Origin of the sequence: Phenylobacterium sp. (assembly GCF_030693625.1) — a bacterium.
GTDB lineage: Bacteria > Pseudomonadota > Alphaproteobacteria > Caulobacterales > Caulobacteraceae > Phenylobacterium > Phenylobacterium ferrooxidans.
Genome location: NZ_JAUYAF010000084.1, coordinates 1 through 53840, shown reverse-complemented (window position 1 = coordinate 53840; position 53840 = coordinate 1). Strand labels below are relative to the sequence as shown.

Here is a 53840-nt window from a genome sequence, read left to right as displayed (position 1 = left end):
TGATGGGGGTGGTGGCCGTCGCCTTGGCCGTCTCCTCGGCCCTGCGCTATTTCTTCGTCACCAAGCTGGGGGAGCGGATCGTCGCCGACCTGCGCAAGGCGGCCTACGCCCACATCCTGACCCTCGACCCCGCCTTCTTCCTGCACATGCGCACCGGCGAGGTGCTGTCGCGACTGACCACCGACATCCAGATCGTCGAGAGCCTGATCAGCACCTCCATCTCGGTGGCCCTGCGAAACCTGCTGATGCTGATCGGCGCCCTGATCCTGATGCTCATCGTCAGCCCGCACCTGACCGGCATGGTGGTGCTGCTGATCCCGCTGATCATCGCGCCTCTGTTCCTGTTCGGTCGTCGGGTGCGCAAGCTGACCGCCTCGACCCAGGACCAGTTCGCCCAGGCCGTGGGCCATGCCGGCGAAACCCTGGACGCGCTGGAGACCGTCCAGGCCTTCGGGCGTGAGGCGGCCGGCGCCAAGGTGTTCGGCGCCGCCGTAGAGGCCTCCTTCGCCACCTCCCTGCGGCGCATGACGGCGCGGGCCGGAATGATCGCCGCGGTGATCACCCTGGTGTTCGGAGGCGTTGTCGGCATCTTCTGGATCGGCGTCCATGCGGGCCTGCGGGGCGACATGAGCTGGGGCGCGCTGTTCCAGTTCGCCTTCCTTTCCGTCATGGCGGCGGGTTCGGTCGGGGCCTTGGGCGAGACCTGGGGTGACGTCCAGAAGGCCGCCGGCGCCATGGAGCGGGTCTCCGACCTGCTGGCCGCCAAGCCGGGGATCGCTGCGCCCGCCGTCCCCAAGCATCTGCCGGCTCCGGCCCGCGGTGAGATCGAGTTCTCCAACATCACCTTCGCCTATCCCGGACGCGCCGACCTGCCGGCCTTGCAGGGCTTCGACCTGCGGGTGGCGCCAGGCGAGCGGGTGGCCCTGGTGGGTCCCTCCGGCGCAGGCAAGAGCACCGTCTTCCGCCTGCTGCTGCGCTTCTATGATCCCCAATTCGGCACGGTGAAGGTGGACGGCGTCGACGTTCGCGAGGCCGATCCGGCTGAGGTCCGCGCCCGCATGGCCCTGGTGGCCCAGGACTCGCCCCTGTTCTCCGGCTCAGCCCTGGATAACATCCGCTTTGGCAGGGCCAACGCCGACCTCGAAGCCGTGCGCGCCGCCGCCCGCGCGGCCCAGGCCGACGATTTCCTCGACGCCCTGCCTCAGGGATTCGACACCCCGCTCGGGGAGCGCGCCCGCAGCCTGTCTGGCGGTCAGCGCCAGCGCCTGGCCATCGCGCGGGCCCTGATCCGTGAGACCCCGATCCTGTTGCTGGACGAAGCCACCAGCGCCCTGGACGCCGAGAACGAGCGCCTGGTCCAGAAGGCCCTGGAGGAGGCCATGGTGGGGCACACCACCCTGGTGATCGCTCACCGTTTGGCCACTGTGCTGAAGGCCGACCGGATCATCGTCATGGACAAGGGCCGCGTGGTCGAACAGGGCAGCCACCACGAGCTGATCACCAAGAGCGGCCTGTATGCGCGCCTGGCGTCCCTGCAGTTCGGAGACGCGGCGGCCTAGGTTCGGCGCCCCGCATATCCTCAGGCGTCGATATTGGCTCCGCGCATCTCCTTCACGAAGAAGACGCCCACCACCACCGTCACCGCGGCGATGACGATGGGATACCAGAGGCCGTAGTAGATGTTGCCCGTGGCCGCGACCATGGCGAAGGCCGTGGTGGGTAGGAAGCCGCCGAACCAGCCGTTGCCGATGTGATAGGGCAGGGACATGGAAGTGTAGCGGATGCGCGCCGGGAACATCTCCACAAGGGCCGCGGCGATCGGCCCATAGACCATCGTCACATAGAACATCAGCAGGAACAGCAGGCCCACCACGGCGGGCTTGTTCACCAAGGCCGAGTCCGCCTTGGCGGGATAGCCGGCGCGGGACAGCTCGGCCGCGAGGGTCTTGCTCCAAGCGGTCTTGGCGGCGGTGAACTCCGTCTTGGACAGGCTGGCGCCGTCCAGGCTCGAAACTTCGACGTCGCCGACCTTCACCACGGCCAGGGTCCCGGCTGGCGCGGCCTGGTTGGCGTAGGAGACGCCCGCCGTCGCCAGGGCCGACTTGGCCACGTCGCAGGAGGAGGTGAAGGCGGTCTTGCCGACGGGGTCGAACTGGAAGGCGCAACCGGCGGGGTCAGCGATCACCGTCACAGGGCTGCTGGCGGTTGCGGCGGCCAGGGCCGGATTGGCCGCGGCGGTCAGCGCCTTGAAGATCGGGAAATAGGTCAGCGCCGCCAGCAGGCAGCCCAGCATGATGATCGGCTTGCGGCCGATCTTGTCCGACAGCCAGCCGAACACCACGAAGAAGGGCACCCCCAGGATCAGGGCGAAGGCCACCAGGGTGTTGGCCAGGGCGCCATCCAGCTTGAGCGTCTTCTCCAGGAAGAACAGGGCGTAGAACTGGCCGGTGTACCAGACCACCGCCTGGCCAGCGGTGAGGCCGGCCAGGGCCAGGAGGACCAGCTTCAGGTTGCTCCACTGGCCGAAGGACTCGGTGAGCGGCTTCTTCGACGTGGTCCCTTCGTCGATCATCTTCTGGAAGACCGGACTCTCATTGAGCTTCAGACGGATCCACAGGGAGACCCCCAGCAGCAGGGCCGAGACCAGGAAGGGAATGCGCCAGGCCCAGGCCCTGAAGACCTCCTCTCCCAGCAGCGTGCGCACCAGCAGGATGACCACCAGGCTGAGGAAGAGGCCAAGGGTCGCGGTGGTCTGGATCCAGCTCGTGTAGAGGCCGCGCTTTCCGGGCGGCGCATGCTCGGCGACATAGGTGGCCGCGCCGCCATACTCGCCGCCGAGCGCCAGGCCCTGGATCAGGCGCATGATGATGAGCAGCACCGGCGCCGCCACCCCGATCTGGTCATAGCCGGGCAGCAGGCCCACCGCGAAGGTCGAGAGCCCCATCAGCAGCATGGTGACCAGGAAGGTGTTCTTGCGGCCCCAGAGGTCGCCCAGGCGACCAAACACCAGGGCGCCGAAGGGTCGGACCGCGAACCCGGCGGCGAAGGCCAGCAGGGCGAAGATGTAGCCGGTGGTCTCGTTCACGCCCGAGAAGAAATGCAGGGTGATGAAGCCCGCCAGCGAGCCGTAGAGGTAGAAGTCATACCACTCGAAGACGGTGCCCACCGAAGCCCCGGCGATCACCATGCCGTTGCCGCCGCGCGTCTTTTCCTGAGCCATGCCGTCCCCCCGGTGCCTTATGGGGCGAGCCTAGCTCCAATTGTCCGTGAGTCGATCCTGCAGGCCGGCCGGCGGCGCCGCTTAGTGGCCCTCGCCGCCCGAGAGTTCGCCCATGGCGCTCTGCAGGTAGTTCTGCTCGCCAAGCTGGCGCACCAGGCTGAGCTGGGTCTCGAGGAAGTCGATGTGCTCCTCGGTGTCTGTGAGGATTTCGCGCAGGATCTGGCGGGTGACGTAGTCGGCGGACTCCTCGCACAGCTTGATGCCGCGGATCTGGTCGGCCCGGCCGCTGACCTCGACGGCGAGATCGGAGGTCATGCATTCCGGCACGGTCTCACCGATCCTCAGCTTGTGCAGGTCCTGCAGATTGGGCAGGCCGTCGAGGAAGAGGATGCGCTTGATCAGCTTGTCGGCGTGCTTCATCTCGCCGATCGATTCTTCGTAGGTGATGGCCCCCAGCTTCGCGAGGCCCCAGTTCTGGTACATCCGCGCATGCAGGAAGTACTGGTTCACCGCCGTCAGCTCATTGGTCAGGACCGCGTTGAGCAGTTGGATGATCGCCTTGTCGCCCTGCATGTGAGCCTCCGTCCTTCGCCGTTCAGGCGCGCAACCTCACGCCCAGAGCGGATGCTGTCAAAGCCTATGTTTGTACTTGATTCAGCCTCGCAGTCGCAGGGCTGAAGAGGGCTATTCCGCCGCGTAGCGCAGGGCCTCGCCCTGCTCCTCGACCATCTTCTTCATGTCGCAGACGCAGCGGGCGCACTGGGGCCTGGACCCGCATGCGCGGAAGATTTCGGCTGGACGCTGGGCGCCGCCTTCGATCGCGGCGCGCACGTCGCGCTCGCGGATGCCATTGCAGTTACAGACGTACAAGGGGGACTTCCCTCCGACCAATGAGTCCTATGTAGCAAATGCGAACGCCGTTGCAACTCATTTGCAAATGATGCGGCGCGCGTGGGTTGCAGGACGGCCCGCGACCCTTTGTCGCTCATGCGAGAGCTTGGCGTCACACGTTCGGTGGGATGAGAGTGCCGTCCCGGTCATCTGACGGTGATCGGAGGCTGAAAAGGTCCTGAACGTCATGGACGTCGACGCCCTATTGCTGTCGCGGCTGCAGTTCGCCTTCACAATCGCCTTCCACATCATCTTCCCAAGCTTCACCATTGGACTGGCCAGTTACCTGGCGGTGCTCGAGGGACTGTGGCTGGGCACCCGCAACGAGGTGTTCAAAACCCTCTATCTCTTCTGGCTGAAGATCTTCGCCATCTCCTTCGGCATGGGCGTCGTCACCGGCGTCGTGCTGAGCTACGAGCTGGGCGCCAACTGGAGCGTGTTTTCCAGGGTCTCGGCCCCGGTGATCGGGCCGCTGTTCGCCTTCGAGGTGCTGACCGCCTTCTTCTTGGAGGCGAGCTTCCTGGGGATTATGCTGTTTGGCTGGAAGAAGGTCGGGCCTGGCCTGCACTTCACGGCAACGGTGCTGGTGGCCGTCGGCACGCTGATTTCGGCCTTCTGGATCATCTCGGCCAACAGCTGGATGCAGCATCCCGCCGGCTTTTCCATCCTGCCCAATGGCGACCTGATCGCCACCGATTGGTTCAAGGTGGTCTTCTCCCCCAGCTTCCCGGCGCGCTTCGCCCACATGACCCTGGCGGCCTATCTCACCACGGCCCTGGTCATCGGCGCGGCCTCGGCCTGGCGGCTGTTGAAGGCCGGCGACGAGGCGGAATCGAGGATGAGCCTGCGGATGGCCATCGGCATGTTCGCCATCGTCGCGCCGCTGCAGCTGCTGGTGGGGGATATCTCCGGCAAGAGCGTGGAGCAGTTGCAGCCGGCCAAGCTGGCGGCCATCGAGGCGTTCTGGGACACCCGGACCGAGCAGCCCTTCCACATCGCCGCCTGGCCCGATCGGGAGCTCGCGGGCAACCGCTGGGAAATCTCGATCCCCAAGCTGGGCAGCCTGATCACCGGGGGCAGCGCCGATGCGGAGATCCGCGGCCTGAAGTCCTTCGAGCCGCGGGACCGGCCGCCGGTGGCCGTGGTCTTCTGGGCGTTCCGGGTGATGGTGGGGCTGGGGATCGCGATGATCATCCTGGGCCTCTGGGGCGCCTGGCTTTGCTGGAAGTCCGCGCCGGAGCGATCCCGGCCCTATCTGATGGCCGCCGTCGCCATGGGGCCGGCGGGCTTCGTGGCGGTGATCGCGGGCTGGGTGGTGGCCGAGGTCGGCCGGCAGCCCTGGGTGATCTATGGGGTGCTGCGAACCGAGGACGCCGCCTCGCCGCTGCTGGCGGGGCAGGTCTCGCTCTCCCTGCTGGGCTTCCTGATCGTCTACGCCATCATCTTCAGCGTCGGGGTTCTCTACATTCTGCGCCTGATCGCCGAGGGGCCGGTGGCCGGATCGCATGAACTGGTGGACGAAGACCGGGCGCCGGGCACGCCGCTCGCCGCCATGCCGGAGGACCCGGGATGAGCCTCGACCTGCCGCTGATCTGGGCCGGCATTATCGCCACGGCGGTGCTGTTCTACGTGATGCTGGACGGCTTTGATTTGGGGGTCGGCATCCTGTTTCCCTTCGCCACCGAGGCGGAGCGCGATGTTATGATCGACTCGATCGCCCCGGTCTGGGACGGCAACGAGACCTGGCTGGTCCTGGGGGGCGGCGGCCTGTTCGCGGCCTTCCCCAAGGCCTATGCGGTGATCATGCCGGCCCTCTACGGCCCGATCATGCTGATGCTGCTGGGGCTGGTGATGCGCGGCGTGGCCTTCGAATTCCGGGCGCGAGGACGGGTGCGGGGGCGTGCCTTCTGGACGGCGGCCTTCGCCGGAGGGTCCATCACCGCGGCGGTGGCTCAAGGGTTTGTCCTGGGCGGCTTCATTCAGGGCGTGACCTTGCGGGACGAGGCCTTCGCCGGGGGCCCCTGGGACTGGCTGACCCCCTATACGGTGCTGGTGGTGGCCGGGATCGTGGCCGGCTACGCTCTGTTGGGCGCCACCTGGCTGGTCTGGCGCACCGAGACCGAGCTGCACGGCAAGGCTCGCCGCTGGGCCTGGATCGCCGGCCCCCTGGTGGCGGTCCTGCTGGCCGCCGTCAGCCTCGCCACCCTGCTGGTCCATCCGCGGATCGCCGTGCGCTGGGGCTTCACCGGGGAGACTTTCGATCCCGCCGCCTTCCTGCCGCTGGCCCCGATCCCGCTGCTGGGCCTTGTGGGGCTGGTCGTCGTGGCGGTGGGTCTGAGGCGGCGCTCGCACGGCTGGCCCTTCGCCGGCGCCCTGCTGGTCTTCCTGTCAGGCTACGCCGGGCTGGCGGCCGGCTTCTTCCCCAACATCGTCCCCTACGGGATGACCTTCCGCCAGGCGGCCAATGCGGAGAACGCCCTGGCCTTCATGCTCTGGGTCACGGCCTTGGTGCTGCCGGCGATCCTGGCCTATTCGGTTTGGGTCTACTGGGTCTTCCGGGGCAAGGTCACCGCCGATGCCGGGTATCATTGAACCCCCGCCAGAGCCCGGGGCGCCGCTTCCGCCGCTCTGGAAACGGCTGGCCTGGTTCGCGGGCATCGCGGCGGCCAGCACCACGGTGGTGGCGGTGGTGGCCTATGCGATGAAGGCGGTCCTGCCGAGCCACTAGCTTGCCCCTCCCCATGAAGGGGAGGGAGGGGTATGCAAAACCCATGACCCCGTCCTGCCGCCTCTATCTGATCACCCCGCCCCGCATCGATGACCTGGCTACCTTCGGCCGGTCTCTGGCCGCCGCGATGGACGCTGGCGATGTCGCCGCGGTGCAGATCCGGCTGAAGGACCAGCCGGAAGCCGAAGTGGCCGCCGCGGTCGACGTGCTCGCCCCCATCATCCAGTCGCGAGGCGCCGCCGTGATCCTCAATGACGATCCGGTCCTGGCCGCCCGACTGAAGTGCGACGGCGTCCATGTGGGCCAGGACGACATGCCGCTCGCCCAGGCGCGCAAGGTCATGGGCCCGGACGCCATGATCGGAGTGACCTGCCACGACAGCCGCCACCTGGCCATGGAGGCCGCCGAGGCCGGGGCCGACTATGTGGCCTTCGGCGCCTTCTTCCCCACCACCACCAAGGACGCGTCCACCCGCGCCGAGCCGGAGATCCTGTCCATCTGGCAGGAGGTGATGGAGACCCCCTGCGTCGCCATCGGCGGGATCACGGCGGAGAACGCCCGCGGCCTGGCCGCCGCGGGCGCCGACTTCCTGGCGGTCTCCGCGGGGGTCTGGGCTCACCCTGAAGGTCCCGCCGCCGCCGTAAGGGCGATAAATGCAGAGATCGCCCTGGGTCTGGCGGAGCGCGCCTGAGGCCTCACCTTGCCTTGAAGCCCCGGTCCCACTAGGTTCCGCGCCTCAAATTTCGCAAAGAACCCCATGTCCAAAATCAACGCCGTCTCGATCAAGCCGGGGAATATCCTGCAGCATGACGGGGGATTGTGGGTGGCCGTGAAGGTCGTGCACGTGAAGCCCGGCAAGGGCGGCGCCTTCGCCCAGTGCGAGCTGAAGAACATCGAGGACGGCCGCAAGCTGAACGAACGCTTCCGGACCTCCGACACGGTCGAGCAGGTCCACCTCGACCAAAAGGAGTATTCCTTCCTCTACGAACAGGGCGACATGCTGGTCTTCATGGACCAGGAGAATTACGAGCAGATCGAGCTGGCCAAGGACTTTGTCGGCGACGACCAGATCCGCTTCCTGCAGGACGGCATGGTGGTCAAGCTGCAGCTGTTCGAGGAACGCCCCATCAGCATCGCCCTGCCCGAGCAGGTGGTGCTCGTCATCGTCGAGGCCGACGCCGTGGTGAAGAACCAGACCGCGTCGTCCTCCTACAAGCCGGCCAAGGCGAACAACGGCATGCGCATCCTGATCCCGCCCTATATGGAGGCCGGCGAACGCGTCCTGGTCTCCACCGAGACCGGCGAATACCTGCGCAGGGCCGACTGATGTCCACCCAAACCGCTCTCCTCAAGGTCATGTCCGACGCCGCCCGCAAGGCGGCCCGTGGCCTCAACCGCGACTTCGGCGAACTGCTGGAGCTTCAGGTCTCCAAGAAAGGCGCCGCCGACTTCGTCTCCGCCGCCGACCTCAAGGCTGAGCAGACCATCTTCGAGATGCTGTCCAAGGCCCGTCCCGGCTACAGCTTCCTCGGCGAGGAACGCGGCCTGATCGAGGGCACCGACAAGACCCACACCTGGATCGTCGACCCCCTGGACGGCACCACCAACTTCCTCCACGCCATCCCCCATTTCGCCATCAACATCGCCCTGCAGCGCGAGGGGGCGATCGTCGCGGCCGTGACCTACAACCCGGTCACCAACGAGCTGTTCTGGGCCGAGAAGGGCAAGGGCTGCTTCGTCAATGACAAGCGCCTGCGCGTCGCCGCCCGCCAGCACCTGGCCGAGAGCGTTCTGGCCACCGGCATCCCCTTCCTGGGTCACGGCCAGCACGCCACCTTCCTCAAGGAACTGCACCAGATCAGCCAGCGCGTCGCTGGGGTCCGCCGCTTCGGGGCCGCGGCCCTGGACCTGGCCTTTGTGGCCGCGGGCCGCTTCGACGGCTACTGGGAGCGGGACCTCAAGCCCTGGGACCTGGCGGCGGGCCTGCTGCTGGTGAGCGAAGCCGGCGGCAAGGTGACGACCGTCGAGGGCGGCGATGACATACTGACCGCTGGCAGCATCTGCGCCGCCAACCTCGAACTGCATCCGCTGATCCGGCAGCGGCTCGCCGCGGCGGCTTGACGCAACCGTCACAGGCGCCGGCTAGATCGGAGCCATGACCCTGACCCGCCGGACCTTCGCCGTCGCGACCGCCTCGCTCGCCGCCACGCCCCTGATGGCGGCCACGCCCAGGCGGCCCATCGTCATCGCCCATCGCGGCGCCAGCGGCGAACGGCCTGAGCACACACCCGCGGCCTACCGCCTGGCTGTGGACCAGGGCTGCGACTTCATCGAGCCGGACCTGGTGCTCACCAAGGACGGCGTGCTGGTGGTGCGCCACGAGAACGAGATCGCCGGCACGACGGACGTGGCGTCACGGCCCGAGTTCGCCGGCCGCAGGACCAGCAAGGTGGTGGATGGCGAGACCATCGAGGGCTGGTTCGCCGAGGACTTCACGCTTTCCGAACTGAAGACCCTGCGGACGCGCGAGCGCTTGCCCGCCCTGCGGCCCGCCAGCGCCGCCTTCGACGGCCGCGAGGCCATCCCCACCTTCCAGGAGGTGATCGACCTGGCCAAGGCCGAGAGCCAGCGGGCGGGACGGGTGATCGGCGTCTATCCCGAGATGAAGCATCCGACCTATCTGGCCAGTGTCGGCCTGCAGATCGAGCCGCGCCTGGCCGAGGCGCTGAAGGCCAATGGGCTGAACTCCAGGACCGCCCCGGTCTTCGTCCAATGTTTCGAGACCGCGCCCCTCAAGACCTTCGCCAGGCTGTCGTCCGCCCGCCGCGTGCGGCTGGTGGGCGGCGACGCCGGGGACCTGGTGACGGCGGCGGGTCTGAAGGACATCGCCAGCTATGCCGACGGCGTCGGTCCCGACTGGTCCCTGGTGATCCCGACGGTGGACGGCGCCCTGGCCCCCGCCACCACCCTGGTGGCCGACGCCCACGCTCTGGGCCTGGCGGTGCACCCCTGGACCGTGCGGGCCGAGAACCGCTTCCTGCCCGAGACGCTGCGCCGCGGGACCGACATGGCCGCCCATGGGGTCGTGGCCGCGGTGTTCGCCGCTCTCTACGCCGCCGGAGTCGACGGGGTGTTCAGCGACTTCCCGGGCCTGGCCGCTAAGGCGCGCGGGTAGAGGTCCGCCCGGCTTCCTATTCGGCGGCCTGGCGGGTGACGCCGATCTTCGGGGCCAGCTCGCCCGAGGCGTAGCGCTTGGCCATGGCCGAGAGCGGGATCGCCTTGATGCTGGAGGCGTGGCCGGCCGCGCCGAACTCCTCGAAGCGCTGGACGCAGACCTTGCGCATGGCTTCCTTGGCGGGCTTCAGGTAGCTGCGCGGGTCGAACTCGCCGGGCTTCTCGACGAACACCTGGCGGATCGCCGCGGTGATGGCCATGCGGTTGTCGGTGTCGATGTTGATCTTGCGCACGCCGTGCTTGATGCCGCGCTGGATCTCTTCCACCGGCACGCCCCAGGTCTGGGGCATCTCGCCACCGTACTGGTTGATCAGGTCCTGCAGGTCCTGCGGCACCGAGGACGAGCCGTGCATCACCAGGTGGGTGTTGGGCAGGCGGCGGTGGATTTCCTCGATCACGCCCATGGCCAGGACGTCGCCGTCCGGCTTGCGGGTGAACTTGTAGGCGCCGTGGCTGGTGCCCATGGCGATGGCCAGCGCGTCGACCTCGGTGGCCTTCACGAAGGCCACGGCCTGGTCGGGGTCGGTCAGCAGCTGGTCATGGCCCAGCTTGCCCTCGAAACCGTGGCCGTCTTCCTTTTCGCCCATGCCGGTTTCCAGGCTGCCCAGCACCCCGAGCTCGCCCTCCACCGAGGCGCCCACCCAGTGGGCCATGTCCACGACGTTGCGGGTGACCTTGACGTTGTAGTCGTAGTCGGCGGGCGACTTGCCGTCGGCCATCAGCGAGCCGTCCATCATCACCGAGGTGAAGCCGTACTGGATCGCGGTGGCGCAGGTGGCTTCGTTGTTGCCGTGGTCCTGGTGCATGCAGATCGGGATGTGCGGGTACATCTCGGCCATGGCGTCGATCAGGTGCTTGAGCACGATGTCGTTGGCGTAGGACCGGGCGCCGCGCGAGGCCTGCATGATCACCGGCGAGTCGGTGGCCTCCGCGGCCTCCATGATCGCCAGGGCCTGTTCCATATTGTTGATGTTGAAGGCCGGCACGCCGTAGCCTTGCTCAGCGGCGTGATCCAACAGTTGTCTCAGTGTGACCCGGGCCATGTGTCCCCGCGCTCCATCAAAATCGTTAGTCTTATTGGGCCAGAGCCGCCACGCCGGGCAGCTCCTTGCCTTCCATCCATTCAAGAAACGCGCCGCCCGCCGTCGAGACGAAAGTAAAGTCGTCCGCGCAGTCGGCGACATGCAGAGCCGCGACTGTATCACCCCCGCCGGCCACCGCCACAAGCTTGCCGCTCTTGGCCAGCATGCCCGCATGCCGGGCCGCAGCCACTGTGCCCCGGTCGAAGGGGGGGATTTCGAAGACCCCCAGGGGACCGTTCCAGATCAGGGTCTTGGAATTGTCCATGGCGCGGCAGAGGCGCTCCACGGTCTCGGGACCGGCGTCGAGGATCCGCTCGTGCTCATCGACCTCGCCCAGGCCGCGCACGCGAGCCGCGGCGCCAGGCGCCAGGGTCTCGGCGACGACGATGTCCACGGGCAGGAAGAGCTTGCAGTTGTTCTGGCCAGCCAGGCGGATGATGTCGCGCGCGGTCTCGGCCAGGTCCTTCTCGCAATAGGACAGGCCCACGTCGTGGCCCTGGGCGTAGAGAAAGGTGTTGGCCATGCCGCCGCCGATCGCCAGCTTGTCCAGCCGGGTCACCAGGTTGCGCAGCAGGTCGAGCTTGCTGGAGACCTTGGAGCCGCCGACGATGCCCATTACCGGCCGCTCCGGGTGGCCCAGGGCCTTGTCCAGGGCGGTCAGCTCCAGGCGCATCTGCTCGCCCGCATAGGCCGGCAGCAGGCGGGCCAGGCCCTCCGTGGAGGCGTGCGCGCGGTGGGCGGCCGAGAAGGCGTCGTTCACATAGAGGTCGCCGTTGGCGGCCAGGGCCTGGGCGAACGCCGGATCGTTCTTTTCCTCGCCCGGATGGAAGCGGACGTTTTCCAGCAGCAGGACGCCCCCGTCCTTCGTGGCCGCGATGGCGGAGGCCGCCGCCGGACCCACGCAGTCGGGCCCGAAGGCCACGGGCGCCCCCAGCACCTTGGCCAGGGCGGGCGCGATGGGCTCCAGGCTCATGGCCGGAACCACCTTGCCCTTGGGCCGGTCAAAGTGGGCCAGCAGGATCACCTTGGCTCCGCCGGCCCGCAGCTTCTCGATGGTGGGGACCGCGGCGCGAAGGCGGGTGTCGTCGGACACCTCGCCGTCGTGCATCGGCACGTTGAAGTCCACACGGACCAGGGCGCGTCGGCCCTTCAGGTCGGCGTCGTCGAGGGTCGCGAATGCCACGGTCTGATCCCTAGATCAGTTTCGCCATGGCGATGGCGGTGTCGCTCATGCGGGTCGAGAAGCCCCACTCGTTGTCGTACCAGCTCAGCACCCGGCACAGGCCGCCGTCGACGATCTGGGTCTGGGGCAGGGCCACGGTGGACGAGGCCGGCGCGTGGTTGAAGTCGATGGAGACCAGCGGGTCCTTGGTCACCGCCAGCACGCCCTTCAGGGCGCCGCCCGCGGCGGCTTCAAAGGCGGTGTTCATGGCCTCGACCGTGGTCGACCGGGTGGGCACGAAGGTCAGGTCCACCACCGAGACATTGGGGGTGGGCACGCGGATCGAGGAGCCGTCCAGCTTGCCCTTCAGGGCCGGGATCACCAGGCCGAGCGCCTTGGCGGCGCCGGTGGAGGTGGGGATCATCGACATGGCCGCGGCGCGCCCGCGGTACAGGTCGGAGTGCATCGTATCCAGGGTCGGCTGGTCGCCGGTGTAGGAGTGGATCGTGGTCATGTAGCCACGTTCGATGCCGCAGAGTTCCTGCAGCACATGGGCGACGGGCGCCAGGCAGTTGGTGGTGCACGAGGCGTTGGAGACGATCAGGTCCTCAGCCGTCAGGGTGTCGTGGTTGACGCCATAGACGATGGTCTTGTCGGCGTCGGTGCAGGGCGCCGAGACCAGGACGCGCTTGGCGCCGGCGGCCAGGTGGGCCGCGGCCTTTTCCTTGGTGGTGAAGATGCCCGTGCACTCGAACGCGATGTCGATGCCCAGGTCCTTGTGCGGCAGCTCGGCCGGGTTGCGGATGGCGGTGACCTTGATCTTGCCGCGGCCCAGATCGATCGTGTCGCCGTCCACGGTCACCGTGCCGGGGAAGCGGCCATGCACGCTGTCGTAGCGCAGCAGGTGGGCGTTGGTCTCCACCGGCCCCAGGTCATTGATCGCCACGACTTCGATGTCCGTGCGGCCATGTTCGACGATCGAGCGCAGGATGTTCCTGCCGATGCGGCCGAACCCATTGATGGCGACGCGGACGGTCATGGAGATCTCCTCTAGAGATGAGCTTCTACTTGGATTTGGGGCCGGTTTTTCGGGCTGGGGGGCGCTAAGTCAACCCCTGGACCGATCAAGTCTCGTCGCAAAGTGTACCGAGCCGCCGATTCCCCAACGTCATCGTCGAATCGTCGGCCGAAAGCTTGGAAATACGCCCCAATAATATGATTTAGAGCCGAGGCTCACCCTAGCACCACCGAGACCCGGTCGGCGGCCAGCTTGGCGTTGGTCCGCGCCAGATCGGTGTCGCTGGCGCGGGCCAGGGCGACACCCATGCGGCGGCGCTCGAAGGCCTCGGGCTTGCCGAACAGGCGCAGATCCGCGCCGGGAACCTCCAGGGCGTGGGCCACGCCTTCGAAGGCGACGCCCTTGGCCTCCACTCCGCCATAGATCACCGCGCTGGCCCCCGGCTCGCGTAGGGTCACGTCGATGGGCAGGCCAAGGATGGCGCGGGCGTGCAGGGCGAACTCGCTCTGCACCTGGGTGGCCAGGGTCACCAGGCCGGTGTCATGGGGCCGGGGGCTGACCTCGGAGAACCACACCTCGTCGCCCTTCACGAACAGCTCGACCCCGAACAGCCCAAGCCCGCCCAGCGATCCGGTGACAACCTCGGCGATCTCGCGGGCGCGGGCGAGGGCGGCGGGGCTCATGGACTGGGGCTGCCAGCTCTCCACATAGTCGCCCTTCACCTGCCGGTGGCCGATGGGGTCGCAGAAGGCGGTCTCGATGGTCCCCTCGGGCCCCCGGTAGCGGACGGTGAGCTGGGTGATCTCGAAGTCGAAGTCCACCCGGCCCTCGACGATGACCCGGGGCTGCTCCACCCGGCCGCCCTCCAGGGCGTACTTCCAGGCCGCCGCGATCTGGTCAGGGCGCTCGACATAGGACTGACCCTTGCCTGACGAGCTCATCACCGGCTTCACGAAGCAGGGGAAGCCGGTGACACCCTCGGCCGCCGCCGCCAGTTCGGCCTCGGTGGAAGCGAAGGCGTAGGCGCTGGTGGGCAGGCCAAGCTCTTCAGCCGCCAGGCGGCGGATGCCCTCGCGGTTCATGGTCAGCTGGGCGGCCCGCGCCGTGGGGATGACGGTGGCCAGGCCCTCGGCCTCGATACGCACCAGCTCGTCGGTGGCGATGGCCTCGATCTCCGGCACGATCAGGTGCGGGCGTTCCAGCTCCACCAGGGCGCGCAGGGCGGCCGCGTCGGTCATGGCGATGACGTGGGACCGGTGCGCCACCTGCATGGCCGGCGCGTCGGCGTAGCGGTCGACCCCGATCACCTCGCAGCCTAGCCGCTGCAGCTCGATCGCCACTTCCTTGCCCAGCTCCCCGCAGCCGAGCAGCATCACCTTGACGGCGGAGGGCGAGAGCGGCGTGCCGAGGCGCATGGTGGTGATCCCTAGAGCTTGCTCTTCGCCGCAGCCGCCACGGCCTGCGCGGTGATGCCGAACTCCTTGTAGAGGCGGTCGGCCGGGGCGCTGGCGCCAAAGCCCTGCATGCCCACGAAGACCCCGTCCTCGCCGATGAACCGCTCCCAGCCGAAGCTGGCGGCGGCCTCGACGGCGACGCGGACGGTGTTTCTGGCCAGGACGCTCTCGCGATAGGCGGCCGGCTGGGCGCCGAACAGCTCCCAGCAGGGGGTGGAGACCACGCGGGTGGCGATCCCCTCGGCCTGGAGCAGCTCACGGGCCGCCATGGCGACGCCGACCTCGGTGCCCGAGGAGAAGATCGTCACCTGGGCCGGGCCATCGGCGGCCGCCAACTCATAGGCGCCCTTGGCCGACAGGTTCTCGGAAGAGGCGACAGTCCGCGCCGCCGGCGTCTTCTGCCGCGACAGGGCCATCAGGGACGGGCCGTCCTTGCGGGCGACCGCCAGCTTCCAGCACTCGGCGGTCTCCACCAGATCGGCGGGCCGGAAGACGTTCAGGCCCGGCATGGCGCGCAGGGAGGCCAGGTGCTCGATCGGCTGGTGGGTCGGGCCATCCTCGCCGACCCCGATGGAGTCGTGGGTCATGACGTGGATCACCCGGGCGCCCATGATCGCACCCAGCCGGATGGCGGGCCGGCTGTAGTCGGAGAACACCATGAAGGTGCCGGCATAGGGGATGACCCCACCGTGCAGAGCCATGCCGTTCATGGCCGCCGCCATACCGAACTCGCGGATGCCGAAATTGATGTAGCGGCCCTCATAGGCCGGCGCGTCGAAGGTCGGCGTGCCCTTCACCAGGGTGTTGTTGGAGCCGGTGAGGTCGGCCGAGCCGCCCACCATCTCCGGGATGTTGGGGAAGAGGGCGGTGAGCGCGGCGCCGGAGTGCTGGCGGGTGGCCGCGCCCGGCTTGGTCTCGACCGCCTCGGCGATCAGGGCGTCGATCTTCTCGAAGGCGTCGGCGGGTAGGTCGCCCTTCACCGCGCGCGTGAACTCGTCCCGATAGTTGGACGCCGCCAGGGTTTGCTCCCACTTGCGGCGCTGCTTGCCACCACGGCGGCCGGCGGCGCGCCATGGCTTGTAGACGTCCTCAGGCACCATGAAGGGCTCGTGCGGCCAGCCAAGCTTCTCGCGGGTGGCGGCCACCTCGTCCTTGCCCAGAGCATTGCCGTGGGTCGAGTGGCTGCCTTCCAGCGTGCCCGCGCCCTTGCCGATCTTGGTGGCGCAGGCGATCAGGCTCGGCCTGTCCTGCTTGATCGCCCAGGCCATGGCCCGGCGGATCTGGCCCATGTCATGGCCGTCGATGGCCTTCACCGCCCAGCCGGCGGCCTTGAATCGGGCGATCTGGTCGGTGGTGTCCGACAGCGAGACGTCGCCGTCGATGGTGATGGAGTTGTTGTCCCAGAGCACGGTCAGCTTCGACAGCTTCAGCCGGCCGGCGATGCCGATGGCTTCATGGCTGACGCCCTCCATCAGGTCGCCGTCGCCGCACTCGACCCAGGTGCGGTGGTCCACCAGGTCGGCGCCGAAGCGGGCGGCCATGCGGCGCTCGGCGATGGCCATGCCGACGGCGGTGGCCAGGCCCTGGCCCAGCGGGCCCGTGGTGGTCTCGACGCCGGGCGTGTGGCCCACTTCGGGGTGACCCGGGGTCTTGGAGCCCCATTGGCGCAGGGTGCGCAGCTCATCCATGCTGACCGCCTTGAACCCCGACAGGTGCAGCAGGCTGTAGAGCAGCATCGATCCGTGCCCGCCCGACAGAACGAAGCGGTCGCGGTCGGCCCAGTCGGGCTTGGTGGCGTCGTATTTCAGGAACTTGGTCCAGAGCACCGTGGCCACGTCGGCCATGCCCATCGGCATGCCCGGGTGCCCGTTTGAGGCCTGTTCGACGGCGTCCATGGAAAGGACGCGGATCGCGTCGGCCATGGTCTGGAGCGGTGCGGGCATGGGGCTTCCGGTGAGTCTGAACGGGAATTGCGGGCGGGGTCGCACGCACACAACATCGGGTCAAGGAACGTGACGGGTTCCGGCGCGAGCCTACCCCGGTCTATAGATTAACAGTCACACCTTCGGAGCGTCGAATGAACCGGGAGTCTGCGGGCGACAGCGCCCTCGACCAGGCCGCCAAGCGGCTGGATCGCGCGGTCGCCCAGCTGGAACAGCGCCTGGCCGCGCGCGCGCCGCAGGCCGGCGAGGAGCCGGGCGGCCTGTTCGACCAGGACCGCGCCAAGCTCGCCGACGAACTGGACAAGGCCCGCGCCCGCGAGCGCGCCCTGGAGGAGGCCGGGGCCGAGGCCTCCGCGGCGCTTGGCCGCGCCATCGCCGAGATCCAGGCGGCCCTGGCCGACCATGACGCGCCGGCCGAACAGCCCGTCCACGAAAGCGAAGAGGTCTAGGCCATGGCCCAGATGATCATCGAGGTGAACGGCCGCCCCTACACCGTCGGCTGCGAGGACGGCCAGGAACAGCACCTGATCGAGCTGGCGCGCATCTTCGACCGCCAAGTTCGCCAGGTCTCCCAGGACATGGGCCAGCTCGGCGACACCCGCCTGTTCCTGATGGGCGCCCTGCTGCTGGCCGACGAACTGGCCGACGCCAAGGCGCGGCTCGGCACGGTGCAGGCCGAACTGGCCCGTATGCAGTCCGACCAGGCCCGCATCGAGGTCCGCGCCACCCTGGCCCTCGACAACGCGGCCAAGCGCATCGAGAAGCTGGCGGCGGAGTAACACCGCTCATCCCGGCGAAGGTCGGGACTCAGGTCGGAGGTCGGGCTTCCGATCAGGATCCCGTTTGTGTGGTTCGTGAGGTTCGTGGTTCTAAGTTTTCCGGCCGCGACGCCGCAGAGGCCCACCCGATTTTCCACGAACCACACGAACCAAATGAACCAAATGAAAGGGCGCTCTCAGCGGCAGTGGAGGTATCTGGGCCCCGGCCTTCGCCGGGGTGAGCGGTGGGTTTGCTACCGCCGCCCGAACAGCCGCTCGATATCGGCCAGCTTCAGCTCCACATAGGTGGGCCGGCCGTGGTTGCACTGGCCCGAGTGGGGGGTGGCCTCCATCTGGCGGAGCAGGGCGTTCATCTCCGGCGCCGAGAGCCGCCGTCCGGCCCGCACCGAGCCGTGGCAGGCCATGGTGGAGCAGACCTCCTCCAGCCGCTCCTTCAGCGCCAGGGCCTGACCGTTCTCCGACAGGTCATCAGCGATGTCGCGCACCAGGCCGGCGACATCGGTCTCCCCCAACAGGGCCGGGGTCTCACGCACCAGGACCGCCCCGGGGCCGAAGGCCTCCACCGCAAGGCCTAGCGCCATCAGTTCGTCGGCCTTGGCCACCACGCGCTCGGCCTCGGCGGGATCGAGCTCCACCACCTCGGGCAGGAGCAGGGCCTGGCGGGAAACCCCGCCGCCGGCCATCTCCACCTTCATCCGCTCATAGACCAGCCGCTCATGGGCGGCGTGCTGGTCGACGATCACCACCCCATCGCGGGTCTGGGCGACGATATAGGTCTCGTGCACCTGGGCGCGGGCGGCTCCCAGGGGGAAGTCCACCGGATCAAACACCACTGAGGCGGCAGGCGCCTCGTGCAGGCCGGGGCCCGGTGAATAGCTGCCGGGCTCGTATTCAACCTCCGACCGCGCCGAGATCTCGGTGAGACCCGGGATCGCCTGGGCCGCCGCCTGCACCCAGCCGCCCATGCGCCAGGCCGAGAAGCCCTCCGCCGAGGGTTGCGGCGCGTAGCCGGGCCTAAAGCCGCTCAACGCCTCGCTGGCCACCGAGGTCGAGGCGCGGTGTCCGGCGCCGGCCAGGACGTGGCGCAGGCCCGAGACGATCAGGCCGCGCACCATGGCCGGGTCGCGGAACCGCACCTCGGCCTTGGCGGGGTGGACGTTCACATCCACCTGGCTGGGGTCGAGCTCCAGATAGAGCGCCACCAGGGGATGGCGGTCGCGGGCCAGGAAGTCGGCATAGGCCCCGCGTAGGGCGCCCTGCAGCAGCCGGTCTCGCACCGGACGGCCGTTGACGAACAGGTACTGATGGGCCGAGTTGCCGCGATTGTAGGTGGGCAGGCCGGCGAACCCCGAGAGGCGGATATTGTCCCGCTCCTGGTCGATGGCCAGCGCATTGTCCTGGAACTCCCGGCCCATGATCGAGGCCAGGCGCGCCAGGCGGCCGTCCGGCCCCTTGCTCTCGGCCGGCAGGCGCAGGGTGCGGCGGCCGTCGAGGTCCAGGGCGAAGGAGACGGCCTCATGGGCCATGGCCTGGCGCTTGATCTCCTCGGCGATGGCCATGGCCTCCGAACGCTCGGACTTCATGAACTTCAGCCGGGCTGGGGTGGCGTAGAACAGGTCGCGCACCTCCACCCGCGCCCCATGCGGGCCGGGGAAGCCGGAGGGGGACACCGCCCCCATGGCGCCGCCCTCCACCAGGATCGAATGCGCTTCGGTGACTCCGCGGGCGCGGGACGAGATGGACAGCCGCGCCACCGAGCCAATCGAGGGCAGGGCCTCGCCCCGGAAGCCCAGGGTGTGGATGTGCAGCAGGTCATAGTCCCCGGCGTCGTCAGGGCTGAGCTTGGAGGTGGCGTGGCGCTCGATGGCGAGCGGCAGCTGGTCGGCCGCCAGGCCATCGCCGTCGTCGGCCACCAGGATGCGGGTCAGGCCGCCGCCGTCGGCCTGGACCTCGACGCTGCGCGCCCCGGCGTCCAGCGCGTTCTCCACCAGCTCCTTGACCGCGCTGGCAGGCCGCTCCACCACCTCGCCGGCGGCGATGCGGTTCACGGTCTCGGGCGGCAGTCTGCGGATGGTCATTTTAGAGCCCAGGTCCTCGGACTGGATATATAGGACGATTCCACCGGGGGTGAGGCAGATGAGGTTCGCGACGTCCCTGGCCCTGGCCGCGCTCCTGCTGGCGACCTCCGCCGTGGCCCAGGCTTCGCCCGTCGATCCCGACGCGGTGCTGGTGGAGGAGCTGGTGGTCACCGCCCTGTTGCCGGGGCCGGCCTGGTGGCGGGTCTCCGACGCCGACACCGTGGTCTATGTCCTGGGCGCCCCTTCGATCATGCCCAAATCGCTCGCCTGGGACCAGAGCGTGCTCACCCGCCGCCTGCAGGGCGCGAACCGGGTGATCCTGCCCTTCAACCAGGTCAGCGTCGGTCTGTTCAGCGCGCCCGGCGCGGCGATCAATCTGCTCCGCCTGCGATCCAAGACGCCCTATGAGGCGACCCTGCCGGCGGCGCTGAAGGCCCGCTTCGTCGCGGTCCGCACCGGCAGCGGCAAGCCGCCCGAACGCTATGCGACGAAGAACGGCCTCGCGGCGGGCCTGATCCTGGTGGACGACTATCGCCAGGCCAGCCAGCTCACCGCCGCCGATCCCGCCAAGACCGTGCGGCGCCTGGCCAAGGGGCGAAAGATCAGGGTCGAGGAGAAGAGCTACGACGCGGGCGGTCTGCTGGGTCAGGTCGTGCGCACGCCCGCAGCCGCCCAGCAGGCCTGTCTCGAAGACGCCCTGGATGAGGCAGAGGCCGGTCCCGCCGCCGCCCGCCGCGCCGCCGAGGCCTGGGCCCAGGGTGACGTGCGCGGCGCGCTTACCGCCGAGCGCGGCTTCGAGAAATGCCTGGCCTCGGCGCCCGGAGCCCTGGCGCTGGACCGCCGCTTCAAGGCCGACCAGGCCGCCGCCATCGCCAGAGCGCTCAAGACCCCAGGCCACGCCGTGGCCGTCGTGCCTCTACGTCCCCTGCTGGCCCAGGGCGGCGTGCTGGATCAGCTCCAGTCCCAAGGGTTCGAGGTGAAGACGCCGGGCGAAGACTAGGGCCGCTTGATCGGCGTCAAGGTGACGCGTCCCGTGCGCCAGTCACATGGGCCTCAATCCTAGGTCCAAGGGCGACGACATGGCCGATCCGAGACACATCGCCGGGCTGGCGGGGCCGACCCTGATGGCGGTCACCACCTCCGAGGCCTTGAACCTGGACATCTGGAGCCCGGCCGACCCAACCCTGGTCTATCTGAACGGGGTGTTGCTGTTCGTGGCGGGCCTGGCGATCACCCGCATCCACAATGTCTGGCGGCTGAGGTGGACGCTGGTGGTGACGCTGCTGGGCTGGGCGGCCCTGACCGCCGGCCTGGTACGCATGTTCTCGCCGCGCAGCCCGCAGCTGGGCGAGGCCGGAACGACCTATGCGGTCATCTTCCTGCTTTTCCTGGTGGGCGCCTTCCTGACGCTCCAGGTGATCCGTCCGGGACCTAGAGACCCGGCAGCTTGATCCGGGTGCTCTTCTCGCGCGCGATGACCACGGGCTTGTCACCGGTGACTTCGCGGATCTTGGCGGCTTCCGAGGCCGGGTCGATGGGAGCCGGGACGTTGTCGCCCGCCGCCGCGGTCGCCGCGGCGCTGGCCTTGCCATCCTTCCAGAACATCACCCGGTCGGCGAAGCTCTTTTCCTTGTGGGCAAGGTCGCCGCCCTCGTCGTCGACGACGTAGCGGATCAGCGGATCGGCCTTGTCAGCGCCGGCCTTGGCCACCAGCAGCTTTTCACCTTCGGTGCGGGCCTCGGCGTCGCGGCGACCCAGCAGGGCGTTGCGCGCGGCGCTCTCGGGCTGCAGTTCCTGCGGGCGGGGTTCACCCGGGGCCGGCGGACGCAGGGAATAGTCGGGCGGCACCACCAGGGGGGCCTTGGACACCACGCGGAACTCGTCGGGGGTCACCTTGGTCATGCCCAGCGCCTTGCGGGACGAGGCGCAGCCGGTGAGACCCACCATCCCGATCAGGGCGGTCGCGACGATCACTCGGTTCAAGCTCATGAACTACAGGCTCCGATAGGCCGCCCCCGGCCGAAGATGGACATGTCAGATAGCGCAAACGGCAATCGCCGCCAACGCGTTTAGGCGGCCGCCTCTTTGCGGGTGGAATCAAGCAAAAGGAAGACCACCCCGATGGTGATGGCCGCGTCGGCCACATTGAACACCCAGGGGAAGAAACCCAACCGCTGGAAGTCCAGAAAATCCACCACGGCCCCGAAGCGCACCCGGTCGATGGCGTTGCCGATCGCGCCCCCCATGACCAGGCCCAGGCCGAGGGCCATCGACCAGCGCAGGGCCGTGCGCGCCCAGTTGGCGAGGAAGATGGCGACGATCAGCGAAAAGGCGGTGAGCGCCCAGCGCACCACGTCATGCTCGGCGCTGAACAGGCCAAAGCTCACCCCCTGGTTCCAGACCAGGGTCAGGCTGAAGGGCCCGCCCACCGGTACGCTGGAGCCCGCCTGGGTTCCCAGCAGGCCAAGGATCAGGTGCTTGGAGACCTGATCCAGGACGATGACCGTCATCGCCAGTATGTAGGCCGACCAGCCGTATTTGGTGATGGCTTTCATGCTCAGGCCCTTTCAGCGTCCCAGGCGGCGACAGCTTCGGCGTCCCGCAGCGACAGTTCCGGATAGCGCGGGTCGGAGCCCACCTCCGGCAGGATACGCCAGGAGCGGGCGCACTTCCGACCGTCGGCCTTGATCGGCTCAACCGCCACGCCGGGCGTCTCGGCCAGACGGAAGGCGCTGGCCGGGCCTTCGCCAGGGACAAGGGTCGCCTGGCTGGTGCGGAACAGTTCGGCGGCGTCCAGGCTCTCGAAGGCGGCGAGCAGCCCCGCGTCGGCGATGTGCACCACCGGGGCGGCTTCCAGGGCGGCCCCCATGCGCTTCTCGCGGCGCTCCACCTCCAGCGCGCCGGTGACCACGGAGGTGACCGACTGGATCTTCGCCCAGCGTACCGCCTCGGCCGGATTGGCCCAGGCGGCGGGCGTCTCCGGGAACACCCGCAGGCAGTTGGACGGGGCGTCGGGGAACCGGGTGGTCCAGGCCTCTTCCATGGTGAAGGGGATCAGGGGCGAAAGCCACACCGTCAGGCGCTCGAACACCGCGTCCATCACCGTGCGCGCGGCCCGGCGGCGTAGGGAGCCGGGCTGGTCGCAGTAGAGGGCGTCGCGGCGGATGTCGAAGAACAGCTGCGACAGCTCCACCTGGCAGAACTCGGTGATCGGCCGGCTGACGTCCTGGAACAGATAGGCGTCATAGGCGGCGCGGACCTGGCCATCCAGTTCGTGCAGGCGGTGCAGGATGAACCGCTCCAGGGGCGGCATGTCCTCCAGCGCCACCCGTTCGCTCTCGTCGAAGCCGGCGAGCGCGCCCAGCAGATAGCGGACGGTGTTGCGCAGCTTGCGATAGGCGTCGGTGGTGGTGGCCAGGATCGTCTTGCCGATCCGGCTGTCGTCGGAATAGTCGATCATCGAGGCCCACAGCCGGATGATCTCGGCGCCGGACTCGCGGATCACCACCTCGGGGTCCACCGTGTTGCCCTTGGACTTGCTCATCTTCTCGCCGTTCTCGTCCATGGTGAACCCATGGGTGAGGATGGCGTCGTAGGGCGCGCGGCCCCGCGTGCCGGAGCTCTCCAGCAGCGAGGACTGGAACCAGCCGCGGTGCTGGTCGGAGCCCTCGAGATAGAGGTCGGCGGGCCAGCGGGTGTGCTCGCGGTTCTCCAGCGTGAAGGCGTGGGTCGAGCCGGAGTCGAACCAGACGTCGAGGATGTCCTCGACCTTCTCGTAGCGCTCGGGGTCGTGGTTCCCCAGGAAGTCGCTCACCGGCCGGGTGAACCAGGCGTCGGCGCCCTCGGCGGCGATCAGGTCGACGATGCGCTTGTTGAGCTCGGGGTCCACCAGGGGCTGGCTGGTCTCCTTGTCCACGAACATGGCCAGAGGCGCGCCCCAGGCCCGTTGGCGGCTGATCAGCCAGTCGGGGCGGCTCTCCACCATGGCGCGGATGCGGTTCTTGCCGCCGGCCGGGTGGAAGGTGGTCGCCTCGATGGCGTTCAGCGCCGTCTCGCGCAGGGTCTTGCCGTCGTGGAGCTTGTCCTCGATGGCGGTGTCCATGCGGATGAACCACTGGGGCGTGTTGCGGAAGATCACCGGCGCCTTGGAACGCCAGGAGTGGGGATAGGAGTGCTCCACCCGGCCGCGCGCCAGCAGGCGTCCGGCCTCGATCAGCTTTTCCTGCACCGCGCCGTTGGCCGGGCCGAACTTGCCGACCTTCTTGCCCTCCGTCTCCAGCACCTTGAGGCCGGCGAACAGGGCCACGTGCTCATAATAGGCGCCGTCCGGATCGACGGTTTCCGGGATCTCGCGATGGCCGTGGGCCAGCCAGACCAGGTAGTCGTCGGCCCCATGGCCCGGCGCGGTGTGGACAAAGCCGGTGCCGGCGTCGTCGGTCACATGGTCGCCGTCCAGCAGCGGCACGGCGAACTGGTAATAGCTGTCCAGTCCCGCTAGCGGATGCTCGGCGGTGACGCCCTGCGGGTCGAAGGTCTCGATTCGGCGGGTGGCGGTGATCTTGGCGGCTTTGAAGACGTCGTCGGCCAGCTTGTCGGCCACGATCAGCCGGTCGCCGGCCTTGGCCCAAGGCTCGAACTCCAGGCCCTCTTCCATAGCCTCGACCAGGTAGACGCCATAGGCGATGTCGTTGTTGTAGCTGATCGCCCGGTTGGCCGGGATGGTCCACGGCGTGGTCGTCCAGATGACGATGCTGGCCCCGCGGGCGGCCTCGCTGCCCTCCACCACCGGGAATTTCACCCAGATGGTCGGCGAGTTGACGTCGGCGTATTCGACCTCGGCGTCAGCCAGCGCGGTGCGCTCCACCGGGCTCCACATCACCGGCTTGGAGCCGCGATAGAGCTGGCCGGAGGTGACGAACTTGTGGAACTCCGCGACGATCGCGGCCTCCGACGAATAGTCCATCGTGGCGTAGCGGTTCTCCCAGTCGCCGACGACGCCCAGGCGCTTGAAGCCGTCCCGCTGCACGTCGATCCACTTGGCCGCATAGGTGCGGCAGCGCTCGCGGAACTCGGCCTTGGAGACCTCGTCCTTGCGGCGGCCCTGGCTCCGCAGTTCTTCCTCGATCTTCCACTCGATGGGCAGGCCGTGGCAGTCCCAGCCGGGCACATAGTCGACGTCGTAACCCATGGCGAACCGCGAGCGGACCACGAAGTCCTTCAGGGTCTTCTGCAGGGCGTGGCCGATGTGGATGGCGCCGTTGGCGTAGGGCGGGCCGTCGTGCAGCACGAACAGCGGGGCGCCTGCCGCCTGCCGTTCCGCACGCACTGTGTTGTAGAGGTCGAGCTTGGCCCAGCGGGCCAGGATCTCGGGCTCCTTGACCGGCAGGCCCGCCCGCATCGGGAACGGGGTGTCGGGAAGGAAGACGGTTTCGCGATAGTCGCGCGCGGGCTTGTCAGCGTCGTCGGCCATGGGGCTTTCCAGCGGTGTTCGGAACGAGTGTGCGGGTGATCCCGGCGCGCGCTGGAGCTTCGTCCGGCGGCGTCACGCCGGGCGGGTAATTCGCGACAATGTCCGAACCAAGGTCATAGCGCGCCGAGATAGCAGAGGGGCGCGCGTCGGGCGAGCCCTTTGGTTCAGCGCCGGCGCTCGCGCGGGGTGACGGCGAGCGTCAGGCGCCGGCCCTGGCGGATCACCTCGAAATCCATGGCCCGGCCGATCGTGTCAGTCCCCAGCGCCCGCATCAGGTCGTCCAGTCCGGTCAGGGGCGCCCCCTCCGCCGCCACGATCAGGTCCCCAGGCAGCAGGCCGGCCCGGGCGGCGGGCCCGTTCACTTCACAGGTGGCGATCCAAACCCCGAAGGGCTGGTCCAGGCCCACGGCGCGGGCCAGGTCGCGGGGGATGGGCACCTGCTGGGCGATCACCCCGATGGAGCCTCGCCGCACCCTCCCGTGCTTGATCAACTCGCCCACCACCAGGGCCGCGGTGTTGGCGGCCATCGCGAAGCACAGGCCCTGGGCCCCGGCGATCACCGCGGTGGCGATCCCCACCACCTCGCCGGCGGAATTGACCAGGGGGCCGCCGGAGGAGCCGGGATTGAGCGAGGCGTCGGTCTGGATCAGGTCCTCGATCAGCCGGCCCCGCTCACCTCGCAGGGAGCGGCCGAGAGCCGAAACGACCCCGGCCGTGACCGTGGCCTCGAACCCCAGGGGCGCGCCGATGGCGATCACCAGCTGGCCTCGGCGCATGGCCTTGGAGTCGCCCAGGCGGGCGTAGGGCAGGGTGACCCCGCCCTCGATCCGCAGCAGAGCGAGGTCGGTGTCGGGGTCGTCGCCGATCAGCCGGGCGCGGAACACCCGGCCGTCGAGGCCGATGATCTCGGCGGCGGCCGCGCCTCGCACCACATGGCTGTTGGTGAGGATCAGGCCGTCCGGCGCGATGACGACGCCCGAGCCCACGCCCTCAGGCCCCTGCGGTCCGCGCCAGGGGTGGACGCTGACCACAGCCGGCCCTACCCGCTCCACCGCGCTCACCACGGCGTGGGAATAGGCGTCCAGCAGGCCCGCATCGCCGCCGGGACTCGCCGGTGGAGTCGGCGGCTGCGGCGGCCGCTCGGAATAGGCGAAGGTGGCGTCCGGGGCGAAGGCGTAGGACGGCGGCCGCTTGCGGCGGGGGCGGCGCGCCGCGGCGAAGGCGGCGTATTTCAATCCCTTGATCTGGGTCGGCATCGGCCCCTCGCTGTCCCAACCGACAGGAAAAACCATCTGTTAACCGAGAGTCCAGGGGTGTCGCGCCTGGAGGGAGGCTGTCAGATCTCCGGCAGCAGCAGCGCGCGCGCCTGGGCGGCGTCGGCCACGATCTGGGCGGTCATGGCGTCCATGCTGGCGAACCGGGCCTCGTCGCGCAGGAAGGCGATCAGGTCAGTCTCGATCACCTGGTCGTAGATGTCCTCGTCGAAGTCGAACATCCAGACCTCCAGCCGGGGCGCGGTCATCCCATCGATCATCGGGCTGACTCCGATATTGGCTACCCCGGCGATCTCGCGGCCATCGGGCAGGCGCGTGCGGGTGGCGTAGACGCCGAAGCGCGGCAGGACGTAGTCCCTCAGGTCCACATTGGCGGTGGGATAGCCCAGGGTGCGGCCCAGCTGGCGGCCGCGCTCCACCACGCCCTCGATGGCGAAGGGGCGGCCCAGGATCGAGGCGGCGATCTCAGGATGGCCGTCCCGCAGGACTTCGCGAACGGCGGTGGAGGAGAACTTGGCGTTCCCTTCGCCGACCGCCTGGGCCACGGAGACGCCGAAGCCCAGCTCCTCGCCGTAACGGGCCATGGTCTCCGGGCTGCCGGTGCGGCCCTTGCCGAAGGAGATGTCGAAACCGACGGCGACATCGCGCACCCCCAGGCCCTTGTGCAGCACCTCGACCACGAACTCGCGGTCGGTCATCTCGGCGAATTCCTGGGTGAAGGGCAGGACATAGGAGATATCCACCCCCAGTCCCGCCAGGGCGCGGGCCTGCTGATCGGGCTGCATCAGCCGGAAGGACGGCGAATCGGGCTGGAAGATGCGGCGCGGGTGCGGATCGAAGCTGATCACCCCAAGGGGCGCCTTTAGCTGGCCCGCGGCCTTGGCGGCGAGCGCGATCACCTGCTGGTGGCCACGGTGGACGCCGTCAAAATTGCCCAGGGCCACAGCCGCGCCGCGGTCGGTATCGGCCAGGCCCTTCCAGTCGTGGACGATGCGCATGGAGGTCAGGCGCCCTTCCGCGGGACCATGATCACCGCCTCGCCGTCCACCACCGTCTTGCCGTCCACCTGACAGACGGTGGCGAGCGTCGCGTGACCGCGCTTGTCGTCCAGGGCCTGGACCGTCACCCGCGTCACCACGAGATCGCCCAGCCTCACCGGCCGCCGGAAGCGCATGGACTGCGCGAGGTAGATGGCGCCCGGCCCCGGCAGCTTCGTGCCGATCACCGCCGAGATATAGGCGCCCGACAGCATGCCGTGGGCGATGCGGGTCTGGAAGGTGGTGGTCTTGGCGTAGTCCTCGTCCAGATGGACGGGGTTGGTGTCGCCCGAGACGGCGGCGAAGGCCTCCACGTCATTGGCGGTGACGACCTTGGTGGTCTCGGCCGACTGGCCGACACTCAGCTCTTCGAAGAACAGTCCCTGCACGCGCGCGTCCCCTGCCGTTGGCCTTCCTTAGCGGCCTTGCGCCCACAAGCGAAGCCCTGGACGCGATCGCCTGTGACGGCCAAGCTTGCTTGGGCTGTCGGAGAGATCGCGATGAAATACCTCGCCCTGGCCTTGGCGCTGTTGATGACTGCCTGTTCTCCCCAGGCGGCGAAGGCTCCCGAGGCGCCGCCTGCGCCCGTGGCCGCCGCGGCGCCGTCGCCGGACGCCCTGTCGATCACCTTCGCCGGCGACCTGCCCTGCACCGACTGTCCCGGGCTCCGCACCGAGCTGACCCTGACCCGCGACGCGCCCTATTCGGGCGGCGGCACATACAAGCTGGTGGAGACCTATCTGGAGCGTGGCGCGCCCATCATCACCACCGGCATCTGGGGCACGCTGCGCGGTGACGCCGTCGACCCCGACGCCACGGTCTACGAACTCAACCCCGAAAAACCGGAACCTGCGCGCCGCCACTTCCGCCGGGTCGGGGATGATGAGGCGTTGAAGGTGCTCGGCGGTGACAGGACGCCCCTGCCTGACAGCCTTCCCAGCACGCTCAAGCGGGCGAAGTAAGGTGCGCCGCTACCAGACCAGGTCGGCGATCGCGTAGGTGGCTGTCAGGTCGTCGGCGGCCAGCAGGTCCTCCACCGCCTTGGCGTTCAGCCCATCAGGCCCGATGGTCTCGGCCCCGTGGATGCCGCTGGCGACGAACAGCACGTCGAGCCCCTGGTCGTTGGCGCCCTTCACGTCGGTGGGCAGGCCGTCGCCGATGCAGAGCACGCGGGCGCGGTCCACGGGCCGACCCAGCAGCCGCTGCGCCTCCACCAGGCAAAGGTCGTAGATCGGCGCGTAGGGCTTGCCCGCCATCAGCACCTTGCCGCCCAGCTGGGCGTAGAGCTGGGCCAGCGCCCCGCCGCAATAGATCAGCCGGTCGCCGCGCTGCACGACGATGTCGGGATTGGCGCAGGTCATCACCAGGCCGCGGGCGGCGCAGGCCTCAAAGCGGTCCTGGTAGTCACCAGGCCCCTCGACCTCGTCGTCATAGGGACCGGTCACCGAGATGAAGGCGGCCTTGTCGTAGTCGGCATAGTCCAGGCCCAGCCCCTCATAGAGCGGGGCGTCGCGCTCGGGGCCGACCCGCCAGGCGGGGCCGGGGGCCAGTTCGCTCAGCAGCACCCGGGTGGCGTCGCCGGAGGTGACAAAGGCCTGCCAGGCGGCGCGCTGCACGCCGAGCTCATCCAGCTGCGGGATCACCGAGTGCGAGGGGCGCGGCGAGTTGGAGATCAGCACCACCGGCTTTTCTTCGCCCCACTTGGCGAGCGCCCCGCAGGCGGCGGGGAAGCTCTCACGGCCATTGTGGATCACGCCCCAGACGTCTGAGAGGATCACGTCGTAGCGGTCGGCGAGGTCGGAGAGTCCGGAGATCAGTGCGGTCATGGGGTCGGGCGGTAACGGCCCAAGCCCGCCCGGTCAATCAGCTTGGGCTAGTGCCGCCCGCCGGCGCGGCGGCGCATGTTGGTGCGCAGGAACTCGGCGGGGGGATCGGTCTCGGCCAGCACGGCGTCCTTGATCGGTCTCGGCTCGCCGAACAAGTGGCCCTGGCCATAGGCGATGTCGAGCTCGAGGATGTCGACGATCTGGCGCTCCTCCTCGACCTTCTCGGCGATGATCTCCACCCCGTAGCGGCGGGTCAGCGTCGAGAAGTCCTGGGCGGCCAGGTCTGGCATCGACTTCAGCACCAGGCCTTCGTCAGTCTCCACCAGCTGGTTCAGCAGGAACTGGGCGCCGATCTTCAGGAACTTCACGTCAGAGCGCGCCAGGTCCTGGAAGTCGAGATCCAGGTCGACGACCTTGTCCAGGCTGAAGCGGAAGCCGAGGTCGGCCAGCTTGCCCATGTTGCGGGCCTCGGTTGCGCCGCGCGCGTCGAAGGCGGCCTGGCCCAGTTCGAAGATCAGGGCGCCCGCCAGGTCGCGGTTGGCGGCCAGCAGGTCGAGGAACTGCGGGAAGAAGCTCTCGTCGGCCAGGCTGGAGGTGGAGATGTTGCAGAAGATACCGATCTTCTTGTCGGTCTTGGCCAGGCGCCGGACGATCTGCACGCAGCGGAACAGCAGCAGGTTGTCGATGGAGGTGACCAGGCCCTCGGGCTCGGCCACAGCCAGGTACTCGGCAGGCATCATCACCCGGCCGGTCTCGTCGCGCAGGCGCGAGAAGCTTTCGTAGAAGACCGTCCGGCGCTGCGGCAGGCCGACGACCGGCTGCAGATAGAGGTCGACCCGGTTCTCGGCCAGCGCCTCGCGGATGGTTTCCAGCAGCGCGGCCGACTGGCGGTGCTGCGGGGTGTGGCGGGCGCTGACGGGCGGCGCCTGGACCATGCGCTCCTCCAGCCGCTGGCCCATGCGCTGGACCAGGTCCTCCAGCATGTGGACCTCGCCGGTCAGCTCTTCCGAGCGGCGGGCCGCGTCATTGGTGACGGTGTCCACCACCTCGACGACGCGGGCGTCCATGCGCTCCATCTGGTCGATGAGGATGCGCTGCGCCTCGCGGATGATCTCCAGCTCGCGGCGCAGGGCGGCGTTCTCCAGGCTGTGCATGATCAGCCCATGGAAGGTGTAGCAAAGGGCGAATCCGGCCGCGAGCATGGCTAGGCCCGCCGCCCAGCCTCCCCCGTTACGCCACAGGAGGAGGGCGAAGATCAGAGCAACACAGAGATAGGCGCCCGAAAGCAGCGCCAATGTGAGCCGTCGCATGGTCCCGCCTGAGCCTTTTCCCGTCAAACGTTACGTTCGACGGGACAAAAAAGGCTCGCCCTAAGAGTTAGAGCGCGTCGGACGGGTTAACCGGACTCCACTTAACCCTGACGCGCTCTGCCGAATCGCCTTGAGTATCGGCTGTGCCGCCGGTGCAAGTCGAACAGATTAACGTTTGCGCGAGGCGCTCGCGCTAATTGGACGCGGCGACCTTGCCCAGCATCATGTCGGCGGCCTTCTCGGCGATCATGATGGTTGGCGCATTGGTGTTGCCCGACACCAGGCGCGGCATCACCGAGGCGTCCACCACCCGCAGGCCCTCGACGCCGCGCACCCGCAGCTGGGCGTCCACCACCGCCATGGGCCCCGAGCCCATCTGGCAGGTGCCGACCGGGTGATAGATGGTCGATCCGGCCATGCGGGCATAGCCCAGCAAGGCCTCGTCATTGCTGAAGTCCGGGCCCGGCAGCATCTCGTGGTCGATATAGGGGGCCAGCGCCGGCTGGGCGGCGATCTTGCGGCCCCACTTCAGGCCGGCCACCGCCACCTCCTGGTCGAGGGGATCGGAGAGGTAGTTGGGCGCGATGGCGGGATAAACAGTCGGGTCGGCGGACTTGATGTGGATGGTCCCTCGGCTCTCGGGCCGTACCTGGCAGGGCGCGATGGTCAGGCCCGGCGCGCCGTCCAGCTCCATCTTGCCGCTCATGGCCTTCTCCAGGTTCTGCGAGGCCGGCAGGATGTGGAACTGGATGTCCGGCCCCGCCAGGTCGGGCCGCGACTTGCAGAAGGCCGCCACGTGGGCAGCCGACAGGGTCAGCAGGCCCTTGCGCTGGAAGGCGTACTTCAGAACCTCGCCCAGGAAGCGCGGCCCCTTAGTCAGTTCGTTGACCGACACGGTTCCCGCCTTCAGGCGGTAGGTGACCGCCATCACATAGTGATCCTGCAGGTTCTCGCCGACGCCGGGCAGGTCGGCGACCACCTCGATCCCGTGGTCGCGCAGAAGTTCGCCGGGGCCGACGCCGGACAGTTGCAGCAGTTGCGGCGAGTTGACCGCGCCGCCGGCCAGGATGACCTCGCGACGGGCCTTGGCGATCTTGCGGACGCCGTTCTGGAGGTACTCGACCCCGACGGCGCGCCTGCCTTCGAAGATCACCCGGGTGGTGAGAGCCCGGGTCTCGACCTTGAGATTCGCACGGCCCATGGCCGGGTGCAGATAGGCCACCGCCGCCGAGTGCCGCTGCCCGTTCTTGACGGTCAGCTGGTAGTAGCTGACCCCCTCCTGGTTCTCGCCGTTGACGTCTTCGTTTCGCGGGATGCCGGCCTCGACACAGGCCTCCACCACGGCGTCGGACACCGGGTGCTTGGTGGTGACGTCGGAGATGTTGAGCGGGCCCCCGACGGCGTGGTGCGCGTTGGCCCCGCGCTCCTGGTGCTGGGAGCGCCTGAAATAGGGGGCGACGTCGTCCCAGCCCCAGCCTTCGCACCCCAGCTGGCGCCAGCCGTCATAGTCGGCCTGCTGGCCGCGGATATAGAGCAGGCCATTGATCGAGGACGAGCCGCCCAGGACCTTGCCGCGCGGCCAGGTATGAACGCGCCCGCCCGTGCCCGGATCGGGCTCGGTGGGATAGAGCCAGTTGACTTTGGGATCCTTCAGCGTCTGGGCGTAGCCCACCGGGACGTGGATCATGACGTTGGAGAGGAACTGCCCCGGTTCCTTGGTGGGCCGGTCGTCGCCGCCAGCCTCCAGCAGCAGGACGCTGTTGGCCGTGTCTACGCTAAGTCGGTTGGCCAGCACGCATCCGGCCGAGCCCGCCCCGACGATGATGTAGTCCGCGGTCGCGATGTCGGACATCGGGGGCCTCCTGACTGACTGGTTTCAGGCCCTGTTGTGTGCGTTCGAAGCGTCGCCGTAAACGGTGGAATGCGCGCCTAGCGGAGGATCTGGCCTTAGCGGGTGGGGACCGGGACGTCGCCGCGGTAGTCGTAGAAGCCGCGGTCGGTCTTGCGGCCCAGCCAGCCGGCCTCGACATACTTCACCAGCAGCGGACAGGGCCGATACTTAGAGTCGGCCAGGCCCTCGTAGAGGACGTTCATGATCGACAGCACCGTATCCAGGCCGATGAAGTCGCCCAGTTCCAGCGGGCCCATGGGATGGTTCGCGCCCAGCTTCATGGCGGTGTCGATGGCCTCCACGGTGCCGACGCCTTCATACAGGGTGTAGATCGCCTCGTTGATCATCGGCACCAGCACGCGGTTGACGATGAAGGCCGGGAAGTCCTCGGCGTTGGCGGTGGTCTTGCCCAGGGACTTGGCGAAGTTGACGGCGGTCTCGTAGGTCGGCGCGTCGGTGGCGATGCCGCGGATGATCTCCACGAGGTTCATCAGCGGCACCGGGTTCATGAAGTGCAGGCCGATGAACCGGCCGGGCCGGTCCGAGGCCGCCCCCAGGCGGGTGATGGAGATGGACGAGGTGTTGGAGGCCAGCAGGGTGTTGGGCCCGAGGTGCGGGGTGAGCGCCTTGAAGATCGACTTCTTGACCTCCTCGTTCTCAGTGGCCGCCTCGATGGCGAGGTCCGTGCCGCCGATCGTCTGGAGTTCGGGCGCGGCCTTGATGCGGGCGATGCCCACGTCCATGGCCTCCTGGGTGATGATGCCGCGCACGACCTGGCGGGTCATGTTCTTGCGGATCTGGGCCAGGCCCGTCTCGATCCGCTCGGCGCTCACGTCGTGCAGCAGCACGTCATAGCCGCCCAGGGCGACCACGTGGGCGATGCCCGAACCCATCTGACCTGCGCCAATGACGCCGACCGATTTGATATCCACCATGTCGACTAAGCCTCGATCATGCCGGGCGGTATCCCTGTCCGCCACGGCTTGTGACGAGTTTCTAACATGGCGATGTGCGGCGCCGCCAAGGCTTTTGCTGCGGCGCAGCGCGAGGAGGCCCGGGGACTGTGGCGCGGACGCCGCGATCAGGCCCGCCACAGCGCAACGAAAAGGGGCGGTTCCTCGCGGAACCGCCCCCGGTCGTATCGGCCTTGTCGGTCGGAATTACTTCCCAGCGGCGGCCAGGGCGTCCATCAGTTCCGGCACGGCGGTCTTGTAGTCGGAGACCAGGCCGAAGTCGGCGACCTGGAAGATCGGCGCGTCGGCGTCCTTGTTGATCGCCACGATGATCTTGGAGTCCTTCATCCCGGCGAGGTGCTGGATGGCGCCGGAGATGCCGATGGCGACATACAGTTCCGGGGCCACGACCTTGCCGGTCTGACCGACCTGATAGTCGTTGGGGGCGTAGCCCGCATCGACCGCGGCGCGCGAGGCGCCGATGGCGGCCCCGAGCTTGTCGGCCAGGGGGTCGATGACCCGCTGGAACTCCTCGGCCGAACCCATGGCCCGACCGCCGGAGACGACGATCTTGGCGCCGGCGAGTTCGGGACGGGCCGACTTCACCAGTTGCTGGTCCACGAACTTGGTCTTGGGCGCGCCGTCGCCGGCGCCCGTGCTCTCGACCGAGGCCGAGCCACCCTCACCGGCCGCCTTGAAGGCGGTGGCGCGGACGGTGATCACCTTCTTGGCGTCGGAGGACTGAACGGTCTCCAGCGCGTTGCCGGCATAGATCGGCCGCACGAAGGTGGAGGCGTCGACCACTTCGACGATTTCCGAGATCTGGGCGACGTCCAGCTTGGCCGCGATGCGGGGGCTGAAGTTCTTGCCCTGCGAGGTGGCCGGCGTCAGGACGGCGTCGTAGCCGCTCATCAAGGGGACGACGACCGCGGTGACGGCCTCGGCCAGGCCCTGACCCAGGGCGTCGCTCTCGGCCAGCAGCACCTTGCGGACGCCGGCGATCTTGCCGGCGGCCTCGGCGACGGCCTTGGCGCCGGAACCGGCCACCAGGATGTCGACGTCGGACGACAGCGCGAGGGCCGCGGTCACGGTCTTGTGGGTGCTGTCCTTCAGGGACGCGTTGTCATGATCGGCGATAACGAGAACGGCCATTAGAGCACCCCCGCGGTCTTGAGGTTGGTGACCAGGTCAGCGGCGTTTTCCACCTTGATCCCGCCGCCGCGCTTCGGCGGTTCGGTGACCTTGACGACCTTGAGGCGCGGAGCAGTGTCGACGCCGAGCGAGGCGGCTTCCTTCATGTCCAGCGGCTTCTTCTTGGCCTTCAGGATGTTGGGCAGCGAGGCGTAGCGCGGCTCGTTGAGACGCAGGTCGGCGGTGATGATCGCCGGCAGGGTCACGTCGATGGTCTGGATGCCGCCGTCGACCTCGCGGCCCACCTTGGCGTTTCCGGCCGAGAGCTCGACCGAGTTGGCGAAGGTCGCCTGGGGCCAGTCCAGCAGCGCCGCCAGCATCTGGCCGGTGGCGTTATTGTCGCCGTCGATGGCCTGCTTGCCCATGATCACGACGTCGGGGCTCTCTTCGCCGATGATGGCGGCGAGCAGCTTGGCGACGGCCAGGGGCTCAGGGTCCTGGTCGGTCTGGATCAGGATCGCGCGGTCGGCGCCCATGGCCAGGGCCGTGCGCAGGGTTTCCTGCGCCTGGGCCGGGCCGATGGACACGGCCACAACTTCCGTGGCGACGCCCTTTTCCTTCTGGCGCACGGCCTCTTCGACCGCGATCTCGCAGAAGGGGTTCATGGACATCTTCACATTGGCAAGGTCCACACCGGTCTGGTCGGCTTTGACCCGGGCCTTGACGTTGTAGTCGATCACCCGCTTTACGGGGACGAGCACCTTCATGGCTTCGCTAACGCCTCAAATTGCTAAAAATTGAACGGTTGGGGCATAACGGTTCCGACGCGCAATGCAAGCCGACGCCTGACACACTGCGCCGCAATTTTGACGGAGCGGCCCCCCAGCCTGCTCGAAACTCCTGCAAGACGAAGATCATGAACCGAACGATCAAGCGCCTGATGTTGATTTTCGTGGGGGTCTTCGCCCTCTCCCTCGTGGCGGTCACGGTCTATCAGGTGGGGTGGGTGATGCCCGGCCAGGCCTGCGAGGCCCGTGGCGACTGGTGGGACTGGCGCGGCCGGACCTGCGCCCGTCCCGTGCTGATCTCCGACATCACCGGCCGGGTGATCGACACGCCCGAACAGCGCAAGGCCGCCAAGGCGCACGCCGCCAAGGTGAGGGCCGCCGCGGCTCAATAGTCCCGCGATCAGCGCGTGGCGCCTGATTTCCAGAAGACATCGGCCTTGCCGCCGTCGTTGGCGTGGCGGGCCGCGACGAACAGCAGGTCCGAAAGGCGGTTGAGGTAGCGGAAGGCGGGGCCGGACACCTCTTCCCCCGACTCCATCAGCGCCACGGCGACTCGCTCGGCGCGTCGCGCCACCGTCCGGGCCAGGTGCAGGGCCGCCGCCGCCGGGGTCCCGCCGGGCAGGACGAAGGAGGCGAGCGCCGGGAGGTCGGCGTTCAGACCGTCGATCTCGCTCTCGATCCGCGCCACCTGGCTGTCGAGGATGCGCAGCATCTGGCCCGGAGCCTCGTCGGCCTTGGCCGGTGTGGAGAGATCGGCGCCCAGGTCGAACAGCTCGTTCTGGATGCGCTCCAGCATGAGGTCGAACTCACCTGTGGTGTGCAGTCGGGCCAGGCCGATACAGGCGTTGGTCTCGTCCACCGCCCCATAGGTCTCCACCCGCAGGGAGGCCTTGCTGACAGTCGCGCCCGTCGCCAGGCGGGTCGCGCCCTTGTCGCCGGTCCGCGTGTAGATCCTGTTGAGCGTGACCATCCCTAGCCCTGTCGCCGCCACCAGACCGCGGCCACCAGCAGGGCCACCGCGATCGCCTGCAGCAGCACCCTCAGCCGCATCAGCCTGTTCGAATAGGTCCGGCCGAATTCGCCGCCGCGAAATAGGGCGAAGAGGCCGATGAATAAGGTGACCGTCACCGCCAGCAGGGCGAGAGGGATGAGGATGTCGAATGCGCGTTCCATGGGCCGCAATCTAAGTCGTGCCGCCACGTGAAACCACCCGCCGAATCGCGCGTTGGAACGTCGTTACACGAGCGCGCTCATTGATCGAGGATATGTCGTCCCGCCGTATTTCTGATCTGCAACGATACAATCGCCCCAAAATGGGCGCGTGCGACGCTGCGCCACACCGGCTTGCCTCAACCTATGAGCTAAACCCAGCTTAACTCTCGTATCGCGGAACGAGTTAGCTGAACTTGATCAAAATTGACCCTTTCGCTTGGACGCGCCGCGGCGATCGGGTTAGAGAACGACGAAACGCCATATGACCCAACCGGTCCCATGGCCTGGACGCCTCCCCGCGTCCGAATTCTGCAGTTGTAGTGCGGGCTGACGGCCTGTCAGCGCGACATTGTCCGACGCGGGCGTCAGCCCGTGCGGATTCATGTCGGGCTGGAGCGGTCAGGTCGAAGAGTTTGCGTACGGATTGAACAACACGCGAAGGCGGCCCTCCCCAGGCTGAACGCACAATATGAAACACGACACCGTCACCCTCCAGGGCGCCCAGGAAGCCGAAGTCCGCGTCCCGACGCGGCGTGCCCTGGCCAAGCAGCAGACTCGCGCCAAGGTGCTGGCCGCTGCGCGCCGCCTGTTTTCGGAACAAGGCTATGAGGGCGCCACCATCCGCGACATCGCCGCGGCCGCCGGCATGTCCACCGGCGCAGTGTTCGCCAACTTCGCCGACAAGTCGGACCTGTTCCGCGAGATCATGCTCGTCGACATGGCGTCGCTGGCCGAGGTCATGCGCGAGGCCGCCCACCGGGGCCGCGCCGTGGACGACTGCCTGCTGAAGGCCTTCTGCGCCGGCTACGCCTTCTATAAGAGCCAGCTGCCCCTGGCCCGCGCCGCCTTCTCGATCTCCTGGAGCCCGGACCAGGGCCCGGAGCTGCGCAACATGGCGCCGGTTCTGGCCCTGCACGACCTGATCAGCGAGCAACTGCTGGCCGGCGTGGAGCGCGGCGAACTCAGCCAGGAGGCCGAGGTCAAGCTGCGCACCCAGATGCTGTTCGACTGCTACCTTGCCAACTATCCGGAGGCGATCTTCCTGGGTTGGAGCATCGATGCGCTGCAGGCCAAGGCGAAGGACCAGATTCGCGTGATCCTCGCCGGCGCCCGTCGGGGTTGACCGAGTTCGGGTGCGACGTACTGTCGCGCCCGGTTGAGAGGAGCGTCGCGGCGCGGGGTTTCACCCTAACCTTGGGTCAAGCCGCGCGTTTACGACGCGGCGTCGGGGGGAAATCGTTTGAGCGTCAGACAGTCTCAGAAGGAGGCCACGCGGAAACGTGTGCTCGACGCGGCGCGCGATCTCTTCGAGACGCGGGGCTATGAAGAGACCACGGTCCGCGAGATCGCCCGCGTCGCCGAGGTTTCTGTGGGCAGCGTCTTCACCACCTTCTCCTCCAAGGGCGACATCCTTAGCCAGGTCATGGCCGACCGGCTGGACGCCCTCTATGCTGAGCTTGACCGCGTGGTGCCGCATCTGCGCGGCTCCACCGCCGACCGGCTGCGGTCGATGTTCGCCATCCACTACGCCTTCGAGACCCGCCGCACGAAGCTGTTCCTGGCCCATATCGCGGCCGCCTATGACTGGACGCTGGAGCCGGCCTCTCGGCCGTTCGGGCGCAACCCGCACCTGAGGCAGGTGGTGAAGGACTGCCTGACCGACGGGGTGGCCCGGGGCGATGTCGACCCGACCACCGACCTCGACATCGCCGTCGACACCCTGATGGCTTCCTATGCCTGGACCTACCGGCTGGCGGCCTGGAACGACAGCGACGCCGAGGCCATGAGCGCCGTCTTCGACCGCCACATCGGCCTGATCTGCCAGGGCTTCGCGCCCAGGCCGTAAGTCAGTTGCCGCCCTCGAGAAGCCGTCTGGCGATCACCTGGGCCTGAATCTCGCCAGCGCCTTCGAAGATGTTGAGGATGCGGGCGTCGGCCAGCAGGCGGCTCACCGGCTGCTCCACCGCAAAGCCCGTCCCGCCGTGGATCTGCACGGCGTTGTCGGCGGCGGCCCAGGCCACCCGGGCGGCCACGAGCTTCGCCATCCCCGCCTCCAGGTCGCAGCGCCGGCCCTCGTCCTTGGCGCGCGCCGCGAACCAGGCCAGGCGCCGCGCTCCCAGCAGCTCGGCGGCCATCATGGCCAGCTTGTTGGCCACGCGGGGGAAGTCGGAAATCGGCTGGCCAAACTGCTTGCGCGCGAGCGCGTAGTCCAGGGCGATGTCCAGGGCCGCCTGTCCCACCCCAATGGCGCGGGCGGCGGTCTGGATGCGGGCGCTCTCGAAGGTGGCCATCAGCTGCGAAAAGCCCTGGCCCTCGACGCCGCCCAGCAGGTTGGCCTGAGAAACCTCGAAGCCGTCGAAGGCCAGTTCGTACTCCTTCATGCCCCGGTAGCCGATCACCGCGATCTCGCCGCCGCTCATGCCGGGCGCCGGGAAGGGCTCGGCCATGGTCCCGCGCGGCTTTTCCGCCAACAGCATGGATAGCCCGCGGTGGTCCTTGCTGACGGGATCGGTGCGCACCAGCAGGGTCATCAGATCGGCGCGCGCCGCATGGGTGATCCAGGTCTTGGCGCCGCTGACCCGCCAGACCGCGCCGTCGCGCACCGCCCGCGTGCGCAGGCTCCCCAGGTCCGAACCTGACTCCGGCTCGGTGAAGACGGCGGTGGGAATGATGGCGCCCGAGGCGATGCCGGGCAGCAGGCGGGCCTTCTGGTCGTCGGTCCCATGGACCAGCAGCAGTTCGGCGGCGATCTCCGAGCGGGTGCCCAGCGACCCGGCGCCAATCCACCCTCGCGACAGGGCTTCGGACACCACGCACATGGCGATCTTGCCCAGGCCCGAGCCGCCATATTCCTCCGGCGCGGTCAGGCCGAAGACCCCCAGCTCAGCCAGCTCCTGCAGCAGCTCCAGGGGAATCAGCTCGTCGCGCAGGTGCCAGCCGTGGGCGTAGGGGGTGATCTTTTCCGCGGCGAACGCCTGGAACTGGTCGCGGATCATGTCGAGGGTGGCGTCCAGGCCGCTGGCCTCCAGGGACGGCCGGCCCCGCGCGGCCTCCAGCAGTTCGACAATGCGGCTCTTCACGCCTTGGGTCGCGCCGGGGCGCAGGCTGTCAATCACCGGACGCAGGCGGTCGTCCAGCAGGCCAAGGTCGCTCAGCCGGAACATCTCCCCCTGGTTCATGGGAATGCCGCCGGCCAGCTGGCTCAGATACTCGAAGGCCAGCAGCTGGGCGGGCAGGGCCTCGGCCTCGCCAAAGTCCCCCTCCAGGGCGCGCGCCCAGACCGCGGTCTGGCGCAGGGTCTGCGCATAGGCCGCCGCCCAGGCCAGGCCGTGGGCCGCGTGCTGCTGGGCGTCCAGGGCCGCGCGGTCCAGCCGGCCGTCGCGGGTGACCAGGGCGGAGACGGCGGCCTTGGCCTCGTTGACGACGGCCTCCGCCTGGTCGGCGGCCTTGGCCAGAAGATCTATCAGTCGGGGCAGGATCAGGTCGGACATCGTACGACTATAGGCGCCCGCCGCCAGGTGAGCCTATACGTCGTAAAGCATTTCAGGAGAGCGCCATGATCGTCGTCCACCACCTCAACGACTCGCGCTCGCAGCGCATCCTCTGGCTGCTGGAGGAGCTGAAGCTTCCCTATGAGATCAAGCACTACGCCCGCGACGCCACCACCCGTCTGGCCCCGGCAGACCTGAAGGCCGTCCACCCCCTGGGCAAATCCCCGGTGGTCACCGACGGCGACATGACGGTCATCGAGAGCGGCGCGATCATCGACTACATCATCCGCCGCCATGCCGGCGGCCGCCTGCAGCCCGATCCGTCCACCCCGGCCTATGACCACTACCAGCAGTGGATGCACTATTCCGAAGGCTCGGCGATGCTTCCCCTGATGCTGTTCATGTATGTCGGCCGCCTCGGCGAAGCCGGCGCGCCGCTGCATCCGCGCCTTGAGAGCGAGATCGCCAACCATCTCGGCTATGTCGACGGCGCCCTGGCCGGCAAGGACTGGATCATGGGTTCGGAGTTCTCGGGCGCCGACGTCCAGATGAGCTTCGTCGGCGAGGTCACCGGCGCCTTCGGACGGCTCGCCACCTACCCCAACATCGCCGCCTGGCTGGAACGCTTCCAGGCCCGCCCGGCCTATCAGGCCGCGCTCCAGAAGGGCGGTCCCTACAATATGGGCCCCCGCGCCAAGGCGTAGTCGGATCAAAGATGCTCCCCCTCTGGGGGAGCTGGCGCGAAGCGCCTGAGGGGGGCTTTGACCCTTGTTTTAGGGTCGAAGAGTTGTCGACGACGTGATCCCCCTCCGGCAGCCGGCTTCGCCGTCCACCACCTCCCCTACAGCGCGCTGGCGCGCTGGGGGAGGATTTACCGGCTCGGGTAGTCCAACTCCCCATCCAGGAAGTCGAACACCGCCGCCTTGGTCAGGGCATGGGGAATGGCGGAGAAGTGGTCGCAGCCGGGAACGGTGATCCCGTGGGCGTGAGGGAAGACAGCCGCCAGGTCGGCGGGATCGCCGGCCCCGGTGTCGCCCTGGCCCGCCACCACCAGGACCGGCATGGGCAGGGTGGCCATGGCGTCGCGGTCGAAGGCGGGGTTCTGGGCGCCGGTCATGGCGGCCAGCGCCTGGCGGTCCTCACCTTGTTCGTCGGCGAACTGGCGGAAACTCTTCAGCATCGGCTGGGTGATGGTCTCGGGGTCCTCGGCGAGCATGGCCTCGGCCATTGGATTGCCGCCGGGCAGGGCGCGCTCGCCGATCAATGTCCCGCCGACCCCGCCCAGCATCAGGTTCGAGATACGGTCCGGGGCCTTGAGCGCCGTGGCCAGCGCCGTGCGCGAGCCCATGGAATAGCCGAACAGATCGACCCGGTTCAGGCCCAGGTGATCCAGCAGGGCGATGACGTCGGAGGCGAGCTTGTCGCGTGTGTAGGCGTCGGGCTCGTGGGGCTTGGCGCTCTCGCCGTGGCCGCGCTGGTCCAGGGCGATGCAGCGGATGCGGCGGCGGTCAAAAGCCGTGTACCAGCCCGTTCGCTTCCACCCTTCGTTCCGATTGGACGAGAAGCCATGGACCAGGACGATGGTGCGTTCCCCGCCGCCGGGCGGGACGTTGTCATCATAGGCCAGGGTCAGGCCGTCGGAGGTGAAGGTCGGCATGGAGCGTTTCCGTGTGCAGCGCGGCTCTGCGGCCGGGTCGCGCCCATCTTACCTGGAGCCGTTCCGCTTCAAATGGCCATTTGAAGCGATCAGAAGGGCTCCCACTAAAATGTAGAGGGCGACGGGCGCCGAAACCGGCGGCCACTTTCGGCTGTCACGCTCTATGGAGCCTGGCCGATCCACTCCCAGTGCCAGGGCTCGAAGGGATAGTTCACGAAGCCGAATCGATGGGCGTTGGCCAGCATCCAGCGATAGGTCGCGGTGTTGCTCATATGCAGCCGGTTCGGGTCGGCGCTGGAATCGGGCCCATAGCCCGGCGCCTGGCCGACATAGAGGTCCAGGGCCAGGCCGGTGCGATGCGGCGAGCAGGTCGCCCTGACGACGCCGTCGCAATTGCCGTCGGTCACGCAGCGGACCGCGTCGGCGTCCGGATCGCGGTAGCCGGAGAAGATGGTCAGACTCCGGCTGTCCTTGGCGATGGCCGGGACCCGCTTGGCCGCCGCCACCATCCGGCGATAGGCGTCCAGCGCCCCGGACCGCAGCGCAATGGTCTTGCCGCCGTAGCTCTCGGCCGGCGCGGCGAGGTCCAGGGCCGTGAACGCCGGCGGCGGTGGGCAATAGCCTTTGACATTGACCATCACAAAGGGCCGCCGCTCCTGCCAGACGCCCTTGAAGACGTTGAAGGTCGCGGCATCCATCTGACCGGTGCCCCTCAGGCGGAAGCGTTTCTGGAAGCCGGCCAACAGTTGCGAGAACCGCGAGGTGTCGGGGGCGCAGAGCGTCCCCAGTTCGCGCTGGATCATCGGGGCATAGGTCTCCCAGCCCACCTCGTCACGGCGGAAGGGCGCCCAGGAGAGGCTGCGCAGGGACGAGGCGTTGATCCGCGCCGGGGGCTCGAAGGTGGCCACCGTGCAGGCCGAGCGCGAGGTCTGGGCGCTGGCCGTCGCTCCACCCAGCATGACGGCGCCGGCCACCATCGCCCCGGCCATCCGCCGGAACCGTCCAAAGCTTGAGGGCTTCCTGGTCACGACGCCCATTGTGAGCGGCTTATGGCGGAGGTCCACTGATGAACTGGTCTGCATCGATCCTTGTCCTCACGGTCGCGCTGGCCGCCTGCTCCGAGCCGCCTCCGGGCGGCAAGACCGCCCCTCCGGCAGTCAACGCGCAAGCTGCGCCGGCGCTGCAAGACATCGCCACCCAGCCGCTGGCCGTGCCATCCCCGGTCACCGGCTCGACCTCGGAACAGGGCAAGGCCATCGACGCCGCCGTCCTGCCGGCCGCCACGGTGAAGGACGCGGTCGCCCTGAAGCCAGCCCTGGTCCGCGCCCAGGTCCTGCTCGACCGCGCTCACTTCTCGCCGGGCGTCATCGACGGCGCCAAGGGCGAGAACATGCGCCAGGCGGTCTCGGCCTTCCAGGGCGCCAGGAACCTGACCGCGACCGGCGAACTGGATGAGGCCACCTGGAACGCGCTGACCGCCGGCGCCATTCCGGTGACCCAGGACTATGTGATCACCGCCGACGACGTCGCGGGCCCGTTCGTGAAGATTCCCGCCAAGAGCGAGGACCAGGCCAAGCTGGAGAAGCTCGGCTTCGCCACTCCGGCCGAGATGTTCGCTGAGCGCTTCCATATGGACGAGCGTCTGCTCAAGGCCCTGAACCCCGAGGTCGATTTCGCCGTCGCCGGGACCACCATCGTCGTCGTGGCGCCCGGCGTCGACAAGCTGGAGGCCGCCGTCACCCGCATCGAGGTGGACAAGGCTGAGCGCGAGGTCCGCGCCTATGGCGAGGGGAATGTCCTGCTGGCGGTCTATCCGGCCTCCGTGGGGTCCACCGAGCGGCCCGCGCCTTCCGGTGAGTGGGCGGTGCGGACCATCGCCCCCAACCCCACCTGGATCTACGACCCCAAGCGCCTGACCTTTGGCGACGGCAAGAAGGGCAAGTTCACCATCGCCGCCGGCCCCAACAATCCGGTGGGCTCCATGTGGATCGACCTCACCAAGGACACCTACGGCATCCATGGCGGACCCGACCCTGTCCTGATCGGCAAGACCGCCAGTCACGGCTGCGTGCGGCTGACCAACTGGGACGCCAACGAACTGGGCGCCGCCGTCAAAAAGGGCGCGGTGGTGGTGTTTATGGGCTCTGAAACCAAAGCGGGAAAAACGACAGCGTGATCAACGAGCTGGCCATTTTAACCGGTCAGTCAGAAACCAAGGTTACTCAGAGAATACCCAGAATGGGTGTGACCAAGAGTCTCGGAGTGACGCAATGTCAGGGCAAGCGGCGAAGACCGTGATCGCGACGATGAACCGGATCGACCGGGCGACGAAGCGCACCCTGCGGGACCGGGAGCGCAAGGAACGTCCGGCGGCCCGCGCCAAGAAGCCCGACACCACGGTGGCCAACGCCGCCAAGTACGACAAGCTGGTCGAAAACCTCACCCGCGCCCACTGCATCAAGTACGCCCGCAAGGACTGGAACACGATCGCCTCCCTGGGCCTGGTGGAGCCGGCGCCACGCACCCACACCAAGGAACAGATCGCCCGAAAGAAGCTGGCCCGTTACGAGCCCGGCCTGATCGACGCCCTGTTTGGCCTGGGCGCCGACCGCCGGCGGGCCCTGGCCGAGGCCGTGCTGACCGCCGCCAAGGAGGACGCCGACCTCTACAACCGCGGCAAACGGGCCGCCGAGGCGCACAATCTCGACGTCAACCTGGCCTCAAGTGTGCTGGCCATGGACCTCTCCGCCATCGAACAGACCCTGAGGATCAACCTCGACCTGGAGGCCATCACCCCGGCCCTCGAGGGGTTCGCCATCGCCATGCCCTCGTCTGGGCGGATCATCGTCTATCTGGACGCCCTGGAACTGGACGCCATTCCCGACGAGGCGATCATCGCCGTCGACAATGAGCGGGCCGGATACGCCGTGATGCCGATGGCCAACATCCAGGAGATGCACATCTCCAACGTCTGCTCCATCACCCTGCGCATCGGGACCGAGGTGCTGGCGGTGGTGGGCGGCGACTCCGTCGAGGTGGTGACCCGCTGCCACCTGCCGGGCCGCACCGGCGAATACGAACAGCACCCGGTGCTCTACGTGCGCCTGCCCCACGCGGCCCTGTCGCGCATGGACCTCACCCGGCTTGAGCCCGTCTCCTGCATTACCGCCCTGGGCGGGCGCCTGGACTGGGACGCCTCGCGCGGTTTCGCCCCCATCCGCATCGACGACCTGCGGCTCACCGACCCCACCCCCGAGGCCGCCCCGCGCCAGGTGGCCTGACCCGGGCGGCTAGGCCGGCGACGGCGCTGATTCATCCACCTCCTGCGCCGGCGCGTCCGGTGCGTCCGGAACCGCAGGCTCTGCGACGGGCGTCGGCTCCGGCGTGGGCGCCGCTATGGGCGTGGGCTCCGGTGGAGGCGCGGGTTCAGGCGCGGGCGGTGGAACGGGTGCGGGCTCGGACTCCGGTGGCGGGGCTGGCTCCGGCGCGGGCGCCGGGGGCGGCGGAGGTGCCGGCTCCGGAGTCGGCGGGGCTGGCGCCAGCTCAGGTTCCGGCGCCGGAGGAACGGGCGGGGGCGGCGGACTTGGTGGAGCAGGCGGCGGCGGCGGCGGTGCGGGCGCTGGTGGCGGTGGCGGCGGCGGGGCAGGCGGCGCCACCGACGGGTCGGGCTTCAACACCAGAACCGCGATCCAGGCCATGGGCCGCCCCGTGGTGATCGGACCGCCGGCCAGGGTCCGCTCGGTCTTGGTGACCGTGTCGCCGACATTGCCGCCGATGGTGTGGACCACGTGCTTGGGCGCGCGCGCCACCTGGCTGACGACGTCGCAGTGGCTCTCGTAGGAATAGGCGCCGCGGCTGGATGAGGCGCGCTCGACCCCGGCCAGGACCTGGGTGAAGGACCGCACCGGGCTCGCATTGCGGGAGTAGCAGACCACGTCCCCGACCCGCGGCTCGACCCAGCTCGGGTCGCAGGCCAGGTAGGCATAGGCGTTGCGCCCAAACCCGTAGCCGTCGACGGCGGCCTGGATATAGCCCGCATGGGCGGCGGCGGGGCGGAACTGGTCGCTGGTCAGGCCGGCGCGCTTCATCACCGACGAGACGAAAACCGCCGACCAGGGCAGGGACGAGGTGGACGAGCGCTTGATGGCCCCGGCGATGGCCCGCGCCGGTGGGGTGCCCGCGCCGAACTTGGCGGTGGCGGCCTCAATATTGGCCTTGCTGTTGGCCTTCAGGATCTGCGGCGTGCCCCCGCTGATCACGACTTCATACGGGAAGGTCAGCATGTTGTCGTAGCCGGTGAAGGCCCAGAACTGCCAGACGGCGTCCCAGGACAGCGACCCGGCCAGGGCGCCGTCCCCCTGTTTCTCGATCACCGCGTCGGCGGCGGTCTCCTTGACCCGGCCGTAGCCGAACTTGGCCCACTGGTCGGTGGCCACCCGCGCGATCTCGGCGCCGATGGGCGGCGGCGGCCGGGCGGCGGCCGAGGTGCAGGCGGCCTTCAGCTCGGCGCGGTCGATGACATAGCCGGCCGCGCGGGCGGGGGGCGGGGCGGCGACCACGCAGGTGGCCAGGGCGCCGGCCAGCAGCAGGGATCTCATGGCTGGCCTCCCGGGCAGCCGGGCAGGAAGACCACGTCGCACGGCGGGGCGTAGGGCTCCTCGGTCAGGCCCACGTCGCTGGCCTTCAGCCGGCTGTTCCTGATCCACGAGGCGCGCTCGGTGTCGTCCAGGCCTTCCTGGCCCAGCGCCTCGATGAAATAGACCGCATCCCGTCCGAGCTGATAGCTGCGCGCGCCGGGGGAGGAAAAGGGCGTGACATTGGCGATCAGTCGCCGGGCCTGCCAGTTGGTCATGCGTCCGGCGCGGACCGTGGCCGAGAGGTCGACGATCTGGGCCTCGCTGAGCGGCGGATAGTCCAGCGACCGGTCCAGGAAATAGGCGAAGTCCATCCTGGTCGGCGTCAGGCCCGCCCGCGCATAGAGGTCGTAGTGGCGGGCGATGCGGCGGCCCAAATAGCCGTTCGGCCCCAGGAAATAGCCGTCATAGCCGGCGCGGATCTCCGGGCGCCCCGCCAGCTTGGCGAAGATGATGCGGAAATTTTCGCGGCGCTCGGAATCGTCGAACACCGGCTTGAGGATCACCGCCGCGCTGGCGCACCAGTCGGGCCTGGACTGGTCGATCAGCTGGTCCAGCAGCGGCCCCTCCTCGGCGAAGGCCTCGCGCACCATGGGGCCGGTGACCGGGCTGGCGGTCAGGGCCGACAGCGCCCGCTGGAACGTGCAACCATGGCCGGCCGTCGACTTGTAGGGGCCCCAGCTGAAGATCGCCGCCGGATCGGCGCTGGCGAAGCCCGAGCCCCGGTCCCAGTCCCACAGGGTGCGGTCATAGTCGGGCGTCAGGGGCGCGGCGCCGAAGGCGATCACCTTGGCTCGGTCCAGGGTGGAGGGCGGCGGCCGGTTCATGAGCTTGACCCACAGCTTCTCGTCGGCCGCGCCCACAGGGGTCGCCTTCTCGAACCAGCGCTTGCGGCAGGTGCGCAGGGCCGCGAGCGCGTCGGCGGAGGCCTTGTCCAGCCGGTTCGGGGACATCTGCAGCGGCGCGGCCACGGCGGGGTCGACCCGCTTGCACTTTTCCAGTTCGCTCGCCACGGCGGTCGAAAGCGGGCTGATGAAGCCCCAACTTGAGTCCGTCAGCCGCCAGGTCCGCGCCTGGGCGCTGAGGTTCACATAGCTGGGCGCGCGGACCAGAACGCCGGCGGCGGCCGGCGCGGCCCAGGCCAGCCAGGCGGTCAAGCCGATGATCAGATGTGCGGAGCGGCCCCACGCCATAGCTCTTCCCCTTAAGGTAGAGCGTCGCGCGCGAACGCTGTTAGGTCAACGGTTCAGCTTCGCCATTTCAGGACGGCGGCCTCCACCGGATTGCGGAACGGGCGGCCCTCCTTGCGGCTGGCGGTCCATTCGCGCTTCAGCTGCTGGTACCACTTGGCCTGGCGGTCGGCGTCGTCGATCCACAGCAGCGAAGGGTCATAGCGCAGGCCCTCGTTCTGCAGGTTCACCATGTCCCCATCCTGGCGCAGGAAGATCCGCGCGCCCCAGGCCACGAAGGGCTTGAGGAACAGGAAGGCCGGGTGATCGGACCAGACGATCTGGGTGATCCTGGTCTGGGTTTCGTTGACCGGGGTCAGGCAGGTCAGCGACAGCACCTGCCGCTTGCCGACCGTGACATGCTCCCAGCGCAGGCCGGGAATCCGGAAGGTGATCTCGGTCAGGGGCTCGCCGCCCAACACCACATAGGCGCGGCTGTTCTTGGACGGCTCATGGCGGACCATGGCGAAGCCGGCCTCGCGGGGCTCGAACTTCTTGGCCTTGTCGTGCTGGCTCTTGGCCGAGCGCCACCACCACTGCTGGTGCACATAGGGGCCGTGGGCCGGGTCCATCAGCCCCACCACGGCGTGGTCGATATGGGCGTCGAACACCATGCGGTCCACCAGCTTGGGCGCCCCGCCCACCACGCCCTCGAACACCGGCGGCGGCTCGCTGGGTTGCCCGTCGAAGCGCGGATCGGAACTGACCCAGACGAAGACCAGGCCCTGGCTCTCGGCGGCGGGATAGTGGCGCACCCGGATGCGGCTGACGTCCATCGCCTGCTCGGCCACCAGGGACGGGATCGCCGTACAGGCGCCGTCGCCCCCGAACCGCCAGCCGTGATAGGGACAGGCCACCACCTCGCGGCCATCGGCCTCGGTGGTCAGGGTCCCCGCCGACAGCGGCGCGGCCCGGTGCGGACAGATGTCCTTCATGGCGTGCACGCAGCCCTTGCGGTCCCGGTACAGCAGCACCGGCTCGCCCAGCAGCTCGTAGCGCTGCAGCTTGCCCGGCTTCAGGTCGCTGGAGAGCGCCGCGAAATACCAGATATCGCCCAGGAACCCGCGCCCGAACCGAGCCTCGGCGGCGGGGGCTTTTGCGGACTTGGTGTCACCGTCGGCCATGGGGTCCTTGTAGCGGTTCAGGGCCGTCGTATGAAGGCCACGGCGTAGGGAGCCAACTCGACCCGTCCGGGCGCCGCCTTGGCCTGGATCAAACCGGGCAATGAGACGGGGTCGCCGGCCAGCCCGGCCTGCTCGAAGACGGCGGGTTCGGCGCCCATGTTGAACAGGCAGAGCACCCGCTCATCCCCCTGCGTCCGCGTGAAGGCCAGCACCTGGCCCGCCGCTGGCAGCATCTCGATCTCGCCTCGCGTCAGGGCCGGCGACGCCTTGCGCAGGGCGATCAGGGCCTTGGAGAAGGCCAGGGTGGAGTCGGGATCCGCCGCCTGGGCCGCCACCGTCAGGTCGCGGTGCTCCGGCGCGCTGGGCAGCCAGGGCTTGGCGCTGGAGAAGCCGAGGTTTTCGCCGGGCGCCCATGGCATCGGCGTGCGCGAGCCGTCGCGGCCCTTGGAGATCGGCCAGTAGAGGTCGCCCACCGGATCTCGGATCTCGGTCCGGGTCAGGCTCTGGGCCTGCGGCAAACCCAGTTCCTCGCCCTGATACAGCAGCGTCGTACCCTTCAGCGACAGCAAGAGCGCCAGCATCAGCCGCGCGACCTGCTCGCCGCCGCCAAACCGGGTGGCGGTACGCATGATGTCGTGGTTGCAGAAGGAGATGCAGGGCCAGTGCCCCGGATGCCGCGCCAGGGTCTCGAAATGGTCGCGGAAGATCTGCGGATTGAGCTTTCGCGCATGCAGCAGCACGAAGGTATAGGCCGAATGCAGCCCGTCTTCCGGCGTGCAATAGGCGCCGCACCGCTCCTCTTCCTCCGAGAATTCCCCGAACACGAACCGGTCGCCGTGGCCGTCCACCCGGGTGCGGATCTCGTCCAGCAGCGGGATGTTCTCGGGCAGGTTGCTGTCGTTCAGGTGGACCTGCATCTCGCTGGCGTGGGCCCAGTGGTGGCGGGTCCGCTCCGGCGCCGGCACGGCCGGATTATCGGTCAGGCTGTCGTCGTGCAGGAAGGTGCCGGCCACATCCAGCCGGAAGCCGTCGATCCCCTTGGCCAGCCAGAAGTCCAGCACGCTGATGGCCGCCTCCTTGGCGTCGGGATTGCGCCAGTTCAGCTTGGGCTGCTGGCGCAGGAACTTGTGGTGATAGTGCTGCCGCCGCGCCGGCTGGTAGGCCCAGGCCGGGCCGCCGAACACCGACAGCCAGTTGTTGGGCGCGGTCCCGTCCTGCGCCGGATCGGCCCAGACGTACCAGCTGGCCTTCTCCCCATCGGGCCCGCCGTCGCGGCTGGCGGCGAACCAGGCGTGCTCGTCGGAGGTATGGGACAGCACCTCGTCCAGCATGACCTTCAGGCCGCGCCCGTGGGCGGCCTCCACCAGGGCCTCGAGGTCGGCCATCGATCCGTAGTCGGGATGCACGCCCTCGAAATCGGAGACGTCATAGCCCCAGTCGCGGTTGGGCGAGGGGTGGACCGGGGAGAGCCAGATGGCGTCGACCCCCAGGTCCTTGATGTAGTCCAGCTTGGCCGCGACGCCCGCGAGGTCACCGTGGCCGTCGCCGTCGCTGTCGAAGAAGCTGCGGACATAGATGTGGTAGACGACCGCGCCCTTCCACCAGGGCGCGGCCGACACCCTAGGCCTCGTCGGCGCGGCTGATGATCCGCGAGACGATGCCGTATTCCTTGGCGGCCTCGGCCCCCATCCAGAAGTTCCGGATCGTGTCCTTGACCACCTTCTCGTAGGACTGGCCGGTCTCGCGCGCGATCATGCGGTTGACCCGCTCACGCATCTTCACGATCTCCTCGGCCTCGATCTCGATGTCCGAGGCCTGACCGCGCACCCCGCCCGAGGGCTGGTGCAGCAGGAAGCGGGTGTTGGGCAGGCACAGCCGGTTTTCCTTGGGCGCGCCCAGATAGATGTGGGCGCCGGCGCTGGCGACCCAGCCGGTGCCGATCATCTTCACCTTGGGACCGCAGAAGGTGATCATGTCGTGGATGGTGTCGCCGCTCTCGACGTGGCCGCCGGGGGAATTGACGATCACCCGGATGTCGGCGTCGCTGTCGTTGGACAGGGCCAGCAGCTGGGCCGTGACCCGCTCGGCCAAACGCATGTCGATCTCACCAAAGATCAGCACCGTGCGGGACTTGTAGAGCCCGTTCTGCACTGGGCCGGCCGTCATCGGCATGTCGGGCTTGCGGGCGCTGTCGCCCTCTTCGTCTTCGTCCAACCGCCAATTGCGCATTCGAAAAGTCTCCAGGTCTCAAGTTGGACGGAACGTGCGTTGCGCCGCAGCGGATCGCAAGGTGTGCAGGGTTAAGATCGGCTGTTTAATTGGGTGAAACCGCGGACGTGTGGTCACGGTGACGCCTAAAAAGGTCGACCACGAACCTCACGAACGACACGAACAATACAACAGGTGTCATCCCTGAGGCGCGCAGCGCTTGTCCAGGACCCATATGCGCGCGGTATGCCGGAGAAATCGGTGAGGAGGGCCCCCGGGTCTTCCGCTGGCCCGGACACCCGGATGACACCACTGGCGTGACGCTGCCTGTTCGTGTCGTTCGTGAGGTTCGTGGTTCCTCGTCTTCCCCCTACCGGGCCGCCGTGGCGATCAGGCGGGCGTAGAACTGCACGCACTGCTCCAGGTTGGCCAGGGACAGGTGCTCGTTGGTGCCGTGGATCATCGTCGTCCCCGCCAGCGAGAAGGTCATCGGCTGGAAGCGGTAGACGTCCTTGGCCACCGGACCGAGGTAGCGGCTGTCGGTGCCGGCGGTCACCAGGCCGGGCGCCACGGGCGCCTTGGCGAGGTCCCCCGCCACCGCCGCGATGGTCTTCCAGCCCAGCGAACTGGTGGAGGACACCGGCGACGGCTCGTCGGGCGTCTTCACCCAGGTCAGGTCCACGGGCAGGTCGCCCACGGCGGCCTTGGCCTTGGCCATCACATCGGCCGAGGTGTCGCCCGGCGCGATCCGATAGTTGATCCAGGCCGTGGCGTCCTGCGGCAGCACATTCTCCTTGGGGCTGCCCTTCAGCATGGTGGGCGCGATGGTGGTGTGCAGCAGCGCCGCGCCTGCAGGCGTCGCGGCGGTCTGGGCCACGATCAGGGGGGAGAACAGCCAGCTGTTGGCCACCGCCATCCGGATGGCCGGCGGGCCGCCGGGCGCCAGGCTGGTGAGCATGGCCGCGCCGGGGCCGGAGAACTTCATCGGGAAGGGGTTCTCGGCGATGGCGGTCACCGCCTTGGAGAGCGTCACCACCCCGCCGCCGTCCTTGGGCGGGGAGGAGGAGTGGCCGCCGGGCGCGCGGGCGGTCACCTTCAGGGTGCCATAGCCCTTCTCGGCCAGGCCGATCAGCACCACCGGGCCGCCGGTGATCGGGTTGTCGGAGATCACCGCCTGGCCCTCGTCCAGCACGAACTCGGCGCGGATGCCCTTGGCCTTCATCCAGGCCGCCGCGGCGCGCGCGCCCTCGCCGCGCACCTCCTCGTCATGGCTGGAGACGATCATCACCGTGCGCCGGGGCTTGAAGCCCTGCCGGGCCAGGATCTCGACGCCTTCGAACAGGGTCACCAGGGAGCCCTTGTCGTCGATGGCGCCCCGGCCCCAGACGGCGCCGTCGGCGATCACCCCGCTGAACGGCGGATGCTTCCAGTCGGCCTCGGTGCCCGGGGTCACCGGCACCACGTCCTGGTGCGCCATCAGCACGATGGGGGCGAGCGCCGGGTCGGAGCCTTTCCAGGTGTAGATCAGGGTGTGGCCGGCCACGACCTCGCGGCCCATGGCGGCGTGGGCGGCCGGATAGGTGGCGGTGAGCCAGGTGTGCAGCCGGTCCCATTCGGCGGGCTGGTCATCGGCCCGGTCCTGGTGGCTGATGGTTCGGATCTGGATGGCTTGGGACAGGTGCTGGGCGGCCAGGGCCCGGTCCACGGCCACCGCTGGCGCGAGCTTGACGCCGGAGAGGTCCGCCGCCGCCGGCGCCTTGAAGGTCGCGGTGCGCACCGCGATCACGCCCGCCAGCAGGACAGCGGCCCCACCCAGGCCCAGGCCGATCTTCGCCGCCGTTTTCATCGTCCCCACCCCAAATGATCGTGGACCCTAGGCTGTTCTCGCAAGGTCAGGAAAGAGCTGTGCTAGACTGCTAATCGCGCGCCAAAGGAAACCATGAGGAAGCTTCACCGTTAGTCCCCCATGGCTTACCGCGCCCCCCGTCATCCCCACACCGAAAAACACGCCCGCCACCAGACCATCATCGCGCGGGTCGTGGGCCTGGTCCTGATCTGGGGCATCGTCGGTATCATGGCCCTGCTGGCCGAGCGGTCCATTCCGGTCCAGCACCTGCCCTGGAAGACCCTCAGCGTCATCGACCCCATCGGCGTGGCCACCAAGGCCAAGGCGGCCCGCACCGGCGAGGACGCCGCCGCCTGCCGCGCGGTCCTCGCCCAGGGCGGTCTCAGCTTCCGGGAAGTGGAGGAAACCTCCGCCGACGGAACTTGCCAGGTTCGCGGCGCCCTGCGGATCACCGGCGGCATGGCGCCCCTGCGCCCCGCGGACGTCTCCATGACCTGCAAGGAGACCCTTGCGGTCTCCATCTGGGAGCGCCAGGTGGTCCAGCCCGCCGCCTTCGAGGTGCTGGGGGAGGCGGTCACCGCCATCGACAACTACGGCTCCTATTCCTGCCGCAACATCTACGGCCTGCCCACCAGCCGGGTCAGTGAGCACGCCAGCGCCAACGCCCTGGATGTCGCCGGCTTCCGGCTGGCCAACGGCGAAACCATCAGTGTGCTGAAGGACTGGAACGATCCGGGCCCCAAGGGCCGCTTCCTGCGCCGGGTCCGCGACGAGGGCTGCCGGGTGTTCACCACCGTCCTGTCCCCCGACTACAACGCCGCCCACGCCAACCACTTCCACCTCGACATGGGCGGCGAGGCGCTCTGCAGTTAAGGCCGCGGACGGAACAAACGCGGAATTAACGCAAAATTCACCATGGTTAACAGACGGAACCGAGGGTGAACGAACCGGGCCCGAATCGGAGTCGTGGCCATCCTTCCTCCCCTGTGAAGCGGAGCGGAACGGGGGAGGGGGACCGCCCGCAGGGTGGTGGAGGGGGCGAGCCTCAAGCTCAGAGCCCGGTCGCGGGGGGGGGGGGGGGGGGGGGGGGGGGGGGGGGGGGGGGGGGGGGGGGGGGGGGGGGGGGGGGGGGGGGGGGGGGGGGGGGGGGGGGGGGGGGGGGGGGGGGGG

52 protein-coding genes (1 of these 52 running past the window's edge) are annotated in these 53840 nt (G+C 68.7%); 20 read left to right on the top strand and 32 right to left on the bottom strand.

Annotated features, from left to right (window positions below):
• Positions 1-1559, top strand: the 3' portion of a protein-coding gene (locus tag Q8N10_RS19380; protein ID WP_304782783.1) for an ABC transporter transmembrane domain-containing protein. It extends 292 nt beyond the left edge of the window; only the last 1559 of its 1851 coding nucleotides appear in the window; its start codon lies beyond the left edge, outside the window; it ends in the stop codon at positions 1557-1559.
• A gap of 20 nt (positions 1560-1579) precedes the next feature.
• On the opposite strand, the gene Q8N10_RS19375 is transcribed toward Q8N10_RS19380, so the two are convergent.
• From Q8N10_RS19375 to Q8N10_RS19365, 3 genes are all read right to left on the bottom strand, one after another.
• Positions 1580-3220, bottom strand: a complete 1641-nt coding sequence (locus Q8N10_RS19375; protein ID WP_304782786.1) for an MFS transporter — start codon at positions 3218-3220, stop codon at positions 1580-1582.
• 81 nt (positions 3221-3301) lie between these two features.
• Entirely contained in the window at positions 3302-3793 is a 492-nt protein-coding gene (gene bfr / locus Q8N10_RS19370) for a bacterioferritin (protein WP_304782789.1), read from the bottom strand.
• 111 nt (positions 3794-3904) lie between these two features.
• Entirely contained in the window at positions 3905-4090 is a 186-nt protein-coding gene (locus tag Q8N10_RS19365; protein ID WP_304782791.1) for a bacterioferritin-associated ferredoxin, read from the bottom strand.
• 208 nt (positions 4091-4298) lie between these two features.
• Between Q8N10_RS19365 and Q8N10_RS19360 the strand changes: the two genes are divergently transcribed.
• The 7 genes from Q8N10_RS19360 to Q8N10_RS19330 all read left to right on the top strand — a co-directional run bounded on the left by Q8N10_RS19360 (position 4299) and on the right by Q8N10_RS19330 (position 10014).
• Positions 4299-5684: a cytochrome ubiquinol oxidase subunit I gene (locus Q8N10_RS19360; protein ID WP_304782794.1), complete on the top strand. Its 1386-nt coding sequence runs from the start codon at positions 4299-4301 to the stop codon at positions 5682-5684.
• Entirely contained in the window at positions 5681-6703 is a 1023-nt protein-coding gene (gene cydB, locus Q8N10_RS19355; RefSeq protein ID WP_304782797.1) for a cytochrome d ubiquinol oxidase subunit II, read from the top strand. The genes Q8N10_RS19360 and cydB overlap by 4 nt, the downstream gene beginning before the upstream one ends.
• The gene (locus Q8N10_RS19350; protein WP_304782800.1) at positions 6687-6839 is read left to right on the top strand and encodes a DUF2474 domain-containing protein; all 153 of its coding nucleotides are present in this window, start codon (positions 6687-6689) and stop codon (positions 6837-6839) included. The genes cydB and Q8N10_RS19350 overlap by 17 nt, the downstream gene beginning before the upstream one ends.
• Positions 6840-6882: 43 nt before the next feature.
• Positions 6883-7530 (top strand): thiamine phosphate synthase, encoded by a 648-nt coding sequence (thiE, locus tag Q8N10_RS19345; RefSeq protein WP_304782802.1) that lies wholly within the window; start codon positions 6883-6885, stop codon positions 7528-7530.
• Positions 7531-7596: 66 nt separating this feature from the next.
• Positions 7597-8166 carry an elongation factor P gene (efp, locus tag Q8N10_RS19340; protein WP_304782806.1) on the top strand — a complete coding sequence of 190 codons (570 nt, stop codon included), beginning with the start codon at positions 7597-7599 and terminating at the stop codon, positions 8164-8166.
• Positions 8166-8960, top strand: coding sequence for an inositol monophosphatase family protein (locus Q8N10_RS19335; RefSeq protein ID WP_304782809.1), 795 nt, complete (start codon positions 8166-8168; stop codon positions 8958-8960). The genes efp and Q8N10_RS19335 overlap by 1 nt, the downstream gene beginning before the upstream one ends.
• A 34-nt stretch (positions 8961-8994) precedes the next feature.
• Positions 8995-10014 carry a glycerophosphodiester phosphodiesterase gene (locus Q8N10_RS19330; RefSeq protein WP_304782811.1) on the top strand — a complete coding sequence of 340 codons (1020 nt, stop codon included), beginning with the start codon at positions 8995-8997 and terminating at the stop codon, positions 10012-10014.
• A 16-nt stretch (positions 10015-10030) separates the two neighbouring features.
• Here Q8N10_RS19330 and fba read toward each other — a convergent pair whose 3' ends face one another.
• The 5 genes from fba to tkt form a co-directional block, all read right to left on the bottom strand.
• Complete coding sequence (gene fba / locus Q8N10_RS19325; RefSeq protein ID WP_304782814.1) at positions 10031-11116, bottom strand: class II fructose-bisphosphate aldolase; 1086 nt, start codon at positions 11114-11116, stop codon at positions 10031-10033.
• 31 nt (positions 11117-11147) lie between these two features.
• Entirely contained in the window at positions 11148-12338 is a 1191-nt protein-coding gene (gene pgk, locus Q8N10_RS19320) for a phosphoglycerate kinase (protein WP_304782817.1), read from the bottom strand.
• Positions 12339-12348: 10 nt separating this feature from the next.
• Positions 12349-13356, bottom strand: coding sequence for a type I glyceraldehyde-3-phosphate dehydrogenase (gene gap / locus Q8N10_RS19315; protein WP_304782820.1), 1008 nt, complete (start codon positions 13354-13356; stop codon positions 12349-12351).
• Positions 13357-13550: 194 nt separating this feature from the next.
• Positions 13551-14750 (bottom strand): formate-dependent phosphoribosylglycinamide formyltransferase, encoded by a 1200-nt coding sequence (gene purT, locus Q8N10_RS19310; RefSeq protein ID WP_304782823.1) that lies wholly within the window; start codon positions 14748-14750, stop codon positions 13551-13553.
• Positions 14751-14761: 11 nt separating this feature from the next.
• Complete coding sequence (gene tkt / locus Q8N10_RS19305) at positions 14762-16732, bottom strand: transketolase (RefSeq protein ID WP_304782826.1); 1971 nt, start codon at positions 16730-16732, stop codon at positions 14762-14764.
• A gap of 134 nt (positions 16733-16866) precedes the next feature.
• Between tkt and Q8N10_RS19300 the strand changes: the two genes are divergently transcribed.
• Positions 16867-17181 carry a DUF4164 family protein gene (locus Q8N10_RS19300; RefSeq protein WP_304782829.1) on the top strand — a complete coding sequence of 105 codons (315 nt, stop codon included), beginning with the start codon at positions 16867-16869 and terminating at the stop codon, positions 17179-17181.
• 3 nt (positions 17182-17184) lie between these two features.
• Positions 17185-17511 carry a cell division protein ZapA gene (locus Q8N10_RS19295; RefSeq protein WP_293495474.1) on the top strand — a complete coding sequence of 109 codons (327 nt, stop codon included), beginning with the start codon at positions 17185-17187 and terminating at the stop codon, positions 17509-17511.
• Between the two features lie 233 nt (positions 17512-17744).
• Here Q8N10_RS19295 and mutL read toward each other — a convergent pair whose 3' ends face one another.
• Complete coding sequence (gene mutL / locus Q8N10_RS19290) at positions 17745-19589, bottom strand: DNA mismatch repair endonuclease MutL (RefSeq protein WP_304782833.1); 1845 nt, start codon at positions 19587-19589, stop codon at positions 17745-17747.
• Between the two features lie 58 nt (positions 19590-19647).
• Between mutL and Q8N10_RS19285 the strand changes: the two genes are divergently transcribed.
• Entirely contained in the window at positions 19648-20589 is a 942-nt protein-coding gene (locus Q8N10_RS19285; RefSeq protein WP_304782836.1) for a TraB/GumN family protein, read from the top strand.
• A 79-nt stretch (positions 20590-20668) separates the two neighbouring features.
• The gene (locus Q8N10_RS19280) at positions 20669-21040 is read left to right on the top strand and encodes a hypothetical protein (RefSeq protein WP_304782839.1); all 372 of its coding nucleotides are present in this window, start codon (positions 20669-20671) and stop codon (positions 21038-21040) included.
• Here Q8N10_RS19280 and Q8N10_RS19275 read toward each other — a convergent pair.
• The 6 genes from Q8N10_RS19275 to Q8N10_RS19250 form a co-directional block, all read right to left on the bottom strand.
• Complete coding sequence (locus Q8N10_RS19275; RefSeq protein WP_304782842.1) at positions 21021-21578, bottom strand: DUF3035 domain-containing protein; 558 nt, start codon at positions 21576-21578, stop codon at positions 21021-21023. The two genes, Q8N10_RS19280 and Q8N10_RS19275, sit on opposite strands and share 20 nt — an antisense overlap.
• An 80-nt stretch (positions 21579-21658) precedes the next feature.
• Positions 21659-22144 (bottom strand): signal peptidase II, encoded by a 486-nt coding sequence (gene lspA / locus Q8N10_RS19270; RefSeq protein ID WP_304782845.1) that lies wholly within the window; start codon positions 22142-22144, stop codon positions 21659-21661.
• 2 nt (positions 22145-22146) lie between these two features.
• Positions 22147-25059: an isoleucine--tRNA ligase gene (gene ileS, locus Q8N10_RS19265; protein ID WP_304782848.1), complete on the bottom strand. Its 2913-nt coding sequence runs from the start codon at positions 25057-25059 to the stop codon at positions 22147-22149.
• 164 nt (positions 25060-25223) lie between these two features.
• Positions 25224-26315, bottom strand: coding sequence for a S1C family serine protease (locus tag Q8N10_RS19260; RefSeq protein WP_304782851.1), 1092 nt, complete (start codon positions 26313-26315; stop codon positions 25224-25226).
• 80 nt (positions 26316-26395) lie between these two features.
• A complete protein-coding gene (locus Q8N10_RS19255) occupies positions 26396-27331 on the bottom strand; it encodes a bifunctional riboflavin kinase/FAD synthetase (RefSeq protein ID WP_304782855.1) in 936 nt (311 codons plus the stop codon).
• Between the two features lie 5 nt (positions 27332-27336).
• A complete protein-coding gene (locus Q8N10_RS19250) occupies positions 27337-27759 on the bottom strand; it encodes a MaoC family dehydratase (RefSeq protein ID WP_304782857.1) in 423 nt (140 codons plus the stop codon).
• Positions 27760-27870: 111 nt separating this feature from the next.
• Between Q8N10_RS19250 and Q8N10_RS19245 the strand changes: the two genes are divergently transcribed.
• Entirely contained in the window at positions 27871-28332 is a 462-nt protein-coding gene (locus Q8N10_RS19245; protein ID WP_304782859.1) for a copper resistance protein NlpE N-terminal domain-containing protein, read from the top strand.
• A 9-nt stretch (positions 28333-28341) separates the two neighbouring features.
• Here the strand turns inward: Q8N10_RS19245 and Q8N10_RS19240 are convergent, their stop codons facing one another.
• The 6 genes from Q8N10_RS19240 to Q8N10_RS19215 form a co-directional block, all read right to left on the bottom strand.
• Entirely contained in the window at positions 28342-29196 is an 855-nt protein-coding gene (locus tag Q8N10_RS19240; protein WP_304782861.1) for a TIGR01459 family HAD-type hydrolase, read from the bottom strand.
• 47 nt (positions 29197-29243) lie between these two features.
• Complete coding sequence (locus Q8N10_RS19235; RefSeq protein WP_304782863.1) at positions 29244-30506, bottom strand: EAL domain-containing protein; 1263 nt, start codon at positions 30504-30506, stop codon at positions 29244-29246.
• Positions 30507-30699: 193 nt separating this feature from the next.
• A complete protein-coding gene (locus Q8N10_RS19230; RefSeq protein ID WP_304782865.1) occupies positions 30700-32358 on the bottom strand; it encodes a GMC family oxidoreductase in 1659 nt (552 codons plus the stop codon).
• 95 nt (positions 32359-32453) lie between these two features.
• Positions 32454-33332, bottom strand: a complete 879-nt coding sequence (locus Q8N10_RS19225) for a 3-hydroxybutyryl-CoA dehydrogenase (RefSeq protein ID WP_304782867.1) — start codon at positions 33330-33332, stop codon at positions 32454-32456.
• A 225-nt stretch (positions 33333-33557) separates the two neighbouring features.
• Positions 33558-34502, bottom strand: coding sequence for an electron transfer flavoprotein subunit alpha/FixB family protein (locus tag Q8N10_RS19220; RefSeq protein WP_304782869.1), 945 nt, complete (start codon positions 34500-34502; stop codon positions 33558-33560).
• The gene (locus tag Q8N10_RS19215; RefSeq protein WP_305663978.1) at positions 34502-35248 is read right to left on the bottom strand and encodes an electron transfer flavoprotein subunit beta/FixA family protein; all 747 of its coding nucleotides are present in this window, start codon (positions 35246-35248) and stop codon (positions 34502-34504) included. The genes Q8N10_RS19220 and Q8N10_RS19215 overlap by 1 nt, the downstream gene beginning before the upstream one ends.
• A gap of 149 nt (positions 35249-35397) precedes the next feature.
• On the opposite strand from Q8N10_RS19215, the gene Q8N10_RS19210 reads away from it, so the two are divergent.
• The gene (locus Q8N10_RS19210) at positions 35398-35661 is read left to right on the top strand and encodes a hypothetical protein (protein ID WP_304782875.1); all 264 of its coding nucleotides are present in this window, start codon (positions 35398-35400) and stop codon (positions 35659-35661) included.
• 8 nt (positions 35662-35669) lie between these two features.
• Here the strand turns inward: Q8N10_RS19210 and Q8N10_RS19205 are convergent, their stop codons facing one another.
• Positions 35670-36239 carry a cob(I)yrinic acid a,c-diamide adenosyltransferase gene (locus Q8N10_RS19205; RefSeq protein ID WP_304782877.1) on the bottom strand — a complete coding sequence of 190 codons (570 nt, stop codon included), beginning with the start codon at positions 36237-36239 and terminating at the stop codon, positions 35670-35672.
• 2 nt (positions 36240-36241) lie between these two features.
• Positions 36242-36442 carry a twin transmembrane helix small protein gene (locus Q8N10_RS19200; RefSeq protein ID WP_304782883.1) on the bottom strand — a complete coding sequence of 67 codons (201 nt, stop codon included), beginning with the start codon at positions 36440-36442 and terminating at the stop codon, positions 36242-36244.
• Positions 36443-36950: 508 nt separating this feature from the next.
• On the opposite strand from Q8N10_RS19200, the gene Q8N10_RS19195 reads away from it, so the two are divergent.
• Together Q8N10_RS19195 and Q8N10_RS19190 are read left to right on the top strand one after the other, a co-directional pair.
• Positions 36951-37604, top strand: a complete 654-nt coding sequence (locus tag Q8N10_RS19195) for a TetR/AcrR family transcriptional regulator (protein ID WP_304782889.1) — start codon at positions 36951-36953, stop codon at positions 37602-37604.
• Between the two features lie 117 nt (positions 37605-37721).
• Complete coding sequence (locus Q8N10_RS19190; protein ID WP_304782894.1) at positions 37722-38327, top strand: TetR/AcrR family transcriptional regulator; 606 nt, start codon at positions 37722-37724, stop codon at positions 38325-38327.
• 1 nt (position 38328) lies between these two features.
• Here Q8N10_RS19190 and Q8N10_RS19185 read toward each other — a convergent pair whose 3' ends face one another.
• Positions 38329-39972 (bottom strand): acyl-CoA dehydrogenase family protein, encoded by a 1644-nt coding sequence (locus Q8N10_RS19185; protein ID WP_304782896.1) that lies wholly within the window; start codon positions 39970-39972, stop codon positions 38329-38331.
• 65 nt (positions 39973-40037) lie between these two features.
• On the opposite strand from Q8N10_RS19185, the gene Q8N10_RS19180 reads away from it, so the two are divergent.
• Positions 40038-40676 (top strand): glutathione S-transferase family protein, encoded by a 639-nt coding sequence (locus Q8N10_RS19180; RefSeq protein ID WP_304782898.1) that lies wholly within the window; start codon positions 40038-40040, stop codon positions 40674-40676.
• Positions 40677-40843: 167 nt separating this feature from the next.
• Here the strand turns inward: Q8N10_RS19180 and Q8N10_RS19175 are convergent, their stop codons facing one another.
• Both Q8N10_RS19175 and Q8N10_RS19170 read right to left on the bottom strand, forming a co-directional pair.
• Entirely contained in the window at positions 40844-41629 is a 786-nt protein-coding gene (locus Q8N10_RS19175; protein ID WP_304782901.1) for an alpha/beta fold hydrolase, read from the bottom strand.
• A gap of 161 nt (positions 41630-41790) precedes the next feature.
• Positions 41791-42618, bottom strand: coding sequence for a D-alanyl-D-alanine carboxypeptidase family protein (locus Q8N10_RS19170; RefSeq protein ID WP_304782904.1), 828 nt, complete (start codon positions 42616-42618; stop codon positions 41791-41793).
• Positions 42619-42695: 77 nt separating this feature from the next.
• Here Q8N10_RS19170 and Q8N10_RS19165 point away from each other — a divergent pair, with 77 nt between their 5' ends.
• Positions 42696-43805: a L,D-transpeptidase gene (locus Q8N10_RS19165; protein WP_304782907.1), complete on the top strand. Its 1110-nt coding sequence runs from the start codon at positions 42696-42698 to the stop codon at positions 43803-43805.
• 94 nt (positions 43806-43899) lie between these two features.
• On the top strand, positions 43900-44910 hold the full coding sequence (locus Q8N10_RS19160; RefSeq protein ID WP_305663977.1) for a hypothetical protein: 1011 nt from the start codon (positions 43900-43902) through the stop codon (positions 44908-44910).
• Between the two features lie 9 nt (positions 44911-44919).
• On the opposite strand, the gene Q8N10_RS19155 is transcribed toward Q8N10_RS19160, so the two are convergent.
• From Q8N10_RS19155 to Q8N10_RS19130, 6 genes are all read right to left on the bottom strand, one after another.
• Positions 44920-46227, bottom strand: a complete 1308-nt coding sequence (locus Q8N10_RS19155) for a DUF2272 domain-containing protein (protein ID WP_304782914.1) — start codon at positions 46225-46227, stop codon at positions 44920-44922.
• The gene (locus tag Q8N10_RS19150; protein ID WP_304782917.1) at positions 46224-47456 is read right to left on the bottom strand and encodes a hypothetical protein; all 1233 of its coding nucleotides are present in this window, start codon (positions 47454-47456) and stop codon (positions 46224-46226) included. Before Q8N10_RS19150 ends, Q8N10_RS19155 begins: the two co-directional genes overlap by 4 nt.
• 53 nt (positions 47457-47509) lie before the next feature.
• Entirely contained in the window at positions 47510-48616 is a 1107-nt protein-coding gene (locus Q8N10_RS19145; RefSeq protein WP_304782919.1) for an aromatic ring-hydroxylating dioxygenase subunit alpha, read from the bottom strand.
• Positions 48617-48633: 17 nt separating this feature from the next.
• Positions 48634-50235, bottom strand: coding sequence for an alpha-amylase family glycosyl hydrolase (locus tag Q8N10_RS19140; protein WP_304782922.1), 1602 nt, complete (start codon positions 50233-50235; stop codon positions 48634-48636).
• 1 nt (position 50236) lies between these two features.
• Positions 50237-50845 carry an ATP-dependent Clp protease proteolytic subunit gene (locus Q8N10_RS19135; protein WP_304782925.1) on the bottom strand — a complete coding sequence of 203 codons (609 nt, stop codon included), beginning with the start codon at positions 50843-50845 and terminating at the stop codon, positions 50237-50239.
• Positions 50846-51194: 349 nt separating this feature from the next.
• The gene (locus Q8N10_RS19130) at positions 51195-52670 is read right to left on the bottom strand and encodes a M20 family peptidase (RefSeq protein WP_304782927.1); all 1476 of its coding nucleotides are present in this window, start codon (positions 52668-52670) and stop codon (positions 51195-51197) included.
• Positions 52671-52790: 120 nt separating this feature from the next.
• Here Q8N10_RS19130 and Q8N10_RS19125 point away from each other — a divergent pair, with 120 nt between their 5' ends.
• The gene (locus Q8N10_RS19125) at positions 52791-53543 is read left to right on the top strand and encodes an extensin family protein (protein WP_304782930.1); all 753 of its coding nucleotides are present in this window, start codon (positions 52791-52793) and stop codon (positions 53541-53543) included.
• The last annotated feature ends 297 nt before the right edge of the window (positions 53544-53840 follow it).

Excerpts from the sequence above, each read along its gene's own strand:
- Q8N10_RS19375 (WP_304782786.1), bottom strand. The coding sequence starts at position 3,220 with ATGGCTCAGGAAAAGACGCGCGGCGGCAACGGCATGGTGATCGCCGGG.
- bfr (WP_304782789.1), bottom strand. The coding sequence starts at position 3,793 with ATGCAGGGCGACAAGGCGATCATCCAACTGCTCAACGCGGTCCTGACC.
- Q8N10_RS19360 (WP_304782794.1), top strand. The coding sequence starts at position 4,299 with ATGGACGTCGACGCCCTATTGCTGTCGCGGCTGCAGTTCGCCTTCACA.
- cydB (WP_304782797.1), top strand. The coding sequence starts at position 5,681 with ATGAGCCTCGACCTGCCGCTGATCTGGGCCGGCATTATCGCCACGGCG.
- Q8N10_RS19350 (WP_304782800.1), top strand. The coding sequence starts at position 6,687 with ATGCCGGGTATCATTGAACCCCCGCCAGAGCCCGGGGCGCCGCTTCCG.
- thiE (WP_304782802.1), top strand. The coding sequence starts at position 6,883 with ATGACCCCGTCCTGCCGCCTCTATCTGATCACCCCGCCCCGCATCGAT.
- efp (WP_304782806.1), top strand. The coding sequence starts at position 7,597 with ATGTCCAAAATCAACGCCGTCTCGATCAAGCCGGGGAATATCCTGCAG.
- Q8N10_RS19335 (WP_304782809.1), top strand. The coding sequence starts at position 8,166 with ATGTCCACCCAAACCGCTCTCCTCAAGGTCATGTCCGACGCCGCCCGC.
- Q8N10_RS19330 (WP_304782811.1), top strand. The coding sequence starts at position 8,995 with ATGACCCTGACCCGCCGGACCTTCGCCGTCGCGACCGCCTCGCTCGCC.
- fba (WP_304782814.1), bottom strand. The coding sequence starts at position 11,116 with ATGGCCCGGGTCACACTGAGACAACTGTTGGATCACGCCGCTGAGCAA.
- gap (WP_304782820.1), bottom strand. The coding sequence starts at position 13,356 with ATGACCGTCCGCGTCGCCATCAATGGGTTCGGCCGCATCGGCAGGAAC.
- purT (WP_304782823.1), bottom strand. The coding sequence starts at position 14,750 with ATGCGCCTCGGCACGCCGCTCTCGCCCTCCGCCGTCAAGGTGATGCTG.
- tkt (WP_304782826.1), bottom strand. The coding sequence starts at position 16,732 with ATGCCCGCACCGCTCCAGACCATGGCCGACGCGATCCGCGTCCTTTCC.
- Q8N10_RS19300 (WP_304782829.1), top strand. The coding sequence starts at position 16,867 with ATGAACCGGGAGTCTGCGGGCGACAGCGCCCTCGACCAGGCCGCCAAG.
- Q8N10_RS19295 (WP_293495474.1), top strand. The coding sequence starts at position 17,185 with ATGGCCCAGATGATCATCGAGGTGAACGGCCGCCCCTACACCGTCGGC.
- mutL (WP_304782833.1), bottom strand. The coding sequence starts at position 19,589 with ATGACCATCCGCAGACTGCCGCCCGAGACCGTGAACCGCATCGCCGCC.
- Q8N10_RS19285 (WP_304782836.1), top strand. The coding sequence starts at position 19,648 with ATGAGGTTCGCGACGTCCCTGGCCCTGGCCGCGCTCCTGCTGGCGACC.
- Q8N10_RS19280 (WP_304782839.1), top strand. The coding sequence starts at position 20,669 with ATGGCCGATCCGAGACACATCGCCGGGCTGGCGGGGCCGACCCTGATG.
- Q8N10_RS19275 (WP_304782842.1), bottom strand. The coding sequence starts at position 21,578 with ATGAGCTTGAACCGAGTGATCGTCGCGACCGCCCTGATCGGGATGGTG.
- lspA (WP_304782845.1), bottom strand. The coding sequence starts at position 22,144 with ATGAAAGCCATCACCAAATACGGCTGGTCGGCCTACATACTGGCGATG.
- ileS (WP_304782848.1), bottom strand. The coding sequence starts at position 25,059 with ATGGCCGACGACGCTGACAAGCCCGCGCGCGACTATCGCGAAACCGTC.
- Q8N10_RS19260 (WP_304782851.1), bottom strand. The coding sequence starts at position 26,315 with ATGCCGACCCAGATCAAGGGATTGAAATACGCCGCCTTCGCCGCGGCG.
- Q8N10_RS19255 (WP_304782855.1), bottom strand. The coding sequence starts at position 27,331 with ATGCGCATCGTCCACGACTGGAAGGGCCTGGCCGATACCGACCGCGGC.
- Q8N10_RS19245 (WP_304782859.1), top strand. The coding sequence starts at position 27,871 with ATGAAATACCTCGCCCTGGCCTTGGCGCTGTTGATGACTGCCTGTTCT.
- Q8N10_RS19240 (WP_304782861.1), bottom strand. The coding sequence starts at position 29,196 with ATGACCGCACTGATCTCCGGACTCTCCGACCTCGCCGACCGCTACGAC.
- Q8N10_RS19235 (WP_304782863.1), bottom strand. The coding sequence starts at position 30,506 with ATGCGACGGCTCACATTGGCGCTGCTTTCGGGCGCCTATCTCTGTGTT.
- Q8N10_RS19230 (WP_304782865.1), bottom strand. The coding sequence starts at position 32,358 with ATGTCCGACATCGCGACCGCGGACTACATCATCGTCGGGGCGGGCTCG.
- Q8N10_RS19225 (WP_304782867.1), bottom strand. The coding sequence starts at position 33,332 with ATGGTGGATATCAAATCGGTCGGCGTCATTGGCGCAGGTCAGATGGGT.
- Q8N10_RS19220 (WP_304782869.1), bottom strand. The coding sequence starts at position 34,502 with ATGGCCGTTCTCGTTATCGCCGATCATGACAACGCGTCCCTGAAGGAC.
- Q8N10_RS19215 (WP_305663978.1), bottom strand. The coding sequence starts at position 35,248 with ATGAAGGTGCTCGTCCCCGTAAAGCGGGTGATCGACTACAACGTCAAG.
- Q8N10_RS19210 (WP_304782875.1), top strand. The coding sequence starts at position 35,398 with ATGAACCGAACGATCAAGCGCCTGATGTTGATTTTCGTGGGGGTCTTC.
- Q8N10_RS19205 (WP_304782877.1), bottom strand. The coding sequence starts at position 36,239 with ATGGTCACGCTCAACAGGATCTACACGCGGACCGGCGACAAGGGCGCG.
- Q8N10_RS19200 (WP_304782883.1), bottom strand. The coding sequence starts at position 36,442 with ATGGAACGCGCATTCGACATCCTCATCCCTCTCGCCCTGCTGGCGGTG.
- Q8N10_RS19195 (WP_304782889.1), top strand. The coding sequence starts at position 36,951 with ATGAAACACGACACCGTCACCCTCCAGGGCGCCCAGGAAGCCGAAGTC.
- Q8N10_RS19185 (WP_304782896.1), bottom strand. The coding sequence starts at position 39,972 with ATGTCCGACCTGATCCTGCCCCGACTGATAGATCTTCTGGCCAAGGCC.
- Q8N10_RS19180 (WP_304782898.1), top strand. The coding sequence starts at position 40,038 with ATGATCGTCGTCCACCACCTCAACGACTCGCGCTCGCAGCGCATCCTC.
- Q8N10_RS19175 (WP_304782901.1), bottom strand. The coding sequence starts at position 41,629 with ATGCCGACCTTCACCTCCGACGGCCTGACCCTGGCCTATGATGACAAC.
- Q8N10_RS19170 (WP_304782904.1), bottom strand. The coding sequence starts at position 42,618 with ATGGCCGGGGCGATGGTGGCCGGCGCCGTCATGCTGGGTGGAGCGACG.
- Q8N10_RS19165 (WP_304782907.1), top strand. The coding sequence starts at position 42,696 with ATGAACTGGTCTGCATCGATCCTTGTCCTCACGGTCGCGCTGGCCGCC.
- Q8N10_RS19160 (WP_305663977.1), top strand. The coding sequence starts at position 43,900 with ATGTCAGGGCAAGCGGCGAAGACCGTGATCGCGACGATGAACCGGATC.
- Q8N10_RS19155 (WP_304782914.1), bottom strand. The coding sequence starts at position 46,227 with ATGAGATCCCTGCTGCTGGCCGGCGCCCTGGCCACCTGCGTGGTCGCC.
- Q8N10_RS19150 (WP_304782917.1), bottom strand. The coding sequence starts at position 47,456 with ATGGCGTGGGGCCGCTCCGCACATCTGATCATCGGCTTGACCGCCTGG.
- Q8N10_RS19145 (WP_304782919.1), bottom strand. The coding sequence starts at position 48,616 with ATGGCCGACGGTGACACCAAGTCCGCAAAAGCCCCCGCCGCCGAGGCT.
- Q8N10_RS19135 (WP_304782925.1), bottom strand. The coding sequence starts at position 50,845 with ATGCGCAATTGGCGGTTGGACGAAGACGAAGAGGGCGACAGCGCCCGC.
- Q8N10_RS19130 (WP_304782927.1), bottom strand. The coding sequence starts at position 52,670 with ATGAAAACGGCGGCGAAGATCGGCCTGGGCCTGGGTGGGGCCGCTGTC.
- Q8N10_RS19125 (WP_304782930.1), top strand. The coding sequence starts at position 52,791 with ATGGCTTACCGCGCCCCCCGTCATCCCCACACCGAAAAACACGCCCGC.